Genomic DNA, 43272 nt, shown 5'->3' with positions numbered 1-43272 from the left:
CTTAAATGAATTTTCAACCAATTAATAAGTTCACAGATAAAATTAAAATAATAATGTATGTGAAATTATTTGACTTCAGTAATTAGAACAAATCTACTGACAAAATAAAAATTAAATACTTTGAAGTTTAAATTTAGTTATTGAACCGATTTATGTGAAAATACCATTATCATCAGTTACATTAATTCAACATTAATAGCTATTTTTAAATGCAATTATATAAAAAAGAGAAGTAGTAAGTTCTAATTATAAAAAGAAAAAGGCCGAAACCAGAATATGGTATCGGCTACTATGAAAATAATAGATAGGCAAATTTCACTTGCAGGTTTAATAAAAGTGTCGGTTTAAATACCACTTTTATCAATCTTACTCAAACCTCCTAAACCTCATGACACGAATCGAAGTGAGTAGTGCTTAGGGATAACATCCATGACGTTAGGTAGGTACTCTAGCCCTACTCTTCTTCCATCGCCGCAAGTACTGATTCAATTTCTTGTGCGGCTTTTCGAAGTTTGTCCACAGAGGTAATTAAGTGGTCAATCGTTTTACGAGCGATTGGGGCATGGCAAAACAAGCAAGCAATTAGGCGACCGTCTGAACGTTTGATGGGGACAGATATTGCATTCATGCCATCCATAAACTCTTCGTTATCCACACCAATTTGTGTTTGATGTATACCTAGCAAAGATTGCTCTAGCGCTTCAGGCCCTACAATGGAGTTTTTCCCCATTGGTTGAAGGTCGAATTGCTTAAACATGGCACGGCGACGCGATTCAGGAAGGCTACTTAGGTAGAGCTTGCCACTGGATGAACACCAAGCAGGTACACGAGTTCCTACCGGAATATGGACTCTTAATGGGTATTCACATTCGACTCTATCGAAATAGATCATTTCCGTACCATCAGGAATGGCAATACCACAGGTTTCATCCATTTCTTTTGCAACACGCTCTAATATGGCACGCCAGTGTGTTTTATGGACGCTGGTGTGCAGAACGTTTAAAGCGATATTGTGGAAATGGTCACCAGGGACAAGCTGACCTTTCAGATCAGTGTACAACCAGCCTTCTTTTAGTAACGTATTAACGATTCGGTGAGACGTTGGCTTGGGGATATCCAGCCTTACCCCAACTTCGGTAGGCGATAGCGGCTGCTCACTGGAAGCCACCTCTTGTAAGATTTCTAACACACGAAGGATTGTAGAACCTTTTTCACGCTTATTGCTGGTCGTCATAATACCCTGATACGGTTTTTCGTTATGGAAGCAGTATATACTCAATCTACCTCAAGATAAAAAGCAGCCCAAGTAGTTGCTAACAAACACTAATTTTCTGATGATAGCGTCACACTACTTGGGTATGTTCTATTTCATGGTTGGCATCGAAAACTCCGCTCGCAAGCCATCCGACTCTGGCCAGCGAGATGTCACCGTTTTCATACGGGTAAAGAAGCGAATCCCGTCGGGTCCATGCATATTCAGTGGCCCAAAAATGGAACGCTTCCAACCGCCAAAGCAGTGAAATGCCATCGGCACCGGAATCGGCACGTTCACGCCAATCATGCCAACCAACACATTTTCTTGGAACAAACGTGCCGCTCTGCCGCTTTCGGTAAAGATCGCCGTGCCGTTACCGTACTCGTGGTCATTAATGAGTTGAATCGCCTCTTCAAGCGTGTCTACTCGTACAACGGATAAAACGGGACCGAAGATTTCCTCTTGATAAATCGTCATATCCGACGTCACTCGGTCAAACAACGTTGGCCCGACAAAGAATCCGCTTTCCGCGCCTTCAACATGATAATTACGTCCATCAACGAGCAATGTCGCGCCTTCTTCCACGCCTTTATCGATGTACCCAACCACTTTGTCTTTGTGCGCTTGGCTGATCACTGGTCCCATATCCGGTTCGTCTGCTCTGTCGCCTGGCCCCACTTTGAGTTCGGCTATCGCCAACAACAGCGATTCAATGGTGTTTTGTGCGGCTTCTTCACCCACACACACCGCAACGGAAATCGCCATGCAGCGCTCTCCGGCTGAACCGTATGCCGCTCCCATCAGTGCATTGGTGACTTGTTGTGTGTCTGCGTCTGGCATTACCACCATGTGGTTTTTCGCCCCTCCCAATGCTTGGCTGCGTTTTCCATGTGCCGAAGCGGTGGAGTAAATGTATTCCGCAATAGGAGTTGAGCCTACAAAACTGACCGCCTGAACTTTAGGGTGAGTGAGCAGCACATCCACAGCGGTTTTATCGCCATTCACCACATTAAACACCCCATCTGGTAATCCGGCTTGTTTAAGCAATTCCGCTAAAAACATTGCGGGCGTTGGATTTTTCTCTGACGGTTTCAGTACAAACGTGTTGCCGCATGCAATGGCAATAGGAAACATCCACATCGGAACCATTACTGGGAAATTGAAAGGCGTAATGCCTGCGCAAACGCCTAAAGGTTGCATCATGGAATGAGAATCCACCTGACGTCCCACATTCAGCGAATGCTCACCTTTTTGTGCATGAGGAATACCGCAAGCAAACTCCACCACTTCCAGCCCACGAGTGATTTCTCCATGTGCATCACTGAGCACTTTCCCGTGCTGCTCGGTAATAATCTGAGCCAGTTCATTCCGGTGGGCTTCGATAAGTGCTTTGAATTTGAACATGACTCGCGCTCTCACCACCGATGGCGTTTTCGCCCACGCAGGAAATGCAGCGGCAGCCGCCTCTACGGCTTGATCTGTTGTTTGAACAGAAGCCATCGCCACATCGAGAATGTGCTCACCCGTTGCCGGATTAGTAACCTTCACTAAATTTGAATCTTGGGATTCAACAATATTGTTATTGATAAAATGTCCGATACGTTCCATTGGGATCTCCTTATGCCCACAACTGATGATAAAGCCCGATGATCTCTTGATGGCTCGGTACTTTTGGGTTATTTGCTGGCGAACCAGAAGCCAATGCTTGCTCCGCCATCACCTCGCAAAGTGAAAAATACTGTTCCTTGTCGATTCCAAATTCCGACATAGTAGGCACAGACAATTCTTGGTTAAGCGCAATAAGTTCTTGCACAAGTGAATTGCATGCCACGTCGTCACTGGCTTCTTGCAACGCTATCCCCATGTGCCGAGCACAATCTGCATAGCGCGATTTGGCACTTGGGATAGAAAAGCGGGTGATGGTCGGCAAAAGCATCGCGTTCGATAAGCCATGAGGTACATGGAAAAAAGCGCCAATCGGGCGGCTCATCCCATGCACTAGAGCGACAGATGCCGCTGAAAACGCCATACCAGCAAGCGTAGAGCCCAGCATCATGGCTTCTCTCGCTTTATGGTTATTGGGCTCGTGGTACGCTTTTCTTAAATTGGGGGCAATCAACCTCATGGCAGCAATGGCTTGCGCATCGCTAAACAAATTCGCTTTTTGACTCACATAAGCTTCTATTGCGTGGGTGAGCGCATCAATTCCCGTATCTGCGGTGACCCTTGGAGGCACACTTGTTGTCAGCTCATAGTCCACCAAAGCAGCGTGTGGTATAAAACCAAGCCCTAGGCACAGCATTTTCTCATCGGCTTCGTCATCAGTAATAATAGTGAATCGCGTCACTTCTGATCCCGTTCCCGCAGTTGTCGGAATCGCGATTAAAGGAACACCCGATTCCGTTACCACACGAGGAAACTTGTAATCGCGCATCACTCCGCCGTGTGTACCCAAAATATTGATAGCTTTCGCGGAATCAATCGGGCTACCGCCACCCAATGCAATAATGGCGTCATACTGACCTTCCCGAAAAACATCTACGCCTCGCGCTATAGAAGACACGGTTGGCTCTGGTACGGTATCGGAAAACACCGCACACTCTATTCCTGCTCGTGACAAGTGCTGAATAATTTTATCTGGGTATCCCAACGACACCATAACGTTATCGGTCACCAACAGTGGCGCACTACAACCAAAGCTAGTCAACACCTCTGTTATCTGCTGGCTGGCACCCGCACCGATTTCCATGATCCTTGGAAGTTGAACCTGATTGCTCATTTTTTACATCCTTTTCTCTTGCCCTTTACCTTTAGTTTTCTTAGTCAGCAAAACCTAAAGTCATTTCAATGATACTTTTTGTATCGTTTTTAATATTAGTGCGAGCAAGTGGAGATTGTAAAGATAAAAATGAGACTTAAAGTATCGTTATAACAGATAAGACCATCTGTTCAATGATTCAAATTAGAAGTGAGTCACACTTTCATACAATCAAAAAAGCCTCGATTTCCTCTTTTTGAATGCCCTTCTTTTGTCAGAAAAAAGCACCGCAACACAATCGGTTAATAAGTAAATTAATTGTTAACAAATCACTTAAAAAACAAAAAAAACATAGATTTTAATGAGACCATTTGTATCGAAATAACTTTGACACTTTAATCAGTAGGTGATTATTATTTAACCTCCTGAAAGAAATTTCACTAAATCAATATTTCAATCAGGTTGTGATTTTTCACGCAATCGGAACAAACGCCTATCGGAAAAGGGCACAACAAAAACGCCACAAGGAGAGTGCAATGAAAAGGTTCCAACCATCCTCAATCAACTTGAAGAAGCTACTGGGAATTGCGTCAATTTCGATCGCAGCGTTCACGGGGCTCACCTCTCAAGCGACAGCAGAAGAGGCTTTTAAATGTAAGCCTGGAGAAACCTACTACATGAACGTCATGGTCAGTGGCGTGGAGTACTGGTTCCCTGTATATGAAATGATGAAACAAGCGGCGAAGTCGATGGGGTGTAAAACCGTGTATACCGGAACGCCAGAATACGACGTAAACAAACAGCTCGCTTCTTTTGAACAAGTGCTAGCGAAAAAACCCGCGGGTATTCTTCTACACCCGATGAACCCAGACCCTTTCATTGAACCTATCAATCGCGCCAAAGAAATGGGCATCCCAGTTGTCACTTTTGCGGCAGATTCACCGAACAGTGATCGCGTTTCTTTTATTACCTCAGATAACTACGCGGAAGGCAGACATGCAGCCGATACCATCGCAGAATCCATGGGTGGAAAAGGCGAATACGCGGTATTAGAAAACCCGGGACAAGACAATCACGACCGTCGAATTTCTGCATTCATTGCACGAATGGAAGAAAAATGGCCAGACATGAAACTGGTTTCTCGCGCCGCCAGCAACACGGATGTAACGAAAGCGTACAACGCCGTCATGACCATGGCACAGGCTCACCCTAAATTAGGTGCTGTCTTTATGCCTGAAGCCACCTCAGCATTAGGTGCCGCACAAGCCGCCAAAGAACTAGGCGGGAAAATCAAAGTCATGAACGCGGATGTGAACGCAAAAATCCTAGACATGATCAAATCGGGTGAAGTTTTTGGCGCAGTCAACCCCAACCAAGGCATGCAAGGCTACATGGGCATGATGCTCCTTTACTTAGCGGCGCACTCCGACCTCATCGACCCAATGAACGATTACAAACGTTCAGGCTACAACCCAATGGGTGTCCCGTTTGTCGACAATGGTTTTGCCATTGTAACCAAAGAAAACGCAGACGATTTCTACTGGGATAAATATCTCCAAAAACGCGGCACAAAAGGCATTAACGAATAATACAAAACCAGCTTGGGCAATCCGTTGTTATCGGGACGACGTGGTTGCTCAAGCTAATACAAAAAGCCAATAAAACTGCACGCTAAGCCTACACAGGAGATACCTATGTCGTTACCTACGCCGGTATTAGAAATTCGCAATGTCCGAAAAACCTTCGGGCAAACCATCGCGCTTGAAGACGTCAGCTTTACGTTGATGCCAGGTCAAATACACGCTTTGGCAGGAGAGAATGGAGCGGGAAAATCCACATTAATGAAAATCATTGATGGAATTTATCAACCCGACTCAGGCGATATCTTATTGAATGGCAAAAAAACCAAGATCAAAGGTCCATTGGAAGCACAGCGCAAAGGCATTGGGTTTGTCCATCAAGAAATTGCGTTATGCCCAGACGTTTCAGTGGCAGAAAACATTTTAATGGCCAAGACCAGCGCCTCTAAACAGCTATTCATGAATTACAAAGCAGTCAAAGAAGAAGCGAAATCGGCCATTGCTCAACTTGCCGAGATCGACCCAAATATTCTTGTCGGCGACCTCAGTATTTCAAACCAACAACTTGTCGAGATAGCGAAAGCACTCACCTTAGATTGTCATATTTTGATTTTAGATGAACCGACAGCCGCGCTCACTGAAACCGAATCTAAGCTGCTATTCCAAATCATGCATCAGCTTAAGAGCAAAGGCATCAGCATTATTTACATTAGCCACCGCATGGCGGAAGTCTTTGAACATTGCGACCAAGTCACCGTATTCCGAGACGGAATTCGCGTAGTAAGTTATCCCACCAAGGACACAACACCAGAACAGGTGGTGAATGACTTAGTGGGTCGAGAACTGAGTGACTTGTATCCAGAAAAGTTTCAAGGCGATATCGAAAGTAATACGGCACTGCTTGAAGTTAAGAACTTGTCCGACAAAAAGCGTTTTCAAGACATCAATTTCGATTTGCACGAAGGTGAGATATTTGGCATTTCAGGGCTTATAGGATCTGGTCGTTCCGAATTAGTGAAAGCCATATGTGGGCTTCAAGCCAAGACCAGCGGAGAGGTTTCTTACCAAGGAAACCCACTCAATATTCAGTCCTATCAAGATGGTATTGATGCGGGCATTGTCTACCTTTCCGAAGATCGCAAAGAAAACGGCGTTTTCCTCGACTTGTCTATTGCTCAAAACGTCTCCGCTCTTAGCCCAAACCAAGTCTCTAAAAACGGCATGATTCAGCATCGAGTGGAAGAAGAACAAGCGGCTCGGCTGACCACGGAATTGAACCTTAAATCCAGCGGTATGTCAGCCCCCGTTTCTTCGCTAAGTGGAGGCAACCAACAAAAAGTGGCGATTGCCAAAATTCTATCAGTGCAACCCAAAGTGATCATTATGGACGAGCCGACACGTGGTATCGACGTCGGGGCTAAATCTGAAATACACAAAATGATCAGGCAGCTCGCGAACAACGGCGTTGGCATCATTGTGATTTCTTCAGAGCTCCCAGAAGTCATCGGCTTAAGCGATCGCGTCATGGTGATGTGTGAATCACGATGCAATGGGATTTTAAAAGCCGATCAAATTACAGAAGAAAACATCATGCGGATGGCATCTGGCGTTGCTTGCGATCTAGCAAGCACAACTGCTCCGTCAAATATCGCTACTCAAACAAATACAGCAACTCATTCACACACGGCATCCCAATTACGCACGTCTACGGAAATCAGCCACTAATACGGTGCAACGCTAGGAATAAACGTGGAGAAAAAGATTATGGACAATAACTTGATAACCGATAAAAACATGAACTCACCATCAGAGAGCGCTTTTAAAAGCCTATTTAACCGCACCAAGAACATGCGTGAATTTACGCTCATTCTGATCATTGTAGGGCTCTTCATTGCGATGAGTTTTGCATCACCCTATTTTTTAACTTGGGCCAATATGAAAGCCATGCTGCTGTCCTTCTCAGTTGAGGGGATCGTCGTCGTGGGAATGACCATGTTGATCATTGTCGGAGGCATTGACTTGTCGGTAGGTGCGGTAATGTGCCTGGCAATGGTGTTTGCAGCCAAGCTTTTTATTCTGGGCGTTAACCCTTGGTTGGCAAGCCTAATTTCAATCACAGCGTCGGGCGGCATTGGTTATTTGATGGGGCTATGCGTTACGCGAATTGGGCTCCATCACTTTATTGTCACGCTTGCCTTTATGGGATTAGCGCGTGGCGCAAGCATGATCATCACTCAAGGGACGCCGATTTCACTCTTCTCTCTGCCCCCTGAATTCAAGTTTGTTGGTCAGGGGACTTTCTACGGTGTGCCGTTTTCGATCATTATTTTCTTAGTCGTTGTCGTTATATCCGATTACTTGCTGAGAAATGCGACCGCATTCAGAAAGGTGTTTTACACCGGCAGTAACGAGAAAGCCGCCGAATACTCCGGTATTCGAACCGACAAAGTAAAACTGTGGGTCACGGTTTTATGTTCTGCATTGTGTGGGCTTGGCGGCATCATTTACATGTCTAAATTTGGTGCAGCCACCCCTAATTTCGGTGTCGGTTTAGAGCTCAATATCATTGCTGCTGCCGTTATTGGTGGGGCAAGCTTCAATGGCGGTCAAGGGTCAGTTCTCGGTGCCATTCTTGGTATTGCCCTTCTTAGTGTGGTGTCTAGCTCATTGATTCTTCTGGATGTCTCTGTCTATTGGCAAGATTTCATCAAAGGTTTAATTCTGTTGTTTGCAGTCGCCGTTGATCATCTTCTCAACAAAAAATCCAACTAATCGCTAGGAGAACCTGACCATGGCAATCACCCCTTTGAGAAAAGTAACGCCAACGAAGAATGAAACAGATTGGTTGGTACGTAAGGTGCTCACCCTTCATTATCTGGAAAACAAAAGTCAGTCTGATATTTCCAAGTTGCTGTCTTTATCCGCCGCCAAAGTGAATCGCATCATTCGTAACGCGCGAGAAGACGGGTTGGTGGAAATCAACTTGAATATCCAGCATGCCAATGTTGCAGAGTTTGAACGTCACTTGGTGACCTCGACTCAACTGAATGATGCCGTGCTCGCACCTTCAGTAAGCAGCGACCCTTCAGTCAATTTTCAATTTGTCGCCGAAACCGCCGCCGAATTGTTACTCAGTCGACTACGCGATGGCGATGTTATATGTGTGAGTGGCGGTAAAGCTATATCCGCCCTAGTGGAAGTGATTAAACCTACCCGCACTTACAAAGTCACCGTGGTGCCAGCTACGGGTGGCGTGCAAGGTAAATACTTTACCGACGTTAATCATCTCGCTTACTCGTTAGCCGAAAAGCTAGGCGGTAAATCCATGCAGATTCACGCCCCGTTGTTTGCCGACACCCAGCAAGATCGAGACGTCCTAATCGCTATGCGAAGTTGTAAAGAAGTGCTGGATATCGCTCGAAAAGCAGACATTGCCTTAGTGGGCGTTGGGGCACTCGCAACGGGTTCTGAAAGCTACTTCGACCTGCGCAACAACATGTCCCAAGAAGAATGCGATCAAATTCGTAGTAACCATTGTGAAGGCGAAATGCTTGCGCACTTGATCAACGTTAACGGAACCTCATGTTTTGACCAACTCAATGAAAAGTTGGTGGGGCTGACGCTTGATGAATTAAGAGAAGTGCCAATCCGCATAGGGATTGCCGCCAGCGATAGCAAAGTGACGCCCATTGTTGCCGCATTAAATGGCAACTTCATCAATACCCTTATATCCGATGAAGGCACCGCCAAACTGGTATTGGAAAAATTTGAAGAAACCAAAAAGCGCAAAGGAACAACCTCATGAAAACCAGAACACTAGGAACCACTCACACAGACACTTCCGTCATTGGTCTTGGTACTTGGGCTATGGGTGGCTGGATGTGGGGAGGAACCGACGAAAAGCAATCCATCGAAGCTATTCGTGCCTCCATCGACAATGGGGTATCGCTCATTGATACCGCTCCAGCTTACGGTTTAGGTAAATCCGAATCCTTAGTTGGCCAAGCAATAAAGGGGCGTCGAGAAGACGTCGTACTTGCAACAAAATGCGGATTGGTTTGGCATACCCAGCAAGGTAATCACTTCTTTGAAGAACAAGGACAGCAGGTTCACCGCTTCTTAGGTCGAGATTCCATCCGCCATGAGTTAGAACAAAGCCTTCGTAGGCTGCAAACGGATTACATCGACCTCTATATCACACACTGGCAAGACGAAACCACGTCGATAGAAGAAACCATGAGCACACTCATGGCGCTAAAAAAAGAGGGGCAGATCAAAGCTATTGGCATCAGTAATGCGTCTTTAGAGCAGTTAAAAGAGTATCAAAAGTACGGGCCTGTTGATGCCATTCAAGAGCGCTACAACATGATTGATCGCTCGTTGGAAAACACCTTGCTGCCGCACACTCTGGCCAATGAGGTGTCTTGCCTGAGTTACTCGTCTTTGGCGCTCGGTTTGCTGTCTGGGAAAATCACTGCCGACACCCAATTCTCGGGGGATGATCAACGCAAACAAGACCCATGGTTTAGCGTAGAAAACCGCAAACATGTACAAGCGTTTTGCCAACGAGTTTTACCGGTAGCCAACGATTACCAAATCTCTGTCGCTCAGTTAGTCATTGCATGGACTCTGACACAACCGGGCGTGACTTACGCGTTGTGTGGTGCCCGCAATCCTAAACAAGCCATCGAAAATGCCCACGCAGGTTCATTGAGTTTAGCGACTTCGGATGTGGCATTCGTGACAAACGCGGTCGACGTTCACCTTAACGCCATCAACAGCGGCGAATAGGAGAGCACATGACAGTCCCTCAAAGAGCCATTCACTCCATAAAAACGGGCGAACATTTTGATGCCATTGTGATCGGCGGTGGCATCAACGGTATCGCTACTTATCGCGATTTATCGCTGCAAGGGTTGAACGTTTTATTAATTGAGAAAGACGACTTTTGTAGCAAAGCCAGTGCTGCCCCGTCTCGAATGATCCATGGTGGGCTGCGCTATCTTGAAAATGCCGAATTCGACCTTGTAAAAGAATCGCTGAATGAGCGAAACCGGCTGTTAAAGAACGCACCGCATTTAGTGCACCCACTTCAAACGCACATTCCCCTTACGTCGTGGTTGAAAGGCATAGTGCCAGCAAGCTTACGATTTTTAGGGTTAGAGCCTAAAACGTCTGAGCGAGGCGCCCTTATTGTGAAGCTGGGGTTGGGGCTTTACGATTTCTTTACTCGACGAGATCAAGTCATGCCCAACCACCAGATGTTTGGAAAAAAGCAGACTAAGTCACGCTGGCCACTTTTTGACAGCAATGTCTATTGCAGTGCCGCTTACTATGATGCATGGATAAGTTCGCCGGAAAGGCTGGCAATTGAATTGCTCAAAGAAGGCGACGAGACCCAAGGCCAACCTCACGCACTGAATTACACACTTGCCTTAGTTCAAGGTGATGGAAGCATTGAACTTGTTGACCAATTAACGGATCACACAACACATGTCACCACGACCCAACTCATCAATGCAACGGGCGCTTGGATAGATAACGTCAATCATCAAGCAGGGAACCCTACCCAGTACTTAAGTAACACCAAAGGTTCCCACATCATTGTCGATCATCCGGATCTGCTTAGCGCGTTAAAAGGCGACATGGTGTATTACGAAAACAAAGAAAATCGTGTCTGTATTATGTTTCCCTATTTAGGGAAGGTCTTAATAGGCTCGACAGACATTCCCGTTACTCAGCCAGATAACATTCGCTGCACTGACGAAGAAGTCAGTTACATCATTGAATCGGTGCGAGCCATTTTCCCAACCGTTGTTATTCATCCGAGCGATATTCTGTATCAGTTCAGCGGTATTCGCCCTCTTGGCGCAGCGACCAAAGCCAGTGCTGGGCAAATTCCAAGGAGCCATGTAACTCAAATAGATCACCTGTTTAATGGGACTATCACCTGTTATTCGATGATTGGTGGCAAATGGACGACCTTCCGTGCGTTCGCGGAAGAGGTGGTCAATCAAGTACTCAACAATTTGAACACAAAACGACGCGTTGGCACGCAAGACCGAATCATAGGCGGAGGTCAGGGGTTCCCAAAATCCCCTCAAGAGCGAGCTCAATACGTCCAGCACCTCTCGGAGTTGTATCAACAATCGCATTCTTACACCGCTTTATTGGTCTCACGTTATGGCACGGAGTGCGAGGCAATATTGACTCACCTACAATCAAACGGTTTCAAGCCCCTGCTTACCCTGCCTCACTACACCGAAGGTGAGCTGGAATATCTGATGAAACACGAATGCGTGCAGCTCCCACTAGATCTCATTCAGCGCAGAACCTCCATTGCTATCGAAGGTTCACTGCACGACAACGTATTACAAGAAATCATCGATCTCATGAGCCGCTTTTTCCAGTGGGATGAAAGTGCTCGCCTGCGCATACATGGAGAAACGGTGAATTCATTAAATTTTTATAACGGACTACAGCTCACGCCAGTGGGAGAACCCACTGAAATGACGCCTAAAACTGCAAGGAAAGCACACTATGTATATGAGTAAAAAAGTAAGGATGAAGCGGCTAATGAAACACGGCCGTTGCTTGGATGTCGCTATCGACCACGGTGTATGTAACGAACCTTCTTTTCTCGATGGACTAGAAAATATGCCCTCGGTCGTGGAGCAATTGGTCAGCGCACAACCTGATGCCATTCAAATGACTTACGGGCAAAGCGATCTACTGCAAAACGTTGAAGGCAAAAACAAACCCGCTTTGGTGATGCGAATTGACCTAGGTAACCCATATAACGCCGAACGTCATCGAGTGATGTGGGCAATGTTGCAAAATCACCAAGACCCAGTATTGCAAGCCGTTCAAATGGATGCGGCTTGTGTAGTGGTGAACTTGTTCATGCTGCCCGACGAACCAGAATTATTCCGCCAGTGCATCGACAATATCAGCAAGGTGAAGCTGGATTGTGAGAAGTACGGTATGCCACTCATGATTGAACCTTTAGTCATGCAGCCAAATTCCGGAAACGGCGGATACATGGTGGATGGCGATTGCGAAAAAATTGTCACCTTAGTTCGCGTAGGTCGAGAGCTCGGTGCCGACATCATCAAAGCCGACCCAACCAAAGATGCCAATGACTTCCATAAGGTAGTAGAAGCGGCACGTTGCCCTGTATTGGTACGAGGTGGGGGCAAAGAAGATATTGAAAGTGTCTTCACCAAAGCAAGGGCTCTACTTGATCAAGGTGCATTGGGTATGGTCTATGGTCGTAACATCTACCAACACTCAAACCCTGCAAAAGTGGTCAGTGCATTGATGGCAATGATTCACGATGACGCCTCGGTTGCAGATGCCATGAATATTTACCAACGCGAATACTAAGGGGAATCCATGTCGGACGTCGTCCTTGGATTAGACTGTGGAAATACAGCGATTAAAGCAGCCATTTTTGATGCCGCAGGTAACGAAATTGTCTCCGCAGCGCGAGCAATCGAAACTCAATACCCCGAGCCGGATCATACCGAACTCGATATGGGTCGATTATGGCTGCTGGCTTGCGAAGCGATTGGCGACGTTTTGGCGCACCCAGCGCTTTCGGGGATTCAGATTTCGGCAATCGGGGTAAGTGGGCATGGAAATGGTGCTTATCTCTTGGATAAACACCACCAGCCGTTGCTGGCGATTCAATCTTTGGATAGCCGCGCCGGTGATCTCGTCGCAGACTTTCAAGCTGGTACCCACTACAGCAGAATGCGCACCTTAAATCGGCAAGGATCTTGGTCTTCACAAACCGCGACATTACTGAAATGGCTAAAGAAAAACCGATCATCCTTGTACGCCAATATCGGCACGGTGTTTTTCTGTAAAGACTATTTAAACTTCTGCCTTACCGATCAGATAAAAACCGATTACAGCGATTTAAGCGCGTCTGGACTCTTTGATTTTACCCAAGATGACATCAGCACTGAATTGCTCACGCTCTTCGACATCAATGATATCGCTGCAGCAATCCCAGCACCAATCCAAAGTGAACAGCTTCTTGGTCACGTGACAGCAAAAGCATCTGAGCTTACGGGATTACCTGAAGGCATCCCAGTTGTCGGCGGCATGCTGGACGTTGTCGCCAGCGCAATCGGGTCTGGTGTTTGGGACAGCAACGATGCTTCCATTGTCACGGGCACTTGGAGCATAAACCAAGTGGTCACCAAGACCTTGCCGAGTGAACAGCTTTTTATGACCTGTTTGTTCCCCCAAGAGCGATTTCTTGCCATGGAAAACAGTGCTACTTCAGCCTCGAACCTTGAATGGTTTGTACGGGAATTCTTTGCACTTGAAAAGCAACAAGCGGCTTCTCTAAATCAAAGTATTTTTGATGTGTGCAATCAACAGATTGAGCAGGTTGAATTTAATTCTAAGTTGCCTTTGTTTCACCCTTACTTGTACGGATCAGGAGACAACTGTGCTGCCAGAGGTAACTTTTTCGATTTGGCGGGATGGCATAAAAAGCCTGACTTACTTTATGCGGTGTACGAAGGCATCTCCTTTGGGCACTTAGAACACGTAATGAAACTGAACAAAGCGGGAATCCACTTTTCTCACGCGTTACTCACTGGAGGAGGAGCAAAAAGCGAATTTTGGTGCCAACTGTTTGCCGATGTACTTAATGTTGAAATACACATCACGCAATGCAGTGAATCTGGCGCGAAAGGTGTCGCGATGGCAGCGGCCTACACCGCTGGCTTTTTTACTACATTTGAAGATTCCGTCAAATCTATGCGTAGCAAGGTGCAGGTTTTTATGCCTGATTCTACCCGCCATGCTGAGCTAGCCAAAAGATTTGCCCGATATCGTCATGTGTCGGATTGGATCAACCACTTTCCACCTAAATAAGGAGAACACAACGTAACAGAGCCATTCACTTTATTGCCATAGAGCAGCTCAAAAATATAAACGAAATCAATAACCGTGGCCGTTACACACCAATTTACACTGGCGCTAATTTCTTTCATAAGGTGGTCACTACCGCGCTATTGCGTGTAGTTAACCAGTAAAGAAATGGCATAGTTCAATACTGAAACGAGGTATTCGAGTAATGAAACCTTTGAACTTGAGCCGCTGGAGTGCCACATCCAAGCGGCTATTTAGCAATTGCACTCACCCACTGGCTTATTTTGCCTTGTCGGTGTCTCTGTTATCGGGGGCTTCGAACGCAGCGCAGGGACCAGGGCTGGGTAATGTGACGTTTTCTTCAAGCGAGTTATTCACTCAGATTTCAACGCCATTGATCGACGACACCACCGACATCCTTCCTCCTGATTACCCGGGTAGAAAACATTTTGGTGTCAATGTGATGACTATGTTGAACGGGTACATGATTGGTGTATTCGCCCCCGATAGCGGTGGAGGTCCTGGAGGATGGATAGCATTGGATGTATCCAATCCACGAAATATTCAGTTAGTGAAAAGGGTGTACGAACCCGATGCAAGTAATGCGCATCGAACTGGAAACGGCTTACGCACCGCCGACTTCCGAGAACCACACTCTTTCGGTTTAAGTGAAAACAACCTGATTGCCATTCAAACAGGCAGAGGAATTGAAATTTGGGATTGGAGTGACGTAAATAACCCGATTCAACGCAGTAAGCTTGCGATTTCAGGGGTTAACTTTGGTGATTACAACAATGTGTCATGGCAGCTTTTCTGGCAAGCCCCCTATTTGTATGTTTCACGAGGAAACGCCGGGCTAACCATCGTTAATACATCGAATGTTGATAATCCAACCGTGGTCAAAACCATTCCAACAAGCCAACTCGGTAACTTCAACGTAGGTCCAGTATTTGCTGTAGGGAATGAAATGTTCCTATCCAGTATGGAAACGACCAATGGATTCTCCATTCTCAACATAGACGATCCTGAAAACCCCACCTTAGTGAAAACACATTCACGCCTTCCAGAAAAGTACTATGCATCTTGTTGGGATGGAAAACGCGCCTATTTTGGCGCAAGGAGCGCAGGGGATAATCTTAGGATTTATGACACCACATCCGATCCTATTTCATTACTGAGTGAATCAGAAAGTGGCTTTGTAAACCTTTACTGTAACCTTCAGGACGATCGCTTAATGCTAGGTAATCAAGATGATATTTCAGTCTTGAATGTCTCCGATATCAATAATATTTCGTCTATTGGTACAGGTTCATTGAACGCCACAGGCTCGGATACCGATCATGGGCAAGTCTTTGCATTCGGTAATATGATTTGGGTTGGGAATGACCACGGCAGCGGCAGTGGTCTGATTGCCCAACAAACCAATCAAGATACCGCGCCACCTCAAATTGTCAGAGCCATGCCAGCCAGTGAATCCACGCAGGTTCCAGTTACCACTCGAATTGGTTTGGCGCTTTCAGACAGCATATTGATGGAGTCTGTTAACTCAACAACGTTTAAAATCAATAAGCTTAGTGACAATACCCCGATTCAAGGTATTTACAGTGTAAACTTGGGATTCGTTCATTTCACTCCCTCCCAAAACCTCAGCACCAACCAAATCTATGTAGTGACTATCGACGGTATTCAGGACTTCGCAGGGAACTCCATGCCGTATCAGCAATACCTGTTTTCAACGGGTAACATTGCCTCACACAACGCCACCGTTTCCATTCCGTCCACCACTCAAGTCGGGCAAAGTATCAGCGTGAGTGCATCGGCCAGCCCAATTAATGGTGGCGCTTTGGAATACTCATGGAATTTCGGAGATGGAACATCCCCTACCCCCTTTTCTTCAAACTCTGCGGCAAGCCATGTGTATTCGTCACCCGGTCATTGGTCCCCAATTGTTACAGTGCGGGAATCTAACTTCAGTTCTACAAAATCTGGGCTTATCACCGCTTACCATCCAACAACATCGACGCCTCCTTCAACGGCATCGACCATTGCCAAATCTGGCAATCGCGCTTTTGTGGTGAACGAGGACAACGACACCGTCACTGCGCTATCGACAAACAGCCCTTTCAATAAGCTTTGGGAAACCCCTGTAGGCGATCGCCCCAGAACCTTAGCCATCGCACCCAATGGTGATGTATGGGCTGTCAACCAACACAGTGACTCCATTACCGTCTTATCCACTCAAGGATCTAAGATTAGGGATATCGCTTTGCCAAGAGCTTCTCAGCCCTACGGTATTGCGTTTACACCCGACAACAACGCCGCACTCGTTACTCTTCAAGCCAGCGGTCAGTTACTCAAACTTAACCCCAGTACAGGGGCGCAAGTTGGATCCGTCACCATTGGTCACTCTGCAAGAGGGCTCGCGATAAGCACAGATTCAGACACCGCATACGTCACTCGATTTATTTCGCCACAACAACAGGCAGAAGTGGTTGAAGTCAGTATCAACAACTTATCGGTTACTCAGGTGATATCGCTGGTAAAAGACACCAGTACGATTGATGGTCCCGACAGAAGCCGAGGAATACCCAACTACCTCAATGGGATCACCATTTCTCCGGATGGTCTTAGAGCATGGATTCCTTCAAATAAAGCCAATGTTGATCGCGGTCCTTTTAAAGAGAACGACGAAAACAAAACGCTCACGTTTGAAACCACCATTCGTGCCATTGTTTCTCAGATTGACCTGAACACGAATCAAGAGTTGCCCAATGTGCAACTCGATATCGATAACCGCGCACAGCCTAAAGCCATCGCTTTTAGCACATTAGGTGATTACGCTTACATCGCGGTAGAAGGACAAAACAGTGTCGAAATTCGCGATGCTTACAACTTAAACCGAGTTAATGAGCTGGCAAACAGCGGTCAAGCGCCAATCGGGTTGATTAAATCTGGGGATCATCTGTTTGTTCATGGGTTCTTATCGCGCTCTGTGGTGGTGTATGACGTTAGCAACTTCGAAAGCCAGCAAGGCGACATTACGCGTGTGGCAGAAGTGGCAACGGTTAGCAACGAAACGCTTCACCCAAGAGTGTTAGCTGGCAAAAAAATCTTCCACAACGCTGCCGATGCCCGCATGACACAAGATGGATATCTCTCTTGCGCCAGCTGCCATACCGGAGGCGATTCCGATGGTCGAGTTTGGGACTTTACTGATCGCGGTGAAGGGCTGCGAAACACTATTCCATTACTTGGGCGTACAGGGCTAGGAAATGGTCGAGTACACTGGACAGCGAATTTTGACGAAATCCACGATTTTGAAAATGATATTCGCTTCGCATTTGGTGGCCGAGGGTTTATTGACGACGCGTTATTCGACGACGTGAAAGATCCTCTGGGTTCTCCTAAAGCTGGAAAAAGTGACGACCTCGATAACCTCTCATTTTATGTCTCCAGTCTTGCTCGTTTCCCTCAGAGCCCCCATCGAGATGCCAATGGAGATTTAACGCCTCAAGCACAAGCGGGTAAGCAGCTCTTTGTCGATAAAGGCTGTGCTGCCTGTCACTCTGGCGTCTATTTAACGGACATGCTTCGTCACGATGTGGGCACCATTCAAGCATCGTCTGGTCAGGGTATTTCACAACCTTTAGCTGGTGTAGGTTTTGATACACCAACGCTTATCGGGCTGTGGGACTCCGCGCCTTATTTCCACAATGGGCAAGCTGCAACGTTAAATGATGTGCTGCAAATCGGTAACCAGCACTTAATATCGAACTCGGCTGAGCGCGCCCAACTTGTGGCGTACCTCAACCAAATTGAATACGAAGGTCCACCTATCGTGGTTCCTGAACCGCCGCCAGCACCGAAATACGATTACTTGAGCGACCTTTCAGAAACCAGTTCAGATAACGCGTGGGGGCCATTTGAAAAAGACCGAAGTAATGGTGAATCTGGCAGTAATGATGGTGGCCCGATACGCCTTGCTGGCACAACGTATTCAAAAGGTTTAGGGGTACACGCGTACTCAGAAATCACCTATGACTTAACACAAAAAGAGTACGACCAGTTTTCGGCATTCATCGGCGTTGATGATGAAGTCAGCAACAATGGTTCTGTTGTATTCGAAGTCTACTTAGATGATGTACTCAGCTTCCAAAGTGGCGTATTAACGGGCAGTAGTGCAACCGATGCCGTCATCCTTCCTATTTCAGCCACACACAGTGTGCTCAAATTGGTGGTCAAAGATGGAGGTAACGGTGTTGGTCACGATCACGCCGACTGGGCAGACGCCAAGCTTCGTGAAAAAGGCGACGCACCTTCTGAAATTGGGCTGTACTACGGCGAAGTGGCGGGCAACATCAATACGTCTACTGAAAACCCAAAAACGCGGCTTACAACGTCTTTGAGTGAAACGGAAGATTCCATTGATGGCAATACCACAGAGATCTACACAGGCTATATCTACGATGCTGACGGAAATATATCGTTCAAAGAATACATCGACGATAAAACCCGTCTGTGGATCGATGGAACCTTAGTTTTGAGCAGCGACAATTGGAACGATGAAGTCGCCACTGGCAATCTCAACTTGTCTGCTGGATGGCATGCTTTTGAACTGCGGATCAGCAACGGTAATGGCGGTAGCGGCCCAACTTCAGGAATAGGGTTTGCGTTCGACCCAGACGGTGGAACCAACTGGAGCCACCCTGAAGATCCGGGTGACGGTAGCTTATTCCGCACTCAGGACCCTACGCCAAGCTTCCAAGCGGGTCTTTACTACGGCACCGTGAGTGGCAACATCAATACCAATGCGGCTAACCCCAAAACCAGTGTGACCTCTACCCTGAGTGAAACCGAGGATTCCATCGCAGGGAACACCACCGAGATTTACACAGGCTACATTTTTGATGCCGATGGCAACCTTTCGTTTAAGGAATACATCGATGACAAAACTCGCCTTTGGATAGATGGCACCTTGGTGTTGAGTAGCGACAATTGGAACGATGAAGTCGCCACTGGCAATCTCAACCTATCTGCTGGGTGGCATGCCTTTGAACTTCGGATCAGCAACGGCAATGGTGGCAGCGGTCCGACTTCGGGCATCGGGTTTGCGTTCGATCCTGACGGTGGCACCAATTGGCAACACCCCCAAGATCCCGGTGATGGAAGCTTATTCCGTACAGAACAGTCGATTCCGGCGACCCCAACCTATGTATACGTAAGCGATTTAGCAGAAACGTCATCGAGTAACGGATGGGGAAACATGGAAAAAGATCGCTCTAATGGTGAACAAGGCGATTCCGATGGCAACACCATCACCATTGCGGGTCAGTCCTATAGCAAAGGGCTTGGCGTTCATGCTAACTCCGTTATCACGTATCAGATCCCGGCTGGTACCTACAATCAATTCAGCGCCAATATTGGCGTAGATGATGAAGTCGGCAATCAAGGATCGGTTGTTTTTCAGGTAGACGTTGATGGCGTGCAGATGTTCCAAAGCGCCACGCTGACGGGAAGTGGTGCAGCCGAGCAGGTCAATGTATCGATACCTTCTAACGCTACCTCACTCACCCTGAAAGTGAACGGAGCCGGTGATGGGATTGGTCACGACCACGCAGATTGGGCAAATGCTCGCCTCAGGCTAACCCAGTAATCCAATGCGGCACTCATAGGGGTGCCGCCCTTTTCATTCCCTGTGTTCTAGGAATTATCATGAATTACGACATGTTAGAAGACTCCACTTGCATCATTGGAGAGTCTCCCATCTGTGTTGAAGGTAAGATATTGGTTTGGGTGGATGCTGAATCCAGTTACATTTACCAATTCGATCTTCAATCTAAGCAAACACAATGTTTCCACATCGGACTCCCAGTGACTGCTATAGCGAAAATACGAGAATCTGGCTGGCTGTTGGTGACCAAGATCGGTATTTACGCCAGTGATCCAAATTTCCAACGGTACGAATACCTCGGAAGCCCCGTTAAAAACAATCCCAATTTGAGACCCAATGACGGAGTCGTCAGCCCAGCAGGCGATCTTTGGTTTGGCACCATGAATCAAGACGAGCTCGAAGCACCGGACGGAGCGCTGTTCATTTTGCATAAGGAAACGATGCAAATTCAGCAATTGGATTGCGGCTTCTCTGTCACCAATGGCATAGCATTTGACGCAAAGAATCAGTTTGTATACGTCAGTAATATGTTCCAAAGAAAAGTGTATCGATACCAAGTGGATTCACACTGGAAAGCCATTCAATCAAAGCGCGTTTTTGTTGAACTCCCTCAAGGAACAGGGCTTCCTGATGGTTTAAAAGTCGATTCTGAAGGCAGGCTTTATGTTTGTCATTGGGATGCGGGCATTATTACGGTTTATGAAAGCAATGGGCAATATGTCCAGAGCATCCCTTTACCCATTCGACACGCCACTCGATGTACCTTTATTGAAAAGGGAGTGCTCGCACTTACCACTGCATCTTACGACATGACAGAGCAAGAATTACAGCGCCAACCCTTATCTGGTACAACACTCAGAATCGACTTGGACGCTGATGTGAGCGGTACTGATTTTGAATTTGAAGCGCAGATGTCCCCATAGCACATTCACTCACACGCAAAAGATAACAAAGAGGTTGCACTTTACTCTTCGCGAGAGTAGCGTTTTTAGCATCTTTCGTTTGAAAATAATCAGATAAGAATGTTCACGAAACACATTGATGATGAAATACAGCTAGCACTGGTACAGCCTTCATTTGCAAAGGATTTTCTAAGAATTCGCAACGATAATTTAGATTATCTCTCTCAATGGCTAGCGTGGCCGCCACACTGCGATAACGAAGACGCTTTTTTGAGTTTTATTCGTATGTCTTTACAGAATTACGCTGAAGGCAAATCACTTACCTGCGTGATTATTTATAAAGACAAATTGGTAGGCGCGGCATCACTCAATTCGATTGACCACAATTTGAGCCGCGCTGAGATTGGTTATTGGCTTGAAGCGTCTGCACAAGGAAACGGGATCGTTACCCGTGCATGCCTTGCCCTGTTAGACATCATTTTCGAAGAGTTAAAATTAGAGAAAGCCCAACTGCATGCGGCCGTAGACAATCAAGCAAGCCGCGCGGTTGCAGAAAGAATTGGCATGACATTAGAAGGCGTTATTACGCGCAATGAAAACCTCAATGGGCGAGTCGTTGATCACGCGGTATATGGATTACTGAAAAGCCATCGGTGATTACACTCTCAATTCAGATCAACCTATAAAGCAAGTCAACTCAACAAAATAAAAAGCGCCCCCTCAATAACGAGGGGGCGCTTTTGTGTTTCTATTTCATTATGTTTCTATCTCATTTTGTCGCCATGAGATACCCTGAATTTATTCAGCTTTGGTGAAATCACCATTTGGCAATATCGACCTTCAGGGTTAGCGCGGTAATAGTTTTGGTGCTTTCCTTCCGCCTTATAGAACTGCTCATATGGGGCGACTTCAGTCACTATCGGGTGTTCAAACTCTGGCGATAGCGTCTCTATGACAGATCGGGCGGTTTCATCCTGTTCATCGTCATGGGTCAGAATGATACTGCGATATTGCGTACCCCTATCTGCTCCTTGGCGATCCGGCGTTGTTGGGTTATGAGTGGTTAAGTGAATTTCAACCAAATCAGCAAAGCTGACTTCGTCGGAATCAAACTCAATTTGCACGACCTCAGCATGCCCCGTCGTACCATTGCACACTTCACGGTAAGCGGGGTTTTTGGTGTGCCCTCCACTGTAGCCGCTGGCTACCGATTTAACACCGCGGACTTGTTGGAATAGCGCTTCTGTACACCAAAAGCAGCCACCACCGAATGTTGCTACTGACATTGTCATAGTTACCTCTCTTATTCCGCTTTCTTTAGGGCGACGGCGTTCATGCAATAGCGCAGCCCACTGGGAGGCGGACCATCTGGGAACACATGCCCTAAATGTGCTTCACAGGTATTGCAGGTCGTTTCAATGCGGCGCATACCGTGCGTTTCATCCATATGGTAAGCAATGGCATTGGCTTTGACAGGCTGGGTAAACGATGGCCAGCCAGAACCGGATTCAAACTTCACACTGCCATCAAATAGCGCGGTATCGCAGCACACGCAGTGGTATATCCCCGGCTCAAACAAACTACATGATTCACTGCTGAATGCCCTTTCGGTGCCTTTTTTCCTAGTGATCCGAAACTCTTCATCCGTCAGCTGTTCTTTCCATTCAGATTCCGGTTTATGGATCACTCTGTCTGGTTTCAGGTTGCCGTTGTTTGCATATTCAATCACACTTTGCCAATTCAACATGGTGGATACCTCGTGTCGGATCTCTGTTTGCTTTGTTATAGCCCATATGAAAGAAATACGATCAGATCGTACTCGCACTATGAACGAGAACAAATGAGAGAATTAGAGTTAGGGTCTGCTGACCAAGATAAGGAATTACCCGCCCCGAGATTTGGAGCAGGTAATGATTAGACCGAAGTGGTTAAGAATAAATTTCAGCGGTTTTTTGAATGCTAGCAACCATGGCAGATAACCCTTGAGAACGAGTTGGTGTGATGTGCTTGTGCAGTTCAAGCTCTTCAAACCATTGGTTGATATCGAAGTCTAAAATTTCCTTCGATGTTTTACCTTCAAACGCAATAACTGTTACGGCTATCAGCCCTTTCACGATGGCTGCATCGCTGTCGCCAAAAAAATGGAAAGCGCCCTTTTCGTCTTGAACTTGATCGAGCCAAACTTGGCTTTGGCAACCTTTGATCAAATAGTCGTCCGTGCGTTTGTCGTCTGATATGGCATTCAGGCGGTCTCCCAGTTCAATAATGTACAGGTAGCGCTCTTCCCAATCCTGACAACGGTTAAAGTTCTTAACGAGCTTTTCTGGCGTCATGTTTTATCCTAACAAGAGATTTATTCGTTTGAGTCCTGCCACGAGGGCATCAATATCTTCGCGCGTAGTATACATGGCAATGGATGCACGACATACCGCGGATTGACTCAATGACTCCAGAAGAGGCATGGCACAGTGATGACCTGTACGAATTGCGATGCCATATCTATCTAAAAACGTACCCACATCATAGGCGTGATGATTGCCTAAATTGAACGGAATCACACCTGCACGATGGCTTGGGTTACCGTAAATTTGAATATTTTCAATACTTGCCAGTTGAGTTAAGGCGTAATCCATTAACTCGTTTTCGTACTGGGCAATGGCATCCAGCCCCGCCTCTTGAACATAATCAATGGCTTCGCCTAACCCCAGAATACCTGCGATGTTAGGTGTGCCTGCTTCAAATTTCCAAGGTGCTTGGTTGAAAGTCGTCCCCGATGGAATGCAGACTTTGTCTATCATTGCACCGCCGCCTTCCCACGGCTCCATAGCGTCTAACAACGTTTTCTTGCCATACAAAACACCAATGCCAGTGGGTCCATAGAGTTTATGGGCTGAGAATACGTAAAAATCACAATTCAACGCTTCAACATTCACGGTTTCGTGCATTACTGCTTGTGCACCGTCTAACAACACTGGAATGCCGTTTTTGTGTGCTAATTCCGTGACCGCTTCAATAGGCGTTCTAGAACCCAGTACATTCGAGATGTGCGCCACAGCCACCAGCACGGTGTTTTCTGTCAGCAACGGTTCCAATGCGCGAATGTCTAGCTCGCCGCGTTCATTCGCTTCCCAGACTTTCACGGTTAAATTGAACTGCTCTGCCAGCATTTGCCAAGGTACGATATTAGCGTGATGCTCTAAGCTAGAAATCACAATCTCACTTGGCTGTTTACCCTTTAGGCGCAGTAGCGGTTTCAAAAAGCCATTGGCGACTAAGTTAATGGCTTCCGTTGTGCCTTTTGTGAACACGATTTCGTCACGAGACTGAGCGCCTAAAAAAGCACGAGCTTTGTCGCGAGCCTGTTCCATGTTATCTGTGGCATTGGCGCTGAGTTGGTGCACGCCGCGGTGAACCGACGCATATTCGTCCCGATAAAATCGGGACATACGGTCAATGACTCGATTGGGAGTTTGTGCGCTAGCCGCAGAATCTAAATACACAAGGGGCTTGCCGTCGATTTCCTGATTCAAAGTAGGAAAATCCTGACGCCATCGTATTCCTTGTGTTGTTTCTGCTTGGTTATCTTTCACACTGTTACTCATTACAAGTCCAATTTCTGTTCGATCCGACGAATGATATGTTGTTGCACTTCTGGGTGGTCAATTTCATCAGTCAATTCACCTGCAAATGCAAACGTAATCATCTTTTCAGCCTTGGCTTTAGGGATTCCGCGAGCCTGAAGGTAGAACACTTGGCTCTGATCAATTTGCCCAGTGGTCGCACCGTGGCTGCATTTCACATCATCGGCATAGATTTCTAATTGCGGCTTACTGTTGATCTGGGATTTTTCACTTAAAAGCAAATTGTGGTTATCCATTTGACCATCGGTTTTGATTGCACCTTTATCGACATAAATCATGCCGTTAAAGACACCAACACCGTTGTCTTTACCAATCACTTTATGCGTTTGGTGGCTATTACAATACGCTGCTTTGTGGCGAAGATAGGTTCTGGTGTCAAACACCTGATCCGCTTTCGGCAAGGTTAAGCTGTTCATTTCAACTTCACCGCCCTGACCTTTCAAAATACCACTGGTGTTATGCCTTACCAGCTTACCTTCCAGTAAGAAAGTATGGCTTGTCGCGCGGCTATCGCGATACAAAGTAATATCATTGTGACCGAAATGATGCTGCTGAGCACTTTCTTCAATCAATTTAATGTGCTTAAAGTTAGCGCCGTCACTGACATTCGCTGTCAGCCTTGAGCAAGTCACACCGCCACCTTGCTTCAGAGACACGTGGTGCTCGTAAACGTGGCATTCCGCTAGTCGGCTAAGCTCAACATGATGTCGGTAGCTACAAAGCTCACCGTCACCACCCGAATTCAGGTGAAACAGATAAATCGGTTTCTCAAGCTGGGTATCGTTGCCCACTTGAACATAAATACCAGCGGTTGCTGTTGCGTCCGTAAGTGCAGAGAACGCTTCTTGATTGATGTTGCTAGACAGTTGGTGTTGCGCTGCATCATCCAATTCATTGATGTCTTTAATGACGGTATTCGGAATATCGTCAGACAATTCCGACACCAGCTTTCCATCAAAAAAGACCAAACGGTAGCAGTCAAAACTCATACTGATGCTTTCAAACGAAATGCTATCAATGTTGTTTTGTTCTGGCGCGCGGTGCGATAACGCTAGGAATTCATCCAGAGGCGTGTACTTCCAGTCTTCGTGTTTAGCATTCGGGATCCCCCAAAGCGCTAATGACTGCCAGCTATTTTCTTGCCAGCTAGACTGACCCGCAAGAGAGCGAAGACGCGTTAACGCCACATCTCTACTCTTCTCCGATAATCCAACCATAACCTTTGTCCTCTAACTCTTTCGCCAAGGTGTGATCGCCAGATTTCACAATTTTGCCTTTGTACAGAACGTGAACAAAGTCAGGTTTGATGTAATCAAGAATACGCTGGTAGTGAGTCACCACGATGAAAGAACGGTTGCCGTCGCGCAATGCGTTCACACCATCCGATACCGCTTTAAGTGCATCAATATCTAGGCCCGAGTCTGTCTCATCAAGAATACAAAGCTGTGGCTCTAGTACTGCCATTTGTAGGATGTCGTTGCGTTTTTTCTCACCGCCAGAAAACCCTTCGTTTACAGAACGGTTAAGCAAATCGACAGGCATTTTCAGCAGGTCTGCTTTTTCTTCTAGCAAGTCTTCAAAATCGAAGCGATCCAGTTCAGGTTCACCACGGTAATCACGGATGCCATTCAGTGCAGTTTTCAGGAACAACTTGTTGCTCACGCCCGGAATTTCTACTGGGTATTGGAATGCAAGGAATACACCTTCACCAGCGCGCTCATCGGGATCAAGATCCGCTAGGTCTTTGCCTTTGAACAGGATTTCACCATCCGTGATTTCGTAATCGTCTTTACCAGCCAGCGTAGAAGACAACGTACTTTTGCCTGAACCGTTTGGTCCCATAATGGCGTGTACTTCGCCTGGTTTGATGGATAGGTTAATACCGTTAAGGATTTGGTTATCCTCAACACTGGCTTTTAAATCTTTAATTTCTAACATACTGGGTTAGCCCACGCTGTGTTCTAAACTGATGGAAAGGAGTTTTTGTGCTTCAATAGCGAATTCGAGCGGCAACTCAGAGAATACATCTTTGCAGAAGCCGTTAACGATCATCGAAATAGCATCGTCTTCACTGATACCACGTTGAACGCAGTAGAAGAGCTGATCTTCACCGATTCGAGACGTCGTCGCTTCATGCTCAACCTGTGCGGTAGAATTTTTCACTTCTACGTAAGGGAACGTATGCGCGCCACAATCAGCACCGATAAGCATTGAATCACACTGGGTAAAGTTTCGAGCGCCTTCCGCACTTGGCAATACTTTCACCAACCCGCGGTAGCTGTTTTCACTCTTACCCGCAGAGATACCTTTAGAGATGATGGTCGACTTGGTGTTCTTACCAATGTGGATCATCTTGGTACCGGTGTCGGCTTTTTGGTCGCCATTAGTCAATGCAACCGAGAAAAACTCACCGACAGAGTTATCACCCTTAAGGATAACACTTGGGTATTTCCAAGTAATCGCAGAACCCGTCTCTGACTGCGTCCAAGACATTTTACTGTTTGCGCCTTCACACACAGCACGCTTGGTCACGAAGTTCAAGATTCCACCTTTGGAACCTTCAACGCCTGAGAACCAGTTCTGAACCGTTGAATATTTTACTTCCGCATCTTTGTGGATAATGACTTCTACTACCGCAGCATGCAGCTGGTAGGTATCGCGAACTGGCGCAGAACACCCTTCGATGTAGCTCACGTACGCGCCTTCATCCGCCACTAGAATTGTGCGCTCGAACTGACCCGTCTTTGCTTGGTTAATTCGAAAATAGGTCGATAATTCACGAGGGCAACGCACACCAGGCGGAATGTAGACAAACGATCCGTCAGATGCAACGGCAGCATTCAACGCCGCAAAAAAGTTGTCTTTTGGAGGAACAACCGTACCTAAATACTTGCGGACCAACTCTGGATAGTCGTGAATCGCTTCACTGAACGAACAGAATATAATGCCCTGCTCTTTCAGCTCGTCACGGTAAGTTGTGGTCACTGAAACGGAGTCGAAAATGGCATCAACAGCCACTTCAGAACCTTCACGAACAGGCACACCTAGTTGGTCAAACGCGTCTTCCACTTCTTTGGTCAGAAATTCGTTCGAACCGTCTGATTCAAGATCGCTTCCTTCACATTTGCCACAGCTTGGTGCGGAGTAATAGCTGTAGTTCTGGTAATCCAGGGATGGGTATTCCGCTTTCAGCCAATGAGGCTCTTCCATGTCTTTCCAAAGTCGGTATGCTTCCAGACGGAATTCTAGCATCCAATCCGGTTCATTCCTTTTGGCTGAAATGGCACGTACCACTTCCTCATTAATGCCTTTTTCTAAGGTGTCGTTATCAAGCTGAGTATAAAACCCTTCTTTGTATCCTTCCTTATTCATCGCCTCTTGGACTTCAGGCTGAATTTCAATTGCAGTCATTTGCTAAATACCAAAGCTCTCACCACAGCCACACTCGGCTTTGACGTTAGGATTTTTGTAGGTAAAGGTCTGATTCAGCCCTTCGCGGACGTAGTCCACTTCAGTGCCATCAAGGAATGGCATCGCAGTAAGCGCAACAAATAGAGTTGCACCATTAGATTCAAAAGAAAGGTCACCATGCTGAGGTTCATCGATTTGATCGAGAACGTACGCGTAGCCAGTGCAACCAGAAGATTTCACCGACAAATGAATTGCTTTTCCATCAGTTGAAAGCTGCTGTACACGTTTAGCTGCTGCGGGTGTTAATGTAATACCTTGCCATTGGGCGTCCTCGATTGAGAACGACTCGGCTCCGTCAGTATTAACGGTTTCTCCGGTATGAGATGCCATAACCACACCTTATCGTAGTAAAGATGTGCACATGATAATGATTATCATTAGTAGGTCAACCTTACGCAAAAAAGGGTTAAGGGTGTACTTTGGCTCCGCCGAAGGTGCTTGCAAGGTAATTGATGATTTCAATCGGGTCGGTGAGGGTAACGTTGTCTTCTAAGATAAGCACTGGTAACCACTGCTTATCTTCACCAATCAGCTCCACCACTTCCCCTCTTGGTTTAGGGTAATCTATTCTTCGTACATCAACGTGATCTTTCCAATTTTGGTTAACTTTAATCGCTCCTTCAATCATTGCGCAATGAGAACAGATCCAGCTTTCACCTTCATCTTCGAAAGGCATTTTCAACACAAACAAAATAGGCTTCATTTACTTCTACACTCAAATCAATCTGCAAGAAGTGACATATTAATGACTTTCGCGGGAGTGGGTCTACCCATAAAGTACCCTTGGAAGTAATCTATCCCTAATTCCATCATCTTTAATTTTTGTTCTTGTGTTTCAATCCCTTCTGCTACCGTTTTGATATTTTTAGATCGGCAATATTCTATTACCTCCAAAAGCTGTGTTTTGTTTTCTTCGGCGTTTTGAATGAGTGTTTTGTCGATTTTCACAATATCTACTTGGTGTCGTTTCACTCTTGTCATATCACAGTGCATTGAACCAAAATCATCCAACGCAACACGGATATTGACTTGTTTTAAGTTTTCGATGCCTTGCGCCATTAAAGACATTTCTGAATTGCTGTCTTCCATAATTTCATACACCACATTCTCTCGTGGAATACCCAACATTTTTAGGCGTATAAGTAATTGTTCGATTGCACCAGATATATTCCCTAAAGTATTAAACACACAGGGAGGTGCGTTAACGAAAAGAGATACGTTACCTGAAGAAAATTTTGAGAAATTGACAAAGTGGATCTTGCCTGTAATCAGAAAAAACAGCATCAAGGCTTTGTGATCTTGCCGAATAGGCCTCAGGAATTCTTCAGGGCTAATGGCCGCCCCGTCCATATCTGTTATTCGAGCCAGACCTTCATAGGCGACAATACATCCGGCTCTGTCAAATATAGGCTGATATACCCCCTTAAAAACAAACCCATCGTATTTAATGAATGCCCATCCATTGGGATCAGTCTCAACCAGTTCTTGAACTGGATCATCTACTGTGTTGTAAGTTACCTTCATCTAAAGCCTAGAGAGTTAAATTTGTTATGATGCCGACGTTGCCACCCACTGCGATGTGTTCCCGCTTTTTCCCATTCAAGTGACTTCTGTGCTCAAACAGAATATCTGGCTCAGAATCCTGTGACTTGAAGTGGTTTGAGTTTATGTTACGCAAACGTTTCTTTTCTATTTAGCTATAACTCAAGCAAATACATTGAACAACCAAAGAGACTAAACAAAGACCTTAAGCCATTTAGCCACAGTGGATTGAGCACAAATTTGAGTAATTACATGTAATGAGAAATCATTAAGTTTGAGGCTCACATCAAGAAAACATCAGGAAGCGAATAAAAAAACCGTATCAAATAATCAAAAATGGAATATCAGAATCTGATACCCAACCAATAATGCGAATCATATCAATATAAATTCGAGTTCCGTTTCATATCTAGGGGGATTTTCTGTCAAAATTAGTGAAAATCTCTAACTCGTTCCTATTTTCAAACATTTATATTTGTGTATCCAAAGCTCTTTTGAATTATTGTCACAAAAATGTAACTTAGGAATTAAACTGGAGTACTGTACATTTAACCAAAATAAACCTCACTCATTCCACTTTTAGCAGGGTTATTCACTTCAAATCTGCTTTTATAAAGTATTCATCATAACAGTCTCACTTTTGATAACTCTATTGTTACCGCATTTTTATTCCGTTTAATAAAGGGCACTAAGCAGCCATAGGGCGACGATAAACCTTAGCTTTGAGCTGCAAAAACAAACCGCAAAATAAAAATAGCGGGATAACACCTCCTCCATCCAGTTGGTAACAAATTTAACTTGCTGTAATCGGCGCATAAACGCCGTAAGAGGATGAGATGAAACTGATTGATAAAGCTCGTTTTGCTCGCACCCCAGGGTATATAGTTGGAATAAAAGAAGGCACATTTGTCTGGTTTTACAATGAGTCACTTTATGCATGGCAGCAATGGGTACGCCAGTATCCAACACTACCAGTGTTGAGGGTGTCTGCTTGTCGAGTAAAACTGTTAAAAGATAAATGGATGTTTACCGGAGTTATCCCACATATAACCCTTGAAGAATCCGGCTTGGAATTCGATGAAAAAGGCCGTGTTTTCATCAAATTTGAAGCAGATTGGCGACATTGGGAAAAATGGAAACAAAACGCCATAGAAAAGAATGTGAGAACCATAAAAATCAGTGATTAAAAATCAATGCCAGCACCCGATGCTGGCATTTTTACTGGCTGTCGATTCCTTTAATCACGTTTTTCAGTTTGATGGCAAATACGATCCCTGATAGCGCCACGGTAATACCATTGGCTACTATGATTGGCGTGGAATTTAAAACGACACCATACGCCAGCCAACAAGCGGTTCCCACAATAAACATTGTATACATCGAAAGTGAAATACTGGTTGTATCTTTGATTCGAATCGTATGAATGACTTGCGGTAAAAAGCTGATAGTTGTCAATATCGCGGCAATATACCCGATGTACTCCATGAGACCTCCGTTTCCTACTAGGCAAAATTTAGAACTCGTTGTATTCAGTGAATTGGTTGTTTAGAGAAGTTTGAAAGTGATTGTGTGACAAAAAATACACTTGAATAGTAATCGATTAACTTGCCCGCTTTATGACAATCACCCACCTAATCAAAAATGAGAATTCGACTTACGTTATCTGTGACAAATAATTACTGAAAGATACACTTTGTTGCATAACAAAAATAGAACCAATTTAGTAAGTAACAGAATTTTAACGGAGTTTAAATAGTAATTCGTTCACCAGCTTCTACCATCAAACCTTACTCATTTGATTGGCTTTTGCACTGAACTGAACATGACCCCCAAGCGTTACAATTTCATTCTTCTCCACTTGATTGTCTCTATTTCAGCACTCATTAATTTACTCACAGGTTTGAGGGTTCACTTGGTCTCGGATCGAACCTTATATTGGCTTTCCCCCATATTGCCTCAGGGTAACCTGCATGATCTTCATTACATAAGTGGTATCGTTCTTTTTTCTAGCGCATTGGGCTACGTATTTTATGTTTTACGCCGCAAGAAACGCGCGACCAAAGCATCATCACCATACCACCTCTGGGTTCAATACTTTGGCTATGTCATCACTCTATCGGCTCTGATTTCTGGTGCACTCTATTGGTGGCAGTTTGATTTTATGAACTTTCAGGCTTGGCACTTTTGGTCTGCCATTGGCATGTTGTTTTTTTTGATACTGCACAGCTTGGTTTACATCATTCAATATGGGGCGAACGTGCTAAAGATGGTGGTGCCATTTCGAACGCTAAAGCAAGCACGGCTTTCGCTTACACTTCTCCTGTCACTGGGAACCGCTGGGGCTGGTTGGGCATTTATATATTCTGGCAGCCAGCTACCTTTAACGGTTAAAAAAATAAGCATTGATGAACTGGTTAATGTGGATGGAGAATCGAGTGAGGCTTTTTGGCAGGACGCAAAAGAAATCTCTGTTCTCACTACGGGGGGAGCCAATTTCATTGATGGACAAACAACAGTTTCGATAAAAGCCGCCGCAAACCAATTTGAAACTTACTTTTTATTCCGCTGGAAAGACGCCACCAAAAGCCTTGCTCATCTGCCTTTATTTAAGCAAAACGGCAAATGGGTGGTTCGGCAAAATGGGTTCCATCATTTTGATGAAACAACCTACTACGAAGACAAATTCGCTGTCATGATTTCCAGTACCTGCGGCTACGGTGCTGATGGCACGGCTTATCTAGGTCGTAAGCCGATTAAAGGCAAGCCCGAAAACTGGCACGGTAAGGGCTACCACGCCAGCATGGATAATCGGATCCGCGATTTGTGGCATTGGAAAGCCGTTCGCACCAACGATATGTTTCAAGCAGACGATAATTTCTTTGGTCCTGCCAGTACACCTCGATTTGGCGAACGCCGATACACCGCGGGCTACCTTACCGACGGCAAAGACAGTGGCGGATACAAAATGAATTGGAAGTGGTACTCCCCCCACTCTGTCATCCCCAAAAGGCTCCCAACAGAACCTTCATTAGTCACCCGCCCTCTTGCTTGGTTTGGCAGTCAACCCTATCAAAAAACGCACGACACCTTACCTGATGGCAGCGAAATGCCTTCGGTTTTATACCGTTCTAACCAGTTTGAAGGGGATAGAGCCAACGTGCGCGCACGAGGAAAGTGGGAAAACGGATATTGGACACTAGAAGTCTCTCGTAAACACGATACAGGTTCAAAGCACGACGTTGCCTTGGAAGATGGCACCTGCATATGGGTATCCGCCTTTGATCACTCACAGATAGCTCACACACGCCATCATCGTCCTATACAACTGGAGTACGTGCAATGACACTAAGAATACTTGCCACACTCGTAATGGTTGCTGCCACTTCTCTTTATAGCTATTTCAGTTTGAGCATACTGCCCGTTCAATTGGATCACCCTCGCTACGTGAAAGTCACCAGCACTGGTGAACATTTGATGCCTTGGCAAGGTCCTTGGGCGTGTGTGGCCGATGAAAAAACAGGATTGCTATGGGAAGTCAAAACCGATGACGAGTCCATTCACGATGCCGATTGGACCTACTCTTGGTTCAATGGACAATTAGGTGCACCCGATAAAGGGGACTGCTTCTATCAAGACGGGCGATGCGACACCCAAGCGCTGATCAAACGAACCAATGCGCAAGGGTTATGCGGCAATCATAATTGGCGACTGCCCACACCAAAGGAATTGGTTTCTCTGTTACAAAACAACGACAGACCAAATCAGGCTCAGATCGCCACAGACTTCTTCCCACGAATTAAAAACAGCGATTATTGGACGATAAGCGCCAATAAAGCGCTAGACCAACAGTACCGCCATTTAAAGCACGGAGCACTGGCATTTAACCTTTTTGAGGGCAAAGAAAATACTTTGCCTTATCGCAATGCTGCCTTTGTGGTGCTGGTTTCAGAGCCGCACCGCGAGGGGCATACCTCGCAGATGACATTAACGTCAATTAATCACAGAAGTAATGAATAATAAAGGACTAAAAAATGAATTACCTCAGAACAAGCATTCTGATCGGATTATCCGCTATGGCTTGTCAAAGCTTCGCAGGAAGTGAATACCACCGTTTGGTTTGGGATGGGTCATCATCTTCAAAAGCCACGATCGGGTTTTCCCCAACAACAAGCACTAATCACCACGTAAAATATGGATTCACCACCAGCGAGCAGCAGTGGAAAAAAGCCAATGTGTCTTTTAGCCATACGTTCGCCAACTCACTGAAAAGCAGCTTTGTGCAGTTAAGTGGCTTGCCATCCAACTCTCCGGTTTACTACCGAGTGTGTGACGATGCTGGGTGTGGCGATCGCCTTTGGTTCAAAACCGCCCCAACAGACAACTCTCCGTTTGTCGCGATTGCAGGAGGCGATACCCGTACAGGTTGGACAAATCGCCGCGCAGGCAACAAGTTAGTTGCGAAGGTACGCCCTTTGTTCATTATGCATGGTGGCGACTACACCAACCAAAACTCCGCCTCGGAAATGCGTGAATACCTAAAAGATTGGCAACTCACGTTTTCAAGCGATTTGATAGACGGGGTTAACTACAAACGAATTTACCCATTCGTGCCCACACACGGTAACCATGAAGACGACAACTACAGCACTGTGTGCCAAGTCTTTGGTGCCGATTTCGATGGCAATAAAACGTGTAACCCTAAAGATACCTATGGTGCGTTTAACGTATCACCACTGCTGCGTGTTTATACCCTTAATAGCCAGTTTAAAGACAGCGGTTGGTCTAGCTACGCAACAGCCATGAACAATTGGCTGAGCCAAGATTTAGCAGCCAGTGCCAACTCAGCAAAATGGCGCATGGCGCAGTACCACAAGCCGATGTACCCGCATTATTCTGGTAAGCGAGACAACACTGTTTTGGTCTCTTGGTGGGCAAATTTATTCTATCAACACAAAATGAATTTGGTGGTGGAATCGGATACGCACATAAATAAAGTCACCGAAGCATTGAAACCTTCTGGTTCCAACTTCACCGCAACCACTTCTGGCGGTACGGTTTATGTGGGTGAAGGCAGTTGGGGTGCCCCCGCTCGTAGCGCAAACGATCCGAAAAGTTGGACCATTGATTTGGCCAGCATTCAGCAATTCAAAGTATTAAGTGTTAGCCCTAACACATTAGAGGTTCGTACCGCACAATTTGGTTCGGGTGCCGAAACCCTAAGCCGAGAGCAACGCAACGCAAACCCTCTAGCACTGCCAAGTGGCGTGAACTGGTGGTCGGCATCTCAAATTGGGGATGTCCTTAAGCTCACCCGTGCATCCAACAACTTATCGGTTATTGATAAGGGAATAACTCCACCACCACCGCCGCCACCAACAGGCAAAGAGCTGGAAAACGGCAAACCAGTGACTGGGATCGCAGCGTCTAAAGGTCAAACCATCACTTATACATTGGCTGTCCCTTCTGGTGCAACCAACCTAACCATCGCCACCAGCGGTGGTTCAGGTGATGTGGACCTGTACGTTAAACACGGCTCCAAACCAACATCAAGCAGTAATGATTGTCGTCCCTACAAAAATGGTAACAACGAATCGTGCCCATTTGCCACACCAAAAGCTGGCACGTACTACATCAACTTAACCGGTTACAGCGCGTTTTCTGGCGTGACGCTAAACGCTAGCTTCACTAAAGGAACGGGTGGTGGCGGTGGCGGCACAACTTGCAATACGGCGGGGATCAATGTTTACCCTAACTGGCCTCAAACTGATTGGGCAGGAAACCCGAGCCATGCAGGAACGGGCGATAAAATCGTCTACCAAGGGAAAATCTACCAAGCCAAGTACTGGACAGATTCCGTCCCTGGCAGCGATGGCAGTTGGGACTTGGTTTGCGGACAGTAATCGCTAGCACTAAGTAATCGCAAACACTAAGTACACGTAAGCTAAGCCCGCGAGAATAGTCGCGGGCTTTTTAATTGTCGCCAAAGGCTGCTCTCCCCACTCAATATCAGCCGACTTACCTGCAGGCTTTGGATACCTGAATTCAATTGTGGATAGAGATTGAACCTCACTAGAAGGAGGATGGTAATGCCAACAGGTATACCAATCTAGGTACCGAAACCAAGGAGAGGGTCGATGAAAGGATTAAAAGGAAAAGTCGCCATCGTGACTGGCGGCGTCACAAAAATTGGGCAAGGGGTCGTCAATACTCTGCTCGAATATGGTGTGAAAGTGGTGGTATTTGATATTGCGCCAGCCCCTTACACAGATAACAAAAACTTAAGCTATTTCGAAATCGATATCACAAACGATGAAAAGCTAAACAGCGGCATCGAAGCCACCATGCGAACCCACGGTGGTATCCATTTCCTTGTCAACCTAGCAGCAACATACTTAGACGAAGGGAAAGAATCCAACCGAGAAGATTGGCTTCGTGCCCTCAATACAAACCTTGTCAGTGCCATAATGATATCCAATGCCGTTCGACCCCATATGATGGCGCTAGGTGGTGGTTCAATTGTGAATTTCACCAGTATTTCCTCTTCCATCGCGCAAACCGGTCGCTGGCTCTATCCCGCCTCCAAAGCAGCACTACTTCAAGCCACTCGCAGTATGGCAATGGACTTTTCCCCCGACGGTATCCGAGTTAATTCCGTTTCACCGGGTTGGGTTTGGTCAAGGATCATGGATGAATTAACCGATGGTAATCGAGAAAAAACCGATTCAGTCGCCGCGGATTTTCATCTCGCAGGTCGAGTTGGTACACCAGAAGAAGTATCCCAAGTTGTGGCATTTTTGCTGTCCGACTTATCCAGCTTTGTCACAGGCTCGGATTATTCAGTGGATGGCGGCTATTCCGCAATGGGACCAGAACAAGCAAAACCCGCCATTCCTCGCTTGGCAGAATAAAGAGTCATTGAGGAATAACAGAAAAATGAGACATCTTATTATCAAAGGAGTGAAATCATGAGAAGTATCGCCATTGTTGGGGGAGGACAGGCAGGTCTTCCTTTAGCTATTCGTCTTTTAGACAATGATTACCGTGTGACCGTGGTGACCAACCGGACACCAGAAAGCGTGCGCGATGGAAGAGTGTTGTCCAGCCAGTGTATGTTCGACGACGCGCTTCAAATCGAACGGGACTCAGGCTTAAACTTATGGGAAAAAAATTGCCCGAATATCGATGGCATTGGTTTTTCCGTCCCTCACCCAGAAATCGCAGGGGAAAGAGCTATTAGCTGGAGCGCCACCTTAGACAAACCAGCCCAAGCCGTTGACCAACGAGTCAAAATGCCCATTTGGATGGAGCTCTTTGAGTCCAAAGGAGGCAAGTTGATCATTGAAGATGTCGGTGTCTCTGAACTAGAAAAACTGACATCCACCCACGACTTGGTGCTCCTTGCAGCAGGGAAAGGAGATGTCGTCAGGCTATTTGAGCGCGATGAAGCTCGCTCTACATTCAGTAAACCACAACGCGCGCTTGCCCTTACTTACGTCAACGGCATGAAAAAACAGGATGATTTCAGCCAAGTCGCGTTCAATTTGATTCCGGGCGTGGGTGAATATTTTACCTTTCCAGCGTTCACCACTTCTGGTCCTTGCGACATCATGGTATTTGAGGGAATTCCCGGCGGCGCTATGGATTGCTGGAACGATGTGAGTACCCCACAAGAACACCTTGCCACCAGTAAGAAGATCTTAGAGACCTTTCTCCCTTGGGAAGCAGAGCGTTGCCAACACACAGAATTAACCGACGAAAATGGCATTCTAGCCGGCCGTTTTCCACCAACCATTCGCAAACCTGTGATGACGTTACCTTCGGGACGCTTGGTGTTTGGTATGGGCGATGCAGTAGCAACGAACGATCCGATTACAGGTCAAGGCTCCAACAATGCCACCAAAGCCGCAAAAGTGTACGGCGACGCCATTTTGGCACGAGGAGAGCAGCCATTTAATGCCGACTGGATGAACCAAACCTTCGAAACTTTCTGGGAATACGCAAGCAGTGTGGTGAGTTGGACCAACAGTTTATTGCTTCCGCCTCCGCCCCATATTCTGGAACTGCTCGCGTCGGCACAGCAATACCCATCACTCGCTTCGACCATCGCAAACGGGTTCAATCATCCACCGAGTTTTTACCCTTGGTGGGATGACGCCAATTTGTGTCGAGATTTCGTTGATTCCCACTCGGTTAAAAGTGCGTAGGAGGCAAGATTTATGAGCCATAACTCAACCCCAACTAGCCAAAAACCGACGAGCCAAGAACCGACAAAACAAGACAGCGAATCTTTGCTTCCTCAAGTTCTGCGAAAAGCGCTAGGTAAATACCCAACAGGCGTTGCCATTGTAGCGACTCGAACAGCAGAAGGCGTGCCAATAGGGCTCACGATCAACTCTTTTGCGTCGCTCTCCCTCACGCCTCCTTTAGTGCTTTGGAGTTTAGGAACCCAATCCCCTAACTTGGCGAACTTTAACGACTGTGATCACTTCTCCATCAATGTTCTTTCCGGTGAACAAGAAGATCTGGCTATGCGATTTGCCAGCTCAAAAATAGAGAACAAGTTCGATGGCATTGATTACCACATTAACGCTCAAGGTGTGCCTGTGATTGAAGGCGCTATCGCCACACTGATCTGCAAAAATGCGGAACAAAATTCCGCAGGCGATCACCTACTCTTGATTGGTAGCGTTCTTTCAACAGATTCGACAGAGCGCCCTCCGCTGGTTTTCCACCAAGGGAAATTTACCTCTCTAGCAAGTGCATAGAAGCCATCGCCTCTTGAGACTAGGTTCATCATGAGGTGGACTTGGGTTAAAAGCCTCTTTCGAATGGATTATGACATTCGATAGAGGCTTTATTTAAAGGAATGAGAAAGATAAAAAATTCGAAAGAAAAATGAAAATAGAAAAAACTACAATCGCCTTAGGCTCTCACTTGGGCTTTCGCCATAGCGGCTTTTATACGCGACGCTAAACCGCCCCATATGAGAAAACCCCCACTTCATCGCAACCCCTGTTACGCTTTGCGCCTGCCCACCTTGTAGCTCTGAATGCACCTTTTCCATTCTAAGATTACGCAAGTACTGCATAGGACTGATACCAAGAAAATCTTTAAACCCACCGTATAAGCTGCGTACACTCACGCCAGCAATTCCAGCAAGCCTTTCAGCACTGATGTCTTCGTTCAAGTGTGCATCAATATACGATTGAGCAATCCGAACATGTCGAGGCCGGATAGAGGGTTTGCTTTTCGCTGCATTGGTAGAGTAATTGTGAGAATGGCAACTTAGCAAACACGTGGCGACCAACTGCTCTAGCTGTCCAAGGATCAGGCTATTCTGGTTTTCGAACGGTGAAATCTGAGCGGCATAAGTCAACAAATACCAAAGTAAGCTTGTCCACTCTCGGCTTCTTTGCCATTCAAACCCCAAATCAAACCGAACCGTTTCATGCAGGGCGTGACCCGTTATGCCCACCACAGTACGCTCAATTAATGGCTTTGGAATTTTGATCATCAGCTGATCGACATTTGGCTTCCATTGCATGCTTACACTATCATCAGGGCTTAGCACAGAGGCAAGATTTGTTGTGGAATCCACCACGCTGTGTGGGCTCTCAATCACAGCCCTGCCAGACAGAGGCATTTGGACAAGAAAAAACTCTTTCATTGCACCGGGTTCAATGTCTACCCCAGCACCGTAATGAAGACGGCTTACCGAAATTTCACCTAGCTGCAAAAAATGCATTTTTGCGTCCAACTTGGTGCGATCTTCTTTCACCGAAAGTGAATGAGATTTCATGACTTGCCCTACGGCGTCACACACCTCAGTTACATTCCCAGATGAAAAAAGAAGCCTTTCCGATTGGCTGAATTCCTGATCGACCAAACGAAACAAAGAGTTATTTATTCTGGAGTCATACATCCGTCACTCCTCACTATATTGCGTCAAACTGCTTTTCGTAATGATGTCTTTACAACGGGTATCTGTGTGGCTGCAAAATCACCCATTTATCAAACTCCATTGTTAACATTCTATTTACATACTAAACACAAGATAGTCTACGCATATCCAGCTCTATATCCGAATTGTGCAGAAATTGTCCAAAACTGGTATTGATTGATATATCGACAGGGCTGTACAGTCTATTACGAACTAAGGGCTATTTCGAACTAAGGCTCATTACGAACTGAGCGCAATTACCAACAAAGAGAAAACATTATTTAGTCCAACACTTTTTCGCCATGCGTAGCAGCGAGAAGTTTATGCGTATATTCACTTGTCGCTTGATGGCGCGCTAATCGGTGCACATCCGTCTGCTCTTCGAGCTGCCCTTGGCTCATAACGTATACGTCATCACATAGCCAGTTCACCACGTCGAGATCGTGGCTCACCATCAGATAGGTAAGTTGATGCTGTTGTTGGAGTTGGCGTAATAGATTGAGCACTTCCGCTTGCACAGAAGCGTCCAGTGCGGATGTCGGTTCATCCAATAACACCAGTTTCGGTTTGCTGATGAGCGCACGCGCCACTGCGACTCGCTGCCTTTGCCCACCGGATAACTGGCTGGGATAACGAAAGCGAAACCGCGCATCCAATCCTACGTCCGACAACACGCTGGACACCCTTTTTGATACGTTATCCATACCGTGAATATATGCGACCTCTGACAATGTTTGGTCGATCGTACGCTTAGGGTGCAATGATGCATACGGATCTTGAAACACCATTTGCACATCTTGACGAAGCGATTTTGGGTAAGACTTGCCAGTCTCAAGATTTTGCCCCACGATTTCTACTTCACCTCGCCACTCTTGATTGATACCAGTAAGCAGCTGCAAAACGGTGGACTTGCCCGAACCAGACTCGCCCACTAAACCAACACACTGATTGGCAGCAACGTTGAGGTTAAACTGCTTAACCGCAAGAAATTCCCCCCAATAAATATCGGTATTGCTGATTTTTATCATGCCAGTTTCTCCCATGCTGGATCGCGGTTTAACGTTGAAAGTGGCTGATCGCGTTTTTGATAACTGGGTAAACAAGCCAACAAACCTTGCGTGTATGGATGTTGCGCTTGGTGAAGATCAGATGCCGATAAAGTTTCCACAATGCAGCCACGATACATAACAATGATTCGGTCGCAAAACTCGGCGACGAGGTGTAAATCGTGGCTAATCAAAATCAGACCACTGCCATGCGCTTCCACTGAATTATTCAGTAATTCCAATACTTGTTTCTGTACGGTGACGTCTAATGCAGATGTGGCTTCATCGGCAATCAGAATATTTGGCTGTGGCAGCAACATCATGGCGATCATGACTCGTTGCCCCATTCCCCCCGAAAGTTGGTGGGGATAACATGCCAATACCCTCTCTGGATCTCGAATGGCCACTTCCGCAAGTGCATTGTAAATCGCCTGCTTTGCTTCAAACTTGTTGCCTACGTGGTGTAGCTTCCAAGTTTCAAGCAACTGCCGCTCTACGGTGAGTACCGGATTAAGAGAAAATTTGGGATCTTGCATCACCATAGTGATCGCTTTCCCTCGAACATTGCGCCACTGACGAGGCGACAAACCCAGTAAATTTGTCTCCTGCAAAGACATGCTCTTGGCTGTCATTGAGGCAGCTTGCGGTAACAAACCTAAAATGGCTCGTGCCGTCATGGATTTGCCCGATCCAGACTCGCCGACAATGCCAATTTTTTCTTTACCCATTTCAAGGTTAAAGTTTTTCACCACGTCTACAGGACCTTTCGCCGTAGGAAAGGTGACTGTAAGATTTTCAACTTTCAACAATGGCTTCTCGGCTTTCAGTAATGGCTTTTCAGCTTTCAATAATGACATGGGCACTCCTACCGTTTGCCTTCAAGGGCATCACGCAAACCGTCACCCAATAAGTTAAACGCAAGGCTAACCAACAGAATGGCTATGCCTGGAATGGTCGCAACCCACCATTGATCCAACAAAAACGAGCGACCTTCTGCGATCATCATGCCCCACTCTGGCGTAGGAGGTTTCGCACCCAAGCCCAAGAAACCCAGCCCCGCAGCGACGAGAATGATCCCTGCCATATCCAAGGTGACACGGATGATCACTGAGGTCATGCACATCGGTACAATATGATGATACAAAATTCGTATTGGTGAAGCGCCAGACAGCTTCGCTGCTTGAATGTAATCAGCATTTCGACAGGTAAGCGCTTCTGCACGAGCAACACGTGCATAAGGTGGCCATGCCGTAATGGCAATGGCCAATACGACGTTACCTAAACCCGGCTCCAAGATGGCGACAAAGGCGAGCGCCATTACCAATTTGGGAAACGCGAGAAAGATATCGGTAATGCGCATTAATACCAGCTCGACCCAACCTCCGAAATAACCGGCAACCACACCGATCATGAGGCCCAAAGGTGCCGTAGTAACAACCACTAGCAGCACAATAGTGACGGTCACCTGCGCGCCGTATAATAAGCGACTAAATATGTCTCGCCCAAGGTGATCTGTACCAAGCCAAAAATCCCAAGACGGCGCTAACAAACGTGCTTCTAAATTGGTTTCAATGGGCGAATGCGGTGCAAGCCATGGAGCCAATATTGACACTGCTAGCAATAACACGAGTAATGCAATGCCCATGAGGGTAAGTGGATTGGCGCATAATGCCAGCCAAACTCGATACCAGTTAGCACATCTCGCTTGCCACTGACTGGTTGGGGTATCATCCAATAGCCACTGCTTAATGGAAGGTCTAATGGAAGATTTCATCGTTTCACCCTCGGGTCTAGAAGGGGATAGGCGAGTTCTGCCAACAAGTTCAAACTCACAAAACAGATACCAACAATCAATGTGCCACCCAATACCGCGGGCATATCGGCAGAAAACAGAGCATTAGTAATGTACGCCCCCAAACCCGGCCAAGCAAAGACGCTCTCGGTAAGAACAGCCCCCTCAAGCAAACTGGCGTAGGTAAGCGCCAAAATCGTAATCAGTGGAACTCGAATATTCACCAAACAATGCCGCGTGATTAGGGTAAATTCACTCACGCCTTTCACACGCGCGGTCACCACGTATTCTTTTTCTAACTCATCCAACATCAATGAGCGCGTCATACGACCAATGTAAGCCATGGAGAAATACCCTAATATGAGAACGGGCAGCACTAAGTGACTGATTGCATTACGAAACACATCCCATTGCTGCTCAAGGGCAGAGTCGACAAGAATCATCCCAGTTACAGGTGTGACCAAATACTCGTAGCCGATATCCAACCGCCCTGGTCCGGCTACCCAATCAAGCTTGGCGTAAAACACCAACAGCCCAATTAAACCCAACCAAAATACAGGGGTAGAGTAGCCCACCAGCGAAAAAACCCGAATCAGGTTATCTTGCCATGTCCCCCGATGAAGAGCCGCCCAAATACCAAGCGGAACACCAAGCAGAATGCCCACAATAATACCCAAAGTCGCTAGCTCAAGAGTCGCTGGAAAGAAGTTGCTGATATCTTCCAAGACGGTATTACCCGTACTCTGAGACATGCCTAAGTTGCCGTTTGCGACATCTTTTAG

Annotated in this window: 36 protein-coding genes and 1 pseudogene (1 of these 37 cut by a window edge); 18 read left to right on the top strand and 19 right to left on the bottom strand. The window is 46.3% G+C overall.

Going from position 1 to position 43272, the window contains the following annotated elements:
- Positions 1-454: 454 nt before the first annotated feature.
- The 3 genes from VPNCDNU1_RS14170 to VPNCDNU1_RS14160 form a co-directional block, all read right to left on the bottom strand.
- Entirely contained in the window at positions 455-1234 is a 780-nt protein-coding gene (locus VPNCDNU1_RS14170) for an IclR family transcriptional regulator (RefSeq protein WP_104400916.1), read from the bottom strand.
- Between the two features lie 129 nt (positions 1235-1363).
- Entirely contained in the window at positions 1364-2863 is a 1500-nt protein-coding gene (locus VPNCDNU1_RS14165; protein WP_104400915.1) for a CoA-acylating methylmalonate-semialdehyde dehydrogenase, read from the bottom strand.
- Positions 2864-2873: 10 nt separating this feature from the next.
- Positions 2874-4034: an iron-containing alcohol dehydrogenase gene (locus tag VPNCDNU1_RS14160; RefSeq protein ID WP_104400914.1), complete on the bottom strand. Its 1161-nt coding sequence runs from the start codon at positions 4032-4034 to the stop codon at positions 2874-2876.
- Positions 4035-4549: 515 nt separating this feature from the next.
- On the opposite strand from VPNCDNU1_RS14160, the gene VPNCDNU1_RS14155 reads away from it, so the two are divergent.
- The 11 genes from VPNCDNU1_RS14155 (at position 4550) to VPNCDNU1_RS14105 (ending at position 21715) form a co-directional block, all read left to right on the top strand.
- On the top strand, positions 4550-5602 hold the full coding sequence (locus tag VPNCDNU1_RS14155) for a substrate-binding domain-containing protein (protein ID WP_237324138.1): 1053 nt from the start codon (positions 4550-4552) through the stop codon (positions 5600-5602).
- Between the two features lie 105 nt (positions 5603-5707).
- Positions 5708-7318, top strand: a complete 1611-nt coding sequence (locus VPNCDNU1_RS14150) for a sugar ABC transporter ATP-binding protein (RefSeq protein WP_104400913.1) — start codon at positions 5708-5710, stop codon at positions 7316-7318.
- A 24-nt stretch (positions 7319-7342) separates the two neighbouring features.
- Complete coding sequence (locus tag VPNCDNU1_RS14145; protein WP_237324137.1) at positions 7343-8365, top strand: ABC transporter permease; 1023 nt, start codon at positions 7343-7345, stop codon at positions 8363-8365.
- A 19-nt stretch (positions 8366-8384) separates the two neighbouring features.
- Entirely contained in the window at positions 8385-9398 is a 1014-nt protein-coding gene (locus VPNCDNU1_RS14140) for a sugar-binding transcriptional regulator (RefSeq protein ID WP_104400912.1), read from the top strand.
- Positions 9395-10384 carry an aldo/keto reductase gene (locus VPNCDNU1_RS14135; protein WP_104400911.1) on the top strand — a complete coding sequence of 330 codons (990 nt, stop codon included), beginning with the start codon at positions 9395-9397 and terminating at the stop codon, positions 10382-10384. The genes VPNCDNU1_RS14140 and VPNCDNU1_RS14135 overlap by 4 nt, the downstream gene beginning before the upstream one ends.
- Before the next feature lie 8 nt (positions 10385-10392).
- Positions 10393-12147, top strand: coding sequence for a glycerol-3-phosphate dehydrogenase/oxidase (locus tag VPNCDNU1_RS14130; protein WP_104400910.1), 1755 nt, complete (start codon positions 10393-10395; stop codon positions 12145-12147).
- Between the two features lie 22 nt (positions 12148-12169).
- Entirely contained in the window at positions 12170-12979 is an 810-nt protein-coding gene (locus VPNCDNU1_RS14125; RefSeq protein WP_237324136.1) for a class I fructose-bisphosphate aldolase, read from the top strand.
- A 9-nt stretch (positions 12980-12988) separates the two neighbouring features.
- Complete coding sequence (locus tag VPNCDNU1_RS14120) at positions 12989-14488, top strand: FGGY-family carbohydrate kinase (protein ID WP_104400908.1); 1500 nt, start codon at positions 12989-12991, stop codon at positions 14486-14488.
- A 202-nt stretch (positions 14489-14690) separates the two neighbouring features.
- The gene (locus tag VPNCDNU1_RS14115) at positions 14691-20138 is read left to right on the top strand and encodes an NPCBM/NEW2 domain-containing protein (RefSeq protein WP_104400907.1); all 5448 of its coding nucleotides are present in this window, start codon (positions 14691-14693) and stop codon (positions 20136-20138) included.
- Between the two features lie 59 nt (positions 20139-20197).
- Positions 20198-21079: an SMP-30/gluconolactonase/LRE family protein gene (locus tag VPNCDNU1_RS14110; RefSeq protein ID WP_104400906.1), complete on the top strand. Its 882-nt coding sequence runs from the start codon at positions 20198-20200 to the stop codon at positions 21077-21079.
- Positions 21080-21178: 99 nt separating this feature from the next.
- Positions 21179-21715 (top strand): GNAT family N-acetyltransferase, encoded by a 537-nt coding sequence (locus VPNCDNU1_RS14105; protein ID WP_104400905.1) that lies wholly within the window; start codon positions 21179-21181, stop codon positions 21713-21715.
- A gap of 107 nt (positions 21716-21822) precedes the next feature.
- On the opposite strand, the gene msrA is transcribed toward VPNCDNU1_RS14105, so the two are convergent.
- The 10 genes from msrA to VPNCDNU1_RS14055 form a co-directional block, all read right to left on the bottom strand.
- Positions 21823-22350, bottom strand: coding sequence for a peptide-methionine (S)-S-oxide reductase MsrA (msrA, locus tag VPNCDNU1_RS14100; protein ID WP_104400904.1), 528 nt, complete (start codon positions 22348-22350; stop codon positions 21823-21825).
- Positions 22351-22361: 11 nt separating this feature from the next.
- Positions 22362-22805 carry a peptide-methionine (R)-S-oxide reductase MsrB gene (msrB, locus tag VPNCDNU1_RS14095; RefSeq protein WP_104400903.1) on the bottom strand — a complete coding sequence of 148 codons (444 nt, stop codon included), beginning with the start codon at positions 22803-22805 and terminating at the stop codon, positions 22362-22364.
- Between the two features lie 181 nt (positions 22806-22986).
- Complete coding sequence (sufE, locus tag VPNCDNU1_RS14090) at positions 22987-23391, bottom strand: cysteine desulfuration protein SufE (RefSeq protein ID WP_101111950.1); 405 nt, start codon at positions 23389-23391, stop codon at positions 22987-22989.
- Positions 23392-23394: 3 nt separating this feature from the next.
- The gene (locus VPNCDNU1_RS14085) at positions 23395-24660 is read right to left on the bottom strand and encodes a SufS family cysteine desulfurase (RefSeq protein ID WP_104400902.1); all 1266 of its coding nucleotides are present in this window, start codon (positions 24658-24660) and stop codon (positions 23395-23397) included.
- Positions 24660-25916 (bottom strand): Fe-S cluster assembly protein SufD, encoded by a 1257-nt coding sequence (sufD, locus tag VPNCDNU1_RS14080; protein ID WP_104400901.1) that lies wholly within the window; start codon positions 25914-25916, stop codon positions 24660-24662. The genes VPNCDNU1_RS14085 and sufD overlap by 1 nt, the downstream gene beginning before the upstream one ends.
- Complete coding sequence (gene sufC, locus VPNCDNU1_RS14075) at positions 25891-26637, bottom strand: Fe-S cluster assembly ATPase SufC (protein ID WP_101111947.1); 747 nt, start codon at positions 26635-26637, stop codon at positions 25891-25893. Before sufC ends, sufD begins: the two co-directional genes overlap by 26 nt.
- Positions 26638-26643: 6 nt before the next feature.
- Positions 26644-28110, bottom strand: a complete 1467-nt coding sequence (sufB, locus tag VPNCDNU1_RS14070) for a Fe-S cluster assembly protein SufB (RefSeq protein WP_101111946.1) — start codon at positions 28108-28110, stop codon at positions 26644-26646.
- A 3-nt stretch (positions 28111-28113) separates the two neighbouring features.
- Positions 28114-28500 (bottom strand): Fe-S cluster assembly scaffold SufA, encoded by a 387-nt coding sequence (gene sufA, locus VPNCDNU1_RS14065; protein ID WP_104400900.1) that lies wholly within the window; start codon positions 28498-28500, stop codon positions 28114-28116.
- 76 nt (positions 28501-28576) lie between these two features.
- A complete protein-coding gene (locus tag VPNCDNU1_RS14060) occupies positions 28577-28873 on the bottom strand; it encodes a DUF3088 family protein (protein WP_104400899.1) in 297 nt (98 codons plus the stop codon).
- 17 nt (positions 28874-28890) lie between these two features.
- On the bottom strand, positions 28891-29694 hold the full coding sequence (locus VPNCDNU1_RS14055) for an EAL domain-containing protein (RefSeq protein WP_104400898.1): 804 nt from the start codon (positions 29692-29694) through the stop codon (positions 28891-28893).
- Between the two features lie 854 nt (positions 29695-30548).
- Between VPNCDNU1_RS14055 and VPNCDNU1_RS14050 the strand changes: the two genes are divergently transcribed.
- A complete protein-coding gene (locus VPNCDNU1_RS14050; protein ID WP_104400897.1) occupies positions 30549-30899 on the top strand; it encodes a hypothetical protein in 351 nt (116 codons plus the stop codon).
- 31 nt (positions 30900-30930) lie between these two features.
- On the opposite strand, the gene VPNCDNU1_RS14045 is transcribed toward VPNCDNU1_RS14050, so the two are convergent.
- Positions 30931-31197 (bottom strand): SemiSWEET transporter, encoded by a 267-nt coding sequence (locus VPNCDNU1_RS14045; RefSeq protein WP_104400896.1) that lies wholly within the window; start codon positions 31195-31197, stop codon positions 30931-30933.
- A gap of 337 nt (positions 31198-31534) precedes the next feature.
- On the opposite strand from VPNCDNU1_RS14045, the gene VPNCDNU1_RS14040 reads away from it, so the two are divergent.
- The 6 genes from VPNCDNU1_RS14040 to VPNCDNU1_RS14015 all read left to right on the top strand — a co-directional run bounded on the left by VPNCDNU1_RS14040 (position 31535) and on the right by VPNCDNU1_RS14015 (position 38477).
- Complete coding sequence (locus VPNCDNU1_RS14040; RefSeq protein WP_104400895.1) at positions 31535-33055, top strand: ethylbenzene dehydrogenase-related protein; 1521 nt, start codon at positions 31535-31537, stop codon at positions 33053-33055.
- Entirely contained in the window at positions 33052-33729 is a 678-nt protein-coding gene (locus VPNCDNU1_RS14035; RefSeq protein ID WP_104400894.1) for an Lcl C-terminal domain-containing protein, read from the top strand. The genes VPNCDNU1_RS14040 and VPNCDNU1_RS14035 overlap by 4 nt, the downstream gene beginning before the upstream one ends.
- A gap of 14 nt (positions 33730-33743) precedes the next feature.
- Positions 33744-35612: a cellulose-binding domain-containing protein gene (locus VPNCDNU1_RS14030; protein ID WP_104400893.1), complete on the top strand. Its 1869-nt coding sequence runs from the start codon at positions 33744-33746 to the stop codon at positions 35610-35612.
- A gap of 234 nt (positions 35613-35846) precedes the next feature.
- Positions 35847-36620, top strand: a complete 774-nt coding sequence (locus VPNCDNU1_RS14025; protein ID WP_104400892.1) for an SDR family oxidoreductase — start codon at positions 35847-35849, stop codon at positions 36618-36620.
- Positions 36621-36677: 57 nt separating this feature from the next.
- A complete protein-coding gene (locus VPNCDNU1_RS14020; protein ID WP_104400891.1) occupies positions 36678-37916 on the top strand; it encodes a styrene monooxygenase/indole monooxygenase family protein in 1239 nt (412 codons plus the stop codon).
- A 12-nt stretch (positions 37917-37928) separates the two neighbouring features.
- A complete protein-coding gene (locus tag VPNCDNU1_RS14015) occupies positions 37929-38477 on the top strand; it encodes a flavin reductase family protein (RefSeq protein WP_104400890.1) in 549 nt (182 codons plus the stop codon).
- Between the two features lie 146 nt (positions 38478-38623).
- On the opposite strand, the gene VPNCDNU1_RS14010 is transcribed toward VPNCDNU1_RS14015, so the two are convergent.
- The 5 genes and pseudogenes from VPNCDNU1_RS14010 to VPNCDNU1_RS13990 form a co-directional block, all read right to left on the bottom strand.
- The gene (locus tag VPNCDNU1_RS14010; protein WP_104400889.1) at positions 38624-39634 is read right to left on the bottom strand and encodes an AraC family transcriptional regulator; all 1011 of its coding nucleotides are present in this window, start codon (positions 39632-39634) and stop codon (positions 38624-38626) included.
- A gap of 433 nt (positions 39635-40067) precedes the next feature.
- A pseudogene (locus VPNCDNU1_RS14005) lies at positions 40068-40680 on the bottom strand (ABC transporter ATP-binding protein); the annotation flags it as partial.
- Positions 40677-41555 (bottom strand): ABC transporter ATP-binding protein, encoded by an 879-nt coding sequence (locus VPNCDNU1_RS14000; protein ID WP_104400887.1) that lies wholly within the window; start codon positions 41553-41555, stop codon positions 40677-40679. The gene VPNCDNU1_RS14000 and the pseudogene VPNCDNU1_RS14005, both read right to left, overlap by 4 nt.
- A gap of 8 nt (positions 41556-41563) precedes the next feature.
- Positions 41564-42472 (bottom strand): nickel transporter permease, encoded by a 909-nt coding sequence (gene nikC / locus VPNCDNU1_RS13995; protein ID WP_104400886.1) that lies wholly within the window; start codon positions 42470-42472, stop codon positions 41564-41566.
- Positions 42469-43272, bottom strand: partial view of an ABC transporter permease gene (locus VPNCDNU1_RS13990; protein ID WP_104400885.1) — the 3' portion only. It continues 234 nt past the right edge of the window; 804 of the gene's 1038 nt are visible here — the last part of the coding sequence; the start codon falls outside the window, past its right edge; it ends in the stop codon at positions 42469-42471. Before VPNCDNU1_RS13990 ends, nikC begins: the two co-directional genes overlap by 4 nt.

The sequence above is a fragment of the Vibrio penaeicida genome, from assembly GCF_002933855.1.
GTDB lineage: Bacteria > Pseudomonadota > Gammaproteobacteria > Enterobacterales > Vibrionaceae > Vibrio > Vibrio penaeicida_A.
The sequence above is the reverse complement of the archived record's forward strand: the minus strand, read 5'-3'. Positions and strand labels throughout refer to the sequence as shown.

Bases quoted from the DNA above. Each gene is read 5' to 3' on its own strand.
- msrB (WP_104400903.1), bottom strand. From the start codon at position 22,805: ATGTTGAATTGGCAAAGTGTGATTGAATATGCAAACAACGGCAACCTG.
- VPNCDNU1_RS14015 (WP_104400890.1), top strand. From the start codon at position 37,929: ATGAGCCATAACTCAACCCCAACTAGCCAAAAACCGACGAGCCAAGAA.
- sufD (WP_104400901.1), bottom strand. From the start codon at position 25,916: ATGGTTGGATTATCGGAGAAGAGTAGAGATGTGGCGTTAACGCGTCTT.
- VPNCDNU1_RS14130 (WP_104400910.1), top strand. From the start codon at position 10,393: ATGACAGTCCCTCAAAGAGCCATTCACTCCATAAAAACGGGCGAACAT.
- VPNCDNU1_RS14040 (WP_104400895.1), top strand. From the start codon at position 31,535: ATGACCCCCAAGCGTTACAATTTCATTCTTCTCCACTTGATTGTCTCT.
- VPNCDNU1_RS14035 (WP_104400894.1), top strand. From the start codon at position 33,052: ATGACACTAAGAATACTTGCCACACTCGTAATGGTTGCTGCCACTTCT.
- VPNCDNU1_RS14120 (WP_104400908.1), top strand. From the start codon at position 12,989: ATGTCGGACGTCGTCCTTGGATTAGACTGTGGAAATACAGCGATTAAA.
- VPNCDNU1_RS14045 (WP_104400896.1), bottom strand. From the start codon at position 31,197: ATGGAGTACATCGGGTATATTGCCGCGATATTGACAACTATCAGCTTT.
- VPNCDNU1_RS14020 (WP_104400891.1), top strand. From the start codon at position 36,678: ATGAGAAGTATCGCCATTGTTGGGGGAGGACAGGCAGGTCTTCCTTTA.
- sufC (WP_101111947.1), bottom strand. From the start codon at position 26,637: ATGTTAGAAATTAAAGATTTAAAAGCCAGTGTTGAGGATAACCAAATC.
- VPNCDNU1_RS14170 (WP_104400916.1), bottom strand. From the start codon at position 1,234: ATGACGACCAGCAATAAGCGTGAAAAAGGTTCTACAATCCTTCGTGTG.
- VPNCDNU1_RS14060 (WP_104400899.1), bottom strand. From the start codon at position 28,873: ATGAAGCCTATTTTGTTTGTGTTGAAAATGCCTTTCGAAGATGAAGGT.
- VPNCDNU1_RS14085 (WP_104400902.1), bottom strand. From the start codon at position 24,660: ATGAGTAACAGTGTGAAAGATAACCAAGCAGAAACAACACAAGGAATA.
- VPNCDNU1_RS14165 (WP_104400915.1), bottom strand. From the start codon at position 2,863: ATGGAACGTATCGGACATTTTATCAATAACAATATTGTTGAATCCCAA.
- sufA (WP_104400900.1), bottom strand. From the start codon at position 28,500: ATGGCATCTCATACCGGAGAAACCGTTAATACTGACGGAGCCGAGTCG.
- VPNCDNU1_RS14050 (WP_104400897.1), top strand. From the start codon at position 30,549: ATGAAACTGATTGATAAAGCTCGTTTTGCTCGCACCCCAGGGTATATA.
- VPNCDNU1_RS14115 (WP_104400907.1), top strand. From the start codon at position 14,691: ATGAAACCTTTGAACTTGAGCCGCTGGAGTGCCACATCCAAGCGGCTA.
- VPNCDNU1_RS14055 (WP_104400898.1), bottom strand. From the start codon at position 29,694: ATGAAGGTAACTTACAACACAGTAGATGATCCAGTTCAAGAACTGGTT.
- VPNCDNU1_RS14155 (WP_237324138.1), top strand. From the start codon at position 4,550: ATGAAAAGGTTCCAACCATCCTCAATCAACTTGAAGAAGCTACTGGGA.
- sufE (WP_101111950.1), bottom strand. From the start codon at position 23,391: ATGACGCCAGAAAAGCTCGTTAAGAACTTTAACCGTTGTCAGGATTGG.
- VPNCDNU1_RS14000 (WP_104400887.1), bottom strand. From the start codon at position 41,555: ATGTCATTATTGAAAGCTGAAAAGCCATTACTGAAAGCCGAGAAGCCA.
- msrA (WP_104400904.1), bottom strand. From the start codon at position 22,350: ATGACAATGTCAGTAGCAACATTCGGTGGTGGCTGCTTTTGGTGTACA.
- sufB (WP_101111946.1), bottom strand. From the start codon at position 28,110: ATGACTGCAATTGAAATTCAGCCTGAAGTCCAAGAGGCGATGAATAAG.
- VPNCDNU1_RS14135 (WP_104400911.1), top strand. From the start codon at position 9,395: ATGAAAACCAGAACACTAGGAACCACTCACACAGACACTTCCGTCATT.
- nikC (WP_104400886.1), bottom strand. From the start codon at position 42,472: ATGAAATCTTCCATTAGACCTTCCATTAAGCAGTGGCTATTGGATGAT.
- VPNCDNU1_RS14105 (WP_104400905.1), top strand. From the start codon at position 21,179: ATGTTCACGAAACACATTGATGATGAAATACAGCTAGCACTGGTACAG.
- VPNCDNU1_RS14010 (WP_104400889.1), bottom strand. From the start codon at position 39,634: ATGTATGACTCCAGAATAAATAACTCTTTGTTTCGTTTGGTCGATCAG.
- VPNCDNU1_RS14110 (WP_104400906.1), top strand. From the start codon at position 20,198: ATGAATTACGACATGTTAGAAGACTCCACTTGCATCATTGGAGAGTCT.
- VPNCDNU1_RS14025 (WP_104400892.1), top strand. From the start codon at position 35,847: ATGAAAGGATTAAAAGGAAAAGTCGCCATCGTGACTGGCGGCGTCACA.
- VPNCDNU1_RS14125 (WP_237324136.1), top strand. From the start codon at position 12,170: ATGAAACACGGCCGTTGCTTGGATGTCGCTATCGACCACGGTGTATGT.
- VPNCDNU1_RS14030 (WP_104400893.1), top strand. From the start codon at position 33,744: ATGAATTACCTCAGAACAAGCATTCTGATCGGATTATCCGCTATGGCT.
- VPNCDNU1_RS14150 (WP_104400913.1), top strand. From the start codon at position 5,708: ATGTCGTTACCTACGCCGGTATTAGAAATTCGCAATGTCCGAAAAACC.
- VPNCDNU1_RS14140 (WP_104400912.1), top strand. From the start codon at position 8,385: ATGGCAATCACCCCTTTGAGAAAAGTAACGCCAACGAAGAATGAAACA.
- VPNCDNU1_RS14160 (WP_104400914.1), bottom strand. From the start codon at position 4,034: ATGAGCAATCAGGTTCAACTTCCAAGGATCATGGAAATCGGTGCGGGT.